Genomic DNA, 57,671 nt, shown 5'->3' with positions numbered 1-57,671 from the left:
CGTCGTCCGAGGAAACCACCGTCTTACCGTCGAACGCGACCTCGACGCTCGGGATGCCGGCCACCGCCGAGCCCGTCGCGATGCAGATCGCCTTGGTCTTCAGGACGCGCGGCTTGGCCCCGCCATCGGCCGTCACCTCGACCTCGCCGGCGGCACGGATGCGCCCGGTGCCGCGCACGCCCTCGATCCGGTTCTTCTTGAACAGGAAGGCGATGCCGTCGACGTTCTGCTTCACCGTCCTGTCCTTGTGGACGAGCATCGTCGGCAGGTCGAGCTCCGGCGAAACCTTGATGCCGAGCGTCGCGAAGGAGTGCCGCGCCTCCGCATACATCTCGGAGGCGTGCAGGAGCGCCTTCGACGGGATGCAGCCGACGTTGAGGCAGGTGCCGCCGTAGGTTTCGCGCTTCTCGACCACGGCGACCTTCAAGCCGAGCTGCGCCGCCTTGATGGCGCAGACATAGCCGCCGGGGCCGGAGCCGATCACGACGAGATCGAAGGCGGCAGACGAATCGGACATGGGAAAACGGGTCTCCGAAGAATTCAGGCGAGTTGGAACAGGACGGCGAAGATGCCGAGCACCGACACGACGTAGGCGAGCGAGCGGATATAGGGAACGCCGAAAAGGTAGAGCGGCAGGTAGACGATCCGCGCGAGAAACCAGACCCAGGCCCCCGCCGCCGACCATGTGCCGGCGCGTCCCGCGACCACGACCGCGAGCACGGCGACGATGAAGGCCGGCCAGGTTTCCTTGAAGTTCGCGAGCGCCCGGTCGGCCCGGCCGGCGAAACGCCCTAGCGGTTTCGCCTCCCCGTCGCGGGGACCGGCGTTCCAGGCTCTCCCGCGCTCCCGGGTGACGCTGACGCCCTGCAGGGCGATGTGCAGGAACAGCAGCGGCACCGACCAGGCGAGCAGCGCCAGTTCGATCGGCAGGCTGGTCAGCGGCGATGGCGGCACGACGGCCCTCCGGTTCGTGGACGGTCGGTCACAGGCCGTCCGGCGGACAGCGCCCCGCCGTATCGTCGAAGCTCTTCGCGGAAGGCTCCAGCCGGCCCTTGACGATGCCGAGCGGCCGGAAGGGCGGCTCGGCCTGAACGCCGGGCTGGACGAGGCGCAGTTCGTAGCAGCCGCTGAAGACGGCCGCCTTGCCGCCGGTGTCGACCGAGCGGATCGCGACCGGCACCGAATAGTAGAGCGAGCCCGCCGCGCCCTCGCTGGTCTCCGTCCCGAGCTTCAATTCCACCTTCGCGGTGTCGGCATAGCCCTTGGCGAAGCTTTCGAAGCTCGGGCGGTCCGGCTCGTCGCGGAAATAGCCGTAGGCCCGCACGTATTCCTTGCGGTTCACGGCGTTGTAGAGCGAGCGGATGAGGGCTTTCGCGTCCGAGCGGTCGTCGAGATAGTCCGGCTCGGCGGCGGTGGAGCGGTCCGGCTTCGGCGCCGGCGTCTCCTGCGCGAGTGCGGGCAGCGGCGCGGCGAGCGCGGCCAGCAACATGATCCGGGCGAAGGCGTTCGGCATCGGCGCTCTCCTCACGGCCAGATGGACCGACCGCCGGAGACGTCGAGGATCGCGCCGCTCGAATAGCTGGCGGCGTCGGAAGCCAGCCAGAGGATCGCCCGCGCCACTTCTTCGGCCGTTCCGGCCCGTCCCATCGGCAGGCCGGGTCCCATCTCCGCCACCCGGTCCGGCTGGCCGCCGGAAGCGTGGATCTCGGTCTCGATGATGCCCGGCCGCACCGCGCAGACGCGCACGCCCTCGCGGATCACTTCCTTGGCGAGACCGACGGTCATCGTGTCGATCGCGCCCTTGGCGCTGGCATAGTCGATGTACTGATCCGGCCCGCCGAACTTCGCGGCGGCCGACGAGACGTTGACGATCGTGCCGCCCGACCCGCCATGCGCGGTGGACATGCGCTTCACCGCCTCCCGGGCGCAAAGGAACGAGCCGAGGACGTTGATGCGGAACATCCGCTCGATCCGCGCGGCGGAGAACGTGTCGAGCCGGCCCACCCGGTCGACGATTCCCGCATTGTTGACGAGGGCCTTCAGCGGCCCGGCGCGATCCACCGCCCGAAAGACCGCGAGCACGTCCGCTTCCGAACCGACATCGCCTTTCACCGCGAAAGCGCTGCCGCCGTCCGACTCGATCGCGGCGACCAACCCGTTCGCGGCCGTCTCGTCGCGGACGTAGTTCACGGCGACCGTCCAGCCCTCCGCGGCGGCGAGGCGCGCGACCGCGGCTCCGATTCCGCGGGAGCCGCCGGTCACCAGCATCAACGGCCCGCTCATGCCGCCGTCCTCGTGCGCGGGCTCAGAGATCGAGCACCAGCCGCTCCGGGTCCTCCAGCGAGTCCTTCACCCGCACGAGGAAGGTCACGGCCTCCTTGCCGTCGACGATCCGGTGGTCGTAGCTGAGCGCCAGATACATCATCGGCCGGATCTCGACCTTGCCGCCGATCGCGACCGGGCGCTCCTGGATCTTGTGCATGCCGAGAATGCCGGACTGCGGCGCGTTGAGGATCGGCGTCGACATCAAGGAGCCGTAGACGCCGCCGTTCGAGATCGTGAAGGTGCCGCCCTGCATGTCGGCCATGCCGAGCTTGCCGTCGCGCGCGGCGAGGCCGAGGCGCCCGATCTCCTTCTCGATCTCGGCGATGCCCATCTGATCGGCATCGCGCACCACCGGCACGACGAGGCCCTTGTCGGTGCCGACCGCGACGCCGATATGGGCGAAGTTCTTGTAGACGATGTCCGTCCCATCGATCTCGGCGTTCACCGCCGGGATTTCCTTTAGGGCATGGCACACCGCCTTCGTGAAGAAGCCCATGAAGCCGAGCTTCACCTTGTGCTTCTTCTCGAAGAGGTCCTTGTACTTGGCACGAAGCTGCATGACCGCGGTCATGTCCACCTCGTTGAAGGTGGTCAGCATCGCCGCCTGCGCCTGCGCGTCCTTCAGCCGCTTGGCGATGGTCTGGCGCAGGCGCGTCATCTTCACGCGTTCCTCGCGCGACGCGTCGTCCGGCGCGGATGGCGCACGCGCGGCGCGCGGCGCTTCCTGCACCGAGGACGGCGCGCCCTTCGACAGCGCCGCCAGCACGTCGCCCTTCAGCACCTGGCCCCGCTTGCCCGAACCCTCGACTTCGCCTTCGCCGAGCCCCTTCTCGCTCATCAGCTTCTGCGCGGAAGGCGCGGCCGGCATGCCCGAACCGTTCGCCTTCGCGCCATCCGCCTTGGCGGGCTCCGGGGTCTGCTCGGCGGCGCCCTGTTCGCTGGAGCCGTAGTCCGCCGTCTTGCCCGCGCTCGCGGCGGACGCCGCAGCCGAGGCCTTGGCTTCCGCCGGCTTGGCGGCTTCCGTCGGCTTCCTCGCCGCCGTGTCGCCGCCGGCCGCCTTGTCCCCGCCCGCACCGATCGAGCCGAGCACACCGCCGACCGCCACCGTCTCGCCTTCCTTCACCGAGATGTCTTCCAGCACGCCCGCCGCCGGAGCGGGCACCTCCACCGTCACCTTGTCGGTTTCGAGTTCGGCGATCGTCTCGTCCTGTTCCACCCGGTCGCCCGGCTTCTTGAACCACTGGCCGACGGTCGCCTCCGTCACGGATTCGCCGAGCGTCGGGACTTTGATTTCGGTGCTCATCGGAGGGTTCAAGCTCTCGGAAGATCGGGAAAGGGGGCGGCGGGAAAAGGTCGAGGCGACGCCCGGCTAGCCGCCGAGCGCCTCCTCCAGGAAGGCGGCGAGCTGGGCCTGATGCTTCGACATCGTGCCGGCGGCCGGCGAGGCGGCAGCGGCGCGGCCGGCATAGCGCACGCGGCGCTTGTCGGCGCCGATATGGTCGAGCACCCATTCGAGATAGGGATCGATGAAGCTCCAGGCGCCCATGTTCTTCGGCTCCTCCTGGCACCACACCATCTCCGCGCCCTTGAAGCGCGAGAGTTCGCCGATCAGCGCTTTCGCCGGGAACGGGTAGAGCTGTTCGAGCCGGAGCAGGTAGACATCGTCGATGCCGCGCTTCTCGCGCTCCTCGTAGAGGTCGTAGTAGACCTTGCCCGAGCACATCACGACGCGGCGCATCTTGCCGTCCTTGACGAGCTTGACGGCGGAGTCTTTCCGCATCTCCGCATCGTCCCAGAGCAGGCGGTGGAAGCTCGTCTCTCCCGCCATTTCCGAGAGGTCGGAGACCGCCCGCTTGTGGCGGAGCAGCGACTTCGGCGTCATGATCACCAGCGGCTTGCGGAAGTCGCGCTTCAACTGCCGCCGCAGGGCGTGGAAGTAGTTCGCCGGCGTCGTGATGTTGGCGACCTGCATGTTGTCCTGCGCGCACATCTGCAGAAAGCGCTCCAGCCGCGCGGAGGAGTGCTCCGGCCCCTGCCCCTCGTAGCCGTGCGGCAGCAGCATCACGAGGCCGGACATCCGCAGCCACTTCGCCTCGCCGGACGAAATGAACTGGTCGATCACCACCTGCGCGCCGTTGACGAAGTCGCCGAACTGCGCCTCCCACAGCGTCAAGGCGTTCGGCTCGGCGAGCGAATAGCCGTACTCGAAGCCGAGCACCGCCTCCTCGGAGAGCATCGAGTTGATCACCTCGTAGCTCGCCTGGCCCCGGCCGAGATTGCTGAGCGGCACGTAGCGCGCCTCGGTTTCCTGGTCGTAGAGCACGGAATGGCGTTGCGAGAAGGTGCCGCGCTCGGAGTCCTGGCCGCTGAGGCGGACGGGATGACCTTCCGTCTCCAGCGTGCCGAAGGCGAGCGCTTCCGCCGTCGCCCAGTCGATCCCCTCGCCGCTCTCGATCGCCTTGGCGCGGTTCTCGAGGAAGCGTTGGATCGTGCGGTGGACGTTGAACCCTTCCGGCACGGCGGTGAGCCTGGCGCCGATCTCCTTCAACCCCTTCACGGCGACGCCGGTCGCGCCGCGGCGCGGCTCGTCCTCGGCCGCCGCGCGGCGAAGCCCAGCCCAGGCGCCGTCCAGCCAGTCGGCCTTGTTCGGGTTGTAGTTCTGCCCGGTCTCGTGCTCGCTTTCCAGATGCGCCCGCCATTCGGCCCGCCGCGCCTCGACGTCCTCGGCCGAAAGGGCCCCCTCCTCGACGAGGCGCTTCGAATAGAGCTCCAGCGTCGTCGGGTGCGAGCGGATGACCTTGTACATCGCGGGCTGCGTGAAGCCCGGCTCGTCGCCCTCGTTGTGGCCGAAGCGGCGGTAGCAGAACATGTCCACCACCACGGGCTTGTGGAACTGCATGCGGAACTCGATCGCGATCTTCGCCGCGAAGGTCACCGCTTCCGGGTCGTCGCCGTTGACGTGGATGATCGGCGCCTCGACCATCTTCGCCACGTCCGACGGATAGGGCGAGGAGCGCGAGAAGCGCGGGTTGGTCGTGAAACCGATCTGGTTGTTGATGATGAAATGCAGCGTGCCGGCGACGCGGTGCCCCTTCAGGCCCGACAGGCCGAAGCACTCTGCCACCACGCCCTGGCCGGCGAAGGCCGCGTCGCCGTGGATCAGCAGCGGCAGCACCACGGAGCGCGCCTCGGGGTCCGGGTTCTCGACGCGCTGGCGGCCGGCGATGAGGTCCTGCTTGGCGCGCGCCTTGCCCATCACCACCGGGTTGACGATCTCGAGATGCGAGGGGTTCGCCGTCAGCGACAGGTGCACCTTGTTGCCGTCGAACTCGCGGTCCGACGAGGCGCCGAGATGGTACTTGACGTCGCCCGAGCCCTCGACCTCCTCCGGCTTGTAGGAACCGCCCTGGAACTCGTGGAAGATCGCGCGGTGCGGCTTGTTCATCACCTGGGAGAGCACGTTCAGCCGGCCGCGATGCGCCATGCCGAGCACGATCTCCTGCAGGCCGAGCTGGCCGCCGCGCTTGATGATCTGCTCCAGCGCCGGGATCAGCGCCTCGGCCCCGTCGAGGCCGAAGCGCTTGGTGCCCTTGTACTTGACGTCGAGGAATTTCTCGAAGCCTTCCGCCTCGATTAGCTTGTTGAGGATCGCGCGCTTGCCTTCCGGCGTGAAGTCCGGCGTCTTGCCGTGGCCCTCGATCCGCTCCTGGATCCACTGCTTCTCGACCGGGTTCGAGATGTGCATGAACTCGAAGCCGAGCGTCGAGCAATAGGTGCGCTCGAGGATCGCCACCATCTCGCGCACGGTGGCGAATTCGAGCCCGAGCACGTTGTCGATGAAGATCTTGCGGTCGAGGTCGCCGTCCTCGAAACCGTAGTTCTTCGGGGACAATTCGTTGTAGTCCTCGTCGGCGGGCGCCGCGATGCCGAGCGGGTCGAGCTTGGCGTGGAGATGGCCGCGCACCCGGTAGGCGCGGATCAGCATGAGGGCGCGCACCGAATCGCGCGTCGCCTGCAGGATGGCGGCTTCGCTCGGGGCGGCCGCGCCGTTCGCCTTCGGCGCCTCGGCGGCCTTGGCCTTCAGCTTGGCCTCGATCTTGGCTTCCGCCGCGCCCCAGTTGCCGTCGAGCGCCGAAACCAGCTCGCCGTTGGCGGCGATCGGCCAGTTGCCCTTCGCCCACGACGCGCCTTCGGCGTTCTTCAGAACGATCGCCTTCTCGTCCTTTAGGCCCCGGAAGAATTCGGCCCAGTCGCTCGCGACCGAACTCTCGTCCTTCTCGTAGGCCGCGTAGAGGTCCTCGATGTAGTCGGCGTTGCCGCCGTAGAGAAAGGAGGTCTCGTTGAAGATATCGTTGGCTTCGGTGCTGCGTGCCATCGTGCGGTTCATCGGCGCGCTCTGCGCCGTCTCCTTGTTTTCGTTGCGGCGGTTCGTTCCGCCGGCTCCGCTCCGCCGTCCGCGGCGAAGCGCTCTCCCAAGATCCGGTGCGGGCGCCCAGCCCTAGCCGCTTATCCTTTCAGAACTTCCACCAGCGTCGTGCCGAGCCGCGCCGGCGAGGGCGAGACGCGGATGCCGGCCGCTTCCATCGCGGCGATCTTCGATTCAGCGTCGCCCTTGCCGCCGGAGACGACCGCGCCGGCATGGCCCATCGTCCGTCCCTTCGGCGCGGTGCGCCCGGCGATGAAACCGACCATCGGCTTCTTCCGGCCGCGCTTCGCCTCGTCCATCAGGAACTGCGCCGCGTCCTCCTCGGCCGAGCCGCCAATCTCGCCGATCATCACGATCGACTTCGTCGCGTCGTCGGCGAGGAACAGTTCCAGGACGTCAATGAACTCCGTGCCCTTCACCGGATCGCCGCCGATGCCGACCGCGGTGGTCTGCCCGAGGCCTTCGTTGGTGGTCTGGAAGACCGCTTCGTAGGTAAGCGTTCCGGAGCGCGATACGATCCCGACATTGCCCTTTTTGAAGATCGAGCCCGGCATGATGCCGATCTTGCATTCGTCGGGCGTCATGACGCCCGGGCAGTTCGGACCGATCAGCCGCGACTTCGACGCCTCCAGCTTGCGCTTCACCCGCACCATGTCCAGCACCGGAATGCCCTCGGTGATGCAAGTGATCAGCGAGATGCCGGCATCGATCGCCTCCTCGATGGCAGCGGCCGCTCCTGCAGGGGGCACATAGATCACGGAAGCGTCCGCCCCGGTGCGCTCCTTCGCTTCCGCGACGGAGGCGAAGATCGGCAGCGTCTCGCCCTTGGCGCCCGTCCAGCTTTCGCCGCCCTTCTTCGGATGGGTGCCGGCGACCATGGTCCCGGCATGGTAGGCGATGGCCTGCTCGGTGTGGAACGTGCCGGTCTTGCCGGTCAGCCCCTGCACGATGACCTTGGTATTCTTGTCGACGAGGATGGACATGAAGGAAACGCTGCTCCTGGCGGTCAGCCGGCCTTACTGAAAGGGATTGATGACGCGGACGCCGCCATAGCTTTGTCCGTGGTTGAGGTCTTCGGAATAGAAGATCGGTGCGCCGAGGCGCTCGGCAGCCGCCAGCAGTGCGGCGTCGTAGTAGCGGATGCGATAGCGCCGAGCGAACTCAATGCCGAGCGCCACGATGGCTCGATCGACGGCGACGAAAGGAAAGGACGAAAGGAAAGCGATCCAGCGATCCGTTTCGCTGGGCGAAAGACGGGTACGGGCACGATTGCTCGTGAGCGAATAGAACTCGGCAAGCGTCTGGGCCGAGACGCCGAACACGCTCGAAAGAACGAGTTCGCGGGCGATATCCGTTCGCCGCTCATCTCTCGTCCTGACCTGAGCCGCGTAGATCAGCACGTTCGTGTCGAGAAAGCAGTCGATCCTCTCGCTCGGCATAAGCGTCCTGTCGTTTCCACTGCTCGGAAGGACCCATGTCCAACGTCGATTCCTCCATCAGCCGGCGCATGCCTTCGCGCGCCCATGCGATGCGATCTTCCTGCTCGACCTCATGAGCGAGAAGCGAGCGCACGATCGCGTTGAGCGACGTCTTGCGGCGCTCGGCAAGGCTGCGCGCCTTGCCGAGAAGTTCGTCGTCGATGGCCAGCGTGATGTTTTTCATCGCCTCATCTCCACATAATCGCACAGCAAGATATGTGCGATTATGTGCGATGCCTCAACCCTTCACCGCTTCCACGATTTTCTTCGCCGCATCATCGAGGTCGTCGGCCGCCGTGATGGCCAGCCCGCTCTCGTTCAGGATTTTCTTGCCGAGCTCGACGTTCGTGCCTTCGAGACGCACCACCAGCGGCACCTTGAGGCCAACCTCCTTCACCGCCGCGATCACGCCTTCCGCGATCACGTCGCAGCGCATGATGCCGCCGAAGATGTTGACGAGGATGCCCTGCACGTTGGGATCGGCCGTGATGATCTTGAAGGCCGCCGTGACCTTCTCCTTCGAAGCGCCGCCGCCGACGTCGAGGAAGTTCGCCGGCTCCTCTCCGTAGAGCTTGATGATGTCCATCGTCGCCATCGCGAGGCCGGCGCCGTTCACCATGCAGCCGATGGTGCCGTCGAGCGCCACATAGGCGAGGTCGTATTTCGACGCCTCGATTTCCTTGGCGTCCTCCTCCGACTCGTCGCGCAAGCCCTTCATGTCGTCGTGGCGGAACAGCGCGTTGCCGTCGAAAGACATCTTGGCGTCGAGGACGCGCAGGTGCCCGTCCTTCATCACGATCAGCGGGTTCACCTCGAGAAGGCTCATGTCCTTCTCCGTGAAGGCCTTGTAGAGCGCCGGGAACAGCGTCTTGCCGTCTTCGCTTGCTGCGCCGGACAGCCCGTAGGCCGCGACGATCTTCGCCACATCCGCCTCGGTCACGCCCTTCTCGGGATCGATCGCGACGGTGACGATCTTCTCCGGCGTGGCGTGGGCCACCGCCTCGATGTCCATGCCGCCCTCGGTCGAGACCACGAAGGCGACGCGCCCGACCGAACGGTCGACGAGCAACGACAGGTAGAGTTCGCGATCGATATCGGCGCCGTCCTCGATGTAGAGGCGGTTCACCTGCCGGCCCGCCTCGCCGGTCTGCGCGGTGACGAGCGTATGCCCGAGCATCTCGCGGGCGTTGGCAACCACCTCCTCGACGGAACGCGCCAGCCGGACGCCGCCCTTGGCATCCGCCCCGAGCTCCTTGAACCGGCCCTTGCCGCGCCCGCCGGCGTGGATCTGCGATTTGACGACGTAGAGCGGGCCCGGCAGCCGCTTCGCCGCGGCCTCCGCCTCGTCGGCCGAAGTGATCGGCACGCCGGCCGCGACGGGCGCGCCGAAGCCCTTCAGGACTTCCTTCGCCTGGTATTCGTGGATGTTCATCGCTGCGACCCCGTTTGCCGGCTTACTTCAGACCCGGCGCGATGCCGCGGCAGGCTTCCATCAGACCCTCGACCGAGGCGACCGACTTGTCGAACTGCGCCTGCTCCTCGCCGTTCAGCTCGATCTCGATGACGCGCTCGACGCCCTCCGCGCCGATCACGCAGGGCACGCCGACATAAAGGTCCTTCTTGCCGTACTCGCCCTTGAGGTTGGCGGCGCAGGGCAGGACGCGCTTCTTGTCCTTCAGGTAGCTTTCCGCCATCGCGATCGCGGAAGCGGCCGGCGCGTAGTAGGCCGAGCCCGTCTTCAGAAGGCCGACGATCTCCGCGCCGCCGTCGCGGGTGCGCTGGACGATGGCTTCGAGCCGCTCCTTCGTCACCCAGCCCATCTTCACGAGGTCGGTCAGCGGCACGCCGGCCACCGTCGAATAGCGCGTCAGCGGCACCATCGTGTCGCCGTGGCCGCCGAGCACGAAGGCCGTGACGTCCTCGACCGAGACCGCGAACTCGTCGGCGATGAAGTGCCGGAACCGGGCCGAGTCGAGAACGCCCGCCATGCCGACGACCTTGGCCTTCGGCAGGCCGGAAAACTTCTGCAGCGCCCAGACCATCGCGTCGAGCGGGTTGGTGATGCAGATCACGAAGGAGTCCGGCGCGTATTTCGCGATACCGGCGCCCACCTGCTCCATCACCTTGAGGTTGATGCCGAGGAGGTCGTCGCGGCTCATGCCGGGTTTGCGCGGCACGCCGGCGGTGACGATGCAGACGTCCGCGCCTTCGATCGCCGCATAGTCGTTCGCGCCGGAGAGCTTCGCGTCGAAACCTTCCACCGGGCCGGACTGCGCGATGTCGAGCGACTTGCCCTGCGGCGTGCCTTCCGCGATGTCGAAGAGGACGACGTCGCCGAGTTCCTTCAGCGCGACGAGATGGGCGAGCGTCCCGCCAATCATGCCGGAACCGATGAGTGCGATCTTCCTGCGCGCCATGATGCCCTTCTTCGCTTGAAGCTGCGCGCCGCCGGACGGCCGCCACGCCTGACCATCGCCTCCCCGGAAAAGATCCGGCCGAAGCGCCCTGCCGAAAAGCTTCGGATGCAGCCTCAACCGCATTCGGTTGCAACCACACCGTCGCGCGGGTCATAGGACGGCGCGGCAAAACTTGCAACCGCACCGCACCATGCCTATCGATTTCAAACGGTTAGCAGAAGTTCATTTTACGTAAACGTCAATTGGAACGCGTTGTAATCGCCGAAGGAACCGAGCGGTGTTCCCAGAAGTCGAAAATCTCACGGCCCTGCGGTTTCCGCCGATCCCGCAGCCGCGTAATCCGCCGAACGCATCTCGACGAGGCGCGAAACGGTGCGGGCGAACTCGAAGGCTTCCGCTCCCCGGCGAGCGCGGTAGAGCTCCTCGGCCGGCACTTCCGCCGAGATCACGATCCGCCGGCGCATGTCGTAGAGCGCGTCGATCAAGGTGATGAAGCGCTTCGCCTCGTTGCGCTCGGCTTCGCCCATGCGCATCACGCCGTCGAGCACCACGGTATGGAAGCGGTGGGCGATCGCGAGGAAATCCTGCGCCCCGAGCGGCCGGCGCATCAGGTCGTCGAAGCGGAACCGCGCGACGCCGTTGCCGGCGAGCGGCACCGGCACGGTGCGCCCCTTTACCGACAGCGAGGCCGGGCGCGGCTTCTCGCCGGCGAGCAGCGTGCGGAAGGTCTCGTCCATGATCCGCTCGGCATCCACCCCGAGCGGCGTCACGTAGAGGTGCTCCTCCCCGATCGCGGCCAGCCGGTAGTCCTCGGCCCCGTCGAGCCGGACGACGTCGGCGTGGCGTTTCAGGATCTCGATGAACGGCAGGAAGTCCGCCCGCTTCAGCCCGTCGCGGTAGAGATCGTCCGGCGCGACGTTGGAGGTCGCGACCAGCGCGACGCCTTGCGCGAACAGCGTCTCGAACAGCCGCCGGAGGATCATCGCGTCGGCGACGTCGGTGACCGCGAACTCGTCGAAGCAGAGCAACCGCGCCTTCGCCGCGATCGCCTGTCCGACCGGCGGGATCGGGTCGCTGCCCTCCGTCGCCGTTCCCGCCCGCACCGCCTTGCGGTACTCGCCGATCCGCTCGTGCACCTCGGCCATGAAGGCGTGGAAATGGACGCGCCGTTTCGCGCCCGTCGCGGCATGGCGGAAGAAGATGTCCATCAGCATGGTCTTGCCGCGGCCGACCTCGCCGTGGACATAGACGCCGCGCGGCGGCTCCGCCGGCTTGGCGCGGCCGAACAGCCAGCCGAGCGCCGAACCCTTGGCACTGAGCGCGGCGGCCGAGAGTTCGCGGTCGAGGCGGTCCAGCCGATCGGCGAGGCGGCGCTGCGCGCCGTCGGCCTCGATCTCGCGCGACGCGATCAGCCGCTCCAGGCTGGCGCGCACCGGCCCCGGCCGGGGCGCCGCCTTCGAATCGTGCGGGGTCATCGGGCGCTCGGCTCCGAAGGGCGTCGCCCGGCAGCGGCCGCCGTCAGCGGTAGAGGCTGATCTGCTGGCCGCCCGATGTCGAGCCGTCGTAGCGCGTGCCGCCGGAGGAGGAGAGGTTCGCGACGGTGGTGCCGCCGGAATCCTTCAGGACGACCTGCCCGCCGGACACGTCCCAGGCGGATACGTCGGCGACCTGGCCGGGGCAGCCGCGCGAGGCGGCGCGGTAGCCGCCGGTCCACTTCGTCAGCGCCATGAAGATCTGGCACGAGCCGCCGCCGGTGGACACCTTCCAGGCGCCGACGAGACCTTCGCGTTTCAGCGGCTCGGCGGAAGCGGTCTGGGTCGGCGCCGAAGTCTGCGGCGTCCCGCCGGCGGCCGCAGCGGTGTCGACCGCCGGGGCGGGCGGCACGGCCGCCTGCTCCACGGGCGGCGGCGGGGGCGGCGGGGGCGGCAACTGGCTCGACTGGACGACGCCGGAAGGTGCGGCGGCGATCGGCGCCGGGCGGCCGTAGTCGGCGGCCGGCTGCGCGCTCTGGCAGGCGGCGAGCGCCGCGAGCGCCACGAGCGCCGCACCGGTCGTCGGAATGTGCTTCATGGTCCCCGTTCCCCTGGTCGGCCCCTGTCCCGATGGCCAAGGCTGCCGCTCGCGTCCCGTCTTGCCGCTTCGCGCCCCGCCGGCGGCGGCGGAGACACGTTCGCGGGAAAACTTAGCATAAACCTTGCGCATCTCCAGCCGCGCGCCGCACGGGGCGGCAAAATCCTCGTGGCCGGGAGACCGTCTCCGGTCAGCCGCCGGCCGAAGGCGGCCGGTCCACGGCCGGGCGGCGGAAGTCGCCGGTCTCGCCGTCCATCGCCCAGAGTTCGCCGGTCGAGATGTCGAACCAGGCGCCGTAGATCGACAATTCACCCCTTCCCTCGCGCTCCGCGACATAGGGGAAGGTTCTGAGGTTCGCGACGGAATAGCGGATCGAGATGCGCTCCAGCGCCGTCTGCCGCTCGCCCGCCGTCATGTGCTCCATCGTCTTCACGCCGTGCGCCGGCTCGTCGACGAGGCTCATCCAGCGGCCGATGAAATCCGCTTCCGACAAGGGCTCGTCGTCCTTGGCGAGCGCCGCCTTGATGCCGCCGCAACGACCGTGGCCGAGGATGACGATGTTCCTCACCCCGAGACCGACCACCGCGAACTCGATCGCCGCCGAGGTGCCGTGGAAATCGCTGTCCGGCTGGTAAGGCGGCACGAGGTTCGCGACGTTGCGGATCACGAAGAGCTCGCCCGGCGCGGCGTCGAAGATGGTTTCGGGCGCCGCGCGCGAATCGCAGCAGGCGATCATCAGGGTTTCCGGCGCCTGGCCCTCGTGGGCGAGCGAGCGGTAGCGGCTCTGCTCCTGCGCGTAGCGCCCCGCCATGAAGGTGTCGTGGCCGGCGAGAAGGTGCTCGGGCAGGAGGGGCATGGGGTTATCCGTCGCGCTGCGATGCAGCATCGCGGCGCAAACTGTCCGCCGGGCGGGGCGGCGTCAAGCGCCGGGGCGCGGTCACGCCCGGATGCAGACCGGCAGGCCGTGAGCATCGCGTCCCGGCGGGTCGGGGAACGAGCGCGCCGTTCCCCGCGCGAACCGCTCCGCGACGAGAAGCAGCGCAGAGGCGTCGAGCCAGTCGTCGCGCCCGACGCCGGGCCCGAGCGGCCGGTCGAGAAAGCTTGCGGCGAGGCCCCGCCGACGGAGCACCGCCCGCCGCTCGGCAGCGCCGGCCGCCGTCTTCTTCGCCGACCCCATCTCCGCGCCGCCGTTCAGGAGAGCGAAGGCGAGTTCCGGATGGCTTTCGAACACCCGCGACGCGAGGCCGGCCTGACGGCGCAGCAGCCGGTCGATCTCCACGATCTTCGGGAAGATGCCGAAAGCCTGGATCGAGAAGCCCTTCGGCGGATCGGAACCGTCTCGCGCCAGCCGGGATGCCTCGCGAAACGCGGCACGCCGTTCGTCGGCATCCGCGAACGGTCCCGCGCCCCGCTTCACCGCGGCTCTCGCCGGAATCGGGAAGATGCTGGCGCGGCGTTTGCCGAGCATCCGGCGCGCCGCCTGTTCCGGCACCCGGCCCGTCCCCTCGATCCGCTCCGGCAGGCCGATCGGCATGTCCACCGCGACGACCGCACCGTCCGGCAGGCGGTCGACGAGGTCGGCGAAGCGCGCGGCGACATGAAAGGAGGGAGCGCGGCCCGGCAGCCGGACCGCCGCGACCCAGCCGGCGCGGCAGCCGTCGACGCCGGCCAGCGCCGGCAGAGCCTCGCTCAAGCCCGGCGGTCGCCCGTCGGCAGGCCGAGGCTGCGCATCTGCACCATCGCCATCGGCGACTTCAGGCTTTCCGCGTCGGTTTCCAACGTCAGTTCGTCCGCGCCGCGCTTGGTGGTGCGGGCGAGGATCTCGTAGACGGCGGCGGTGGTGGTCTGCAGCGCCTTGTCGGGCGGGAGGCCCGCCAGCATCCGCGCGAGCAGCACGGCGCTCGTCAGGTCGCCGAGCCCGTGCGGCGCGCTCGCGATCTCGCGGTGCTCGGCGAGGAGCGCATGGCGGCCGTCGACCAGGAGGTTGCCGATGCCGCCCTTCAGCAGCGGAAACGCCGAGGTGACGACCACCGTCGCCGGCCCCAGCGCCTGCGCCGCCTCGATGAGATGCGCGTTGGTCGAGAATTCGAGCCCGGTGAGGAATTCCAGCTCGAACCGGTTCGGCGTTGCCACGTCCGCCAGCGGCAGGAGGCGGTCGCGGATGCCAGCGAGCGTTTCCGGCGGCAGGTAGAGCCGCCCGCCGTCGCCGGTGACGGGGTCGAGCACGAACAACGCGTCGGGGTTCCGCCGCTTCACCGCCTCCACCAGCCGCGCCGCCGGCTCGATCTGGTCCGGGCTGCCGAAATAGCCGGTCAGCACCGCGCCGACCTCGCCGAGCCAGGGCGCGCGCTCGAGGTCGGCCAGCATCGAAGCGAAGTCCGCCGCCCCCGGCACGACGCGGGTGGAGGGCCCGTGGCCGGGGTGCCAGGGCAGCGTCACCGTCGGCACCGACCAGACCGGGTGGCCGAGCGATTCCAGCGCGAAGACCGCGGCGCGGTTGCCGACCGTGCCGCGCACCACGTGCGAGGAGATCGCGATCACCGCCGCCTTGTCGGCGGACGCCGGGACCTGGCTCATCGCCGCCGCGCCTCCCTCACGACCCGAGCTGCCAGGCGAGAAGCGCCAGGAGGCCGACGAAGGCGACGAGCCCGAGCCCCCGGCCGATCCGCGTGCCCCAAAGCTCGATCGGATCGCCCGCGTCGGCGCTCTCGCCCGAAAGGTGCCGCCCGATCCCGCTCGCCAGACGCCCGAAACCCGCCCCCGTCTGCGGCTCGGTCTCCTGCCGGACGCGCCGGAGGATCGCCGCCGACTCGGCGAGCCGGGCCGCCTCGTCGCCCTCGCGGTTCCGCCACTGATCGTTCGATTGCCGCATGCGCCGCGGACCCTGACGCAATCGCGCCCCCGGGGCAAGCCGGCCTCGCCGAACTCCCCGGCTCCCGTCTTCATTCCGTGTGCGACTGCCCATATCCTGCGCAGGACCCGATGCCATTCCGATCGGGCCGGCGGGGGAGCGACGAGGATGGAACAGGCGAACAAGCGGGCGATCCTCGCGGCCGTCGACGCGGCGCTGGCCGAGACGGGCGGCGGGGATGCGGGCGCGGCGCGGCGTCTGGCGCCCCGCCTCTTCGCCCGGCCGCCGGCCGAGGACCTCGCGCCGTTCGGCGCGGACGCGCTGGCGCTGGCGGCGAGCCGCGCGGCCGCCGCGCTCGCCCGGCACGAACCCGGCGGCCACGTCGTCGCCCTGGAGGAGCCGGAGGGCCTGCGGCTCGGCCCCGACCGACTGGCGCTCCTCACCGTCGTCAACGACGACATGCCGTTCCTGTTCGATTCGGTGACGGCCGAGTTCGCGGCGCGCGGCCGGCCGGTCCACTACGTCTCGCACCCGATCCTCGACGAGGCTGGCGTGCGCCGCAGCCTGATCCAGGTCGCCTTCGAGCCGGACCGCGCTCCGGGCGAGGCCGAGGCGCTGGAAGCGGCGATCGACCGGGTGCTCGCCCAGGTCGCGGCGGCGGTCGGCGATTTCGCCGCGATGAAGCGCCGGGTCGCGAAGGCCGCCGAAACGCTGCGCACCCGAGCCGAGGCCGCGAAAGACCGGAGCGCCGACGAGATCAGCGAAGGCGCGCGCCTGCTCGAATGGCTGCTCGACGACAACTTCCTCTTCCTGGGGCTCCGCGAGCTCGACTATCTCGGCGAGGAAAGCGACGACGTCCTCGTGGCGAAGGAGGACGAGCCGGGCCTCGGCATCCTGAAGGATCCGAGCGTGCGCGTCCTCGGCCGCCCCGGCGCCCCGGTGCAGGCGACCCCGGAGATCCGCGCCTTCCTCCTCGCGCCCGCCCCGCTGATCGTCACCAAGGCGAACACACGCTCCGCCGTGCACCGCCGGGCCTATCTCGACTACGTCGGCGTCAAGCGCTACGGCGCGGACGGCGCCTTCCAGGGCGAATTGCGCATCGTCGGCCTCTTCACCTCGGCCGCCTATACCCGCTCGGTGCTGACGATCCCGTATCTCAGGCAGAAGGTCGAGACCGTCATCGCCCGGTTCGACCTGGCGAAGACCTCCCACAGCGGCAAGGCGCTGCTCAACGTCCTCGAATCCTATCCGCGCGACGACCTGTTCCAGATCGACACCGACCGGCTGGAGGCGTTCGCCGCCACCATCCTCGAACTCGGCGAGCGCCCGCGCGTCCGCGTCCTGCCGCGCCTCGACCGGTTCGACCGCTTCGTCTCGGTGCTCGTCTTCGTGCCGCGCGAGCGCTACGACACGCGCCTCGCCGAGCGGATCGGGGCGCTTCTGGCGACGCGCTACGACGGGCACCTGTCGACCTACTATCCGGCCTTCCCGGAGGGCTCGCTCGCCCGCGTCCACTTCATCGTCGGACGGCGCGGCGGGCGGACGCCCGAGCCCGACCCGGCCGAACTGGAAGCGGCGGTGGCGGGGCTCGCCCGCTCCTTCGAGGACGCCTTTGCCCGGGCGCTGCAGACGGCGGGCGGCGACCCGGCGCTCCTCGCGCTCGGCTCCCGCATGCCGGACAGCTATCGCGACGCCGTCGACCCGGCGGAAGCGGTGGCGGACGCCGCCCGCATCGCGACCCTTTCGGACGCGAGGCCCTTCGACGTCGACTTCCACCGCCGCGCCGGCGATCCGGACAAGGGCCTGCATCTGAAGATCTACCATCGCGGCGACGCGGTGCCGCTTTCCACCCGCGTGCCGATCCTCGAGAACATGGGCTTCGCCGTCGTGTCCGAGCGCACCTTCCGGCTCGGCGGCGCGGACGGGGCGACCGTCCACCTCCACGACATGGACCTGCAACGGCGGCGCGGCGGCGCGATCGACCTCGGCGACGGCGGGACGGCACTGGAGCGGACCTTCGCCGCCGCCTTCGAGGGACGGATCGAGAACGACGGCACGAACGCCCTCGTGCTCGAAGCCGGCCTGACCCACGCCCAAGCCAACGTCCTGCGCGCCTATGCGCGCTATCTCCGCCAGGCCGGCATCCCCTACGCGCAGGACTTCATCGCCGACGTGCTGGTACGGCACGGCGGGATCGCCCGCCTCGTCTGGCGCTTCTTCGCCGCGAGCTTCGATCCGGCCGAGGCGGGGTCGCAAGCCGCTCCGGCCCATCCCGACGGCGAGGACGATCCCCTCGCCCGCATCGCCGCGGCGCGCGGCGCGCTCGGCGTCTACCGCGAGATCGTCGCGAGCCTCGACAAGGTCGATTCGCTCGACGACGACCGGGTGCTGCGCCGGTTCCTCAACCTCGTGGCGGCGACGCTTCGGACCAACTTCTTCGCCGTCGACGGCCTGTCGGCGGCGGAAGGTTCCGCGCCCGGCCATGTCGAGCCGGCGCTCGCCTTCAAGCTGGATTCGGGCCTCGTCGAGGGCCTGCCCGCGCCGGTGCCGTTCCGCGAGATCTTCGTCTTCGACGCGCGTGTCGAGGGCGTGCACCTGCGCTTCGGGCGCGTCGCCAGGGGCGGCATCCGCTGGTCGGACCGCAGCCAGGACTACCGCACCGAGATCCTCGGCCTCGTCAAGGCGCAGCAGGTGAAGAACGCCGTGATCGTGCCGGTCGGCGCGAAGGGCGGCTTCCTGCCGAAACGCCTGCCGGACGGGTCGGACCGCGACGCCTTCGCGGCCGCCGGTCGCTCCGCCTATGTGGTATTCATCGCCTCGCTCCTCACCGTCACCGACGACATCCGGGGCGCCGCCATCGTGCCACCGCGCGAGGTCGTCCGGCACGACGGGGACGATCCGTATTTCGTGGTCGCCGCCGACAAGGGCACGGCGACGTTCTCCGACACCGCCAACGCCATCGCCGTCTCGAACGGTTTCTGGCTCGACGACGCCTTCGCTTCCGGCGGCTCGGCCGGCTACGACCACAAGGCGATGGGCATCACCGCCAGAGGGGCCTGGGAGGCGGTCAAGCGGCACTTCCGCGAGATGAACCGCGACATCCAGGCCGAGCCCTTCACCTCCGTCGGCTGCGGCGACATGTCGGGCGACGTCTTCGGCAACGGCATGCTGCTGTCGGAACAGACGCGCCTCGTCGCCGCCTTCGACCACCGCGACATCTTCATCGACCCGGAACCGGACGCCGCCCGGACCTTCGCCGAGCGCCGGCGGCTGTTCGCCCTCTCCCGCTCGTCCTGGGCCGACTTCGACCGAAGCGTCCTCTCCGCCGGCGGGGCCGTGTTCTCGCGGCGCGAGAAGCAGATCCAGCTGTCGGAAGCAGCCGCCCGCGCCATCGGCTGGGACCGGCGCTCCGGCACCCCGGCGGAGGTGATCAGCGCGATCCTCAGGGCTCCCGTCGACCTCCTGTTCTTCGGCGGCATCGGCACCTATGTCCGTGCCTCCGCCGAGACCAACCTCGATGTCGGCGACCGCGCCAACGACGCGGTGCGCGTCACCGGCTCGCAGCTCCGCGCCAAGGTCGTCGGCGAAGGCGCCAATCTCGGACTGACCCAGCGCGGACGCATCGAGGCGGCGCGCGGCGGGGTCCGTCTCAACACCGACGCGATCGACAACTCCGCCGGCGTCAACACGTCCGACGTCGAGGTCAACATCAAGATCGCGCTGAAGGGCGCGATGGATACCGGCCGCCTGTCTCGCCCCGACCGCGACGTGCTGCTCCGCTCGATGACCGACGAGGTGGCGCGGCTGGTGCTCGCCAACAACTACGAGCAGACGCTGGCGTTGTCGCTGGAGGAGCGGCGCGGCGCCTCCGCCCTCGCACTGCAAAGCCGCTTCATGGGCGCGCTGGAGGAGGCCGGCCTTCTCGACCGGGGGGTGGAGGTGCTGCCTTCGGACGCCGCCCTCGCCGATCTTCGCGCCGGCGGCCAGGGACTGACGCGGCCCGAGCTCGCGGTCGTCCTCGCCTATGCGAAGATCGCGCTCTTCGACCAGCTCGCCTCCGGCAACCTGCCGCAGGAGCCCTATCTCGCCGGGCGTCTCCACGCCTATTTCCCGGCGGCGATGCGGGAGCGCTTCGCCGCCGACATCGACGCCCATCGCCTCGCGCCGGAGATCGTCGCGACGGGCCTCGCCAACGCGATGGTGAACCGGCTGGGGGCCACGGCCGTGACGGCGATCCGCGACGCGACCGGCGCGTCCTACAGCGAGATCGGCCGGGCCTTCGTGACGGCCTATGACGGCTTCGGCGTCGAGGCGCTCTACGGCAAGATCGACGCGCTCGACGGCCGGATCGACGGCGCGGCGCAGAACGAGCTCTACGAGGCGGTCGGGAGTTTCCTCAGGGTCGCTACGCGCTGGTTCGTCGCGAACGGCGCAGCGAAGGAGCGTTTCGCCGCAGGGATCGAGGAGGTCGCCCGGGTGGTCGCGAACCTCCGGGATCGCCTGTCTCTTTCCGTCAGCGAAGCGGCGCGGTCTGGCGCCGAGACCGAAAAGCGGCGCCTGGAAGCGGCGGGCGTGCCGGCGCCGCTCGCGTCCGAGATCGCGCTCCTGCCGCTTCTCGCCCTCGTTCCGGACATCGCGGATGTTTCACGTGAAACATCGGCGCCGCTGGAGACGACGATCGAAGCCTATTTCGCCATCACCGAACTCTTCGAGATCGGGCGGCTGGAGGCGGCGATCGGCAAGCTGAAGCCGACCGACTACTATGAGATCCTGGCGCTGGAGCGGGCGGAAGCGCAGATCGGCACCGCGCGCCGACGCCTGACCACCGCCGCGCTCAGCCGCTTCGGCGGCGAGGGAAAGCCCGCGGAGGCCTGGGCGGCGGCGCGCGAATCGGCGGTGGCGCGCATCCGCCCGCAGATGCTGGCCTTGGCGGGCTCGGGCGAAACCTCGGTCGCCCGCCTCACTGTCGCCGCCGGCCTCCTTTCCGACCTGCCGGGATAGGGTGCCGGGGAGCGGCACCTTCCGGCCAGGACAAGGCCCCCCCGAACGCGGCTGCCGATGGCCGGCCGACGACCGCGCGGCGATCGCACATGGCAGCCCAACCATGTCGGCACGCGCAAGGCGCTCCGCAACCGAACGAGGAGCTTCCGCTCGAAGCTTCCAGCTTTCGTTCCGGCAACGCGTTTCGAAACCTCACGACGTCGGTCGGCGCCGGCAGATCGAGATCGTCAGGCGTGTTCCAAGTCCCACCGCAGCTGAGCGACGAGCTCGATCATCGTCCCCATCCGGAGCAACGCGCGGTATCACTGGATAATGAACAGATCAAACGCATGGACTGGACGAAACACACAATACTGAATTAGGCTAAGCTTCGCAGCCAGAGAATGCAGGGAGCAAAGTCGCTCGAGAACAAGCGATGATCGCCCATCCCGTTCAAATGCCGTTGCCAGCTCGAGTAGTTGCGTACTCGCATTCTTGATTTGTCAAGCGACTGACGCGATCAGTCCTTCGCACGCCCAAGACCTTGGCATCCCAGCATCTCAACCTTCACGCCTTTCATCTGCAAGTCCAAAGCTGTCTATCGAGATGATGCTCTCCACAACCTTCATCGGAGGCCAACTTGTCGAACAACGTTGCAACCCCATCGAAAGCGCCGACCAACAAGGCTATCGCTGCAACCGGCGGATCGGCCGTCGGAGCAGCTATCGCGACGGTCATCTTGTATTTGCTCGATCCGAACAACCAGTTGCCGGGCGCCGTGACGACGGCAATAACGACCCTGGTGACGGCGGTCGTTACACTCGCTGCAGCGTACTTCACGCCGCCCGGCTCGAACGAAGCGATCATCATGACGCAGGACGGGCCGAAGTCGGCTCGAACCTAAACTTCCGGTTGTCGAGAGCCTCGCTCTCGTTGTCGCAAGTGCCTTCGCCGTCGGACGCGATCCACGCGATCCGCATGACGCCGATCGTCCGTCATCGATCGCGCAGGGAGTCTGGAGGGATCGGCGCCGGGGTCCCGTGGTTTGACGTTGAGGAAGATCAACGGTTCGCAACCCCGGCCGGGGCCGGGACCCCGCGCCGATTCGCGCTCAGACGTTCTTCAGGAAATCGCGCGAGGGAGCGAAGAAGTACTCGCCGCCCTTCATCGTCACGAAGCGCCCGAAATCGAAATCCGCCGCGCTCGCGCCGCTCCAACCGTCCGGCACCGTGATCGGGGCCGGCGGTCCCTGACCGATGACCGGATCGACGCCGACGCCGCCCGTGACGAAGTCCGCGTTGTTCGCCCAGGTCGCCTGCGTGAACTCGAACTGGTTCTCGATGCTGGACATGTAGGCCATGAACAGGAGGCCGACGCCTGTCGTCGGACGATCCGTGAAGTCGTTCGTCTCCTCGTCGTATTGCCGCTCGCCGTAGGTGATGCCGCGCCGCGCCATGATGTGCGAGCGTTCCTGGCGGGCGGTCGTCGCGACGCCGATGTCCGTCGCGAGATGGAAGGGCGACTCGCCGCGGGGATTGGTCTTGCGGATATGCGCGATGAACGGACAGCGGCTTCCGGCTTCGTCGTGCCGGAAGTCGAAATCGTTGACGGGCGGCATGTCGGTCGGGAGCGGGTTCAGCACCACGGGCGATCCGTCCTCGAAGCGCCCGACGATCAGCGCCCCGGCGCGTTCCTCGAACGGACCGCCTGCGAGGCCGAGCGCGGCCGAGAGTTCGTCTTCCTTGTCCTTGAAGCCCTTCACGTTCTCCTCGAGCTTTCGGAAGACGAAGAAGCTGCCAAGGCTCGTCGCCTCGTCGTCGCCCGGATCGTCGACAAGGAACTGCGACGGCGGAAACGCCGGATCCCAGAACGAGCGCGGCTCCCGCTTGACGTCCTCTGCTAGGAACAGCGGCTGGCTGCGCCCGTCGACGTATCCGAACTGTTCGACGCCTTCGAACTTCTCGGCGACCTTGCGCCTTTGCGCCTTGCCGGGCTCCTCATGCAGCAAGGTCGCCCCGGCGGCGCTCAGCCGGCCTTTCCAGTGATCCGCAACGTCGGCCGCCTCCGCTGCCTCGTCCGCCGCGACGAGCAGCAAGGCATCGATCCGGTCGCGATATCCTTCCTCCCATTCCGTCACCTCCGGATCGTTGATCGGCGGAGCGACCGCCGCACCCGGTCCACGAGCCTGCATGCCCGCCAGGAACGCTTCATCCTGCGGAATGGCGTCGGGGGCGTCGAGCGCTTCGTAGCCGCTTGGACGCAGCATGAAGCAGATGACCGGTCCGCCCGACTGCCCGGTCAGCTTGAACGTCTCGGTCGCCTCGAGTTGATCCAGCGCGGACGGCATGCGTCGGCCGAGGGAACGGACGACCGAGCGGAGGTGGTCTCCGTCGGCATCGGCGAAGTTCCAGAACAGGTTCCGGGTATGGTCGCGACCGTGGCCCTTCACGATGTTGGCCTGCAAGCTGCGGAGGACCCGCCTGACCGTCATGTCGATCGATGCGGTCTTCCAGGCGATCGGTCGCTTAAGTAGTTCGGATAGGGGTGTCGATACCATCATGGCCTCCTCGATCGAAATCATTCGAAACACTAGGCAGCAATCGGCATTGACGCGGCTTCCGCAAGAAGCCGCGAAACATCACTGGACACATCACTCCATTGAACTTGCGGTTGCGGATGATACTCGGAGATAAGAATGTTTCAAGAGAAGAGAAAGCTTCTCGGCGACGGGCCGCTCTCCTTCCCCGACGCCTCGATCCGGTGACGCTCCATTCCCTGCCGATGCGCGTTGCCGCGCTTCCCGCCATCGACGCGCCGACGCATGCGGTGGAGGCCTATTTCAGCGCGTTCGGCTCGCCGGTAACGGATGCCCTGGCTATCGCCGCCGTGCGCCTGCAATACGGGTCGCTGCGCGCTTCCATCAAATCCGACGACGAACAAGTGTTGATCGGCATCGAGTTACGACGCCGATCAGCATTATAAACCGCTGATTATCTGGACAATAACACCGCAACCCCGGCGCCGCTTCACACGAATTGGTCGCTGTGTGCTGGAAATCCAGCGTTTCCATCGGACTGAACCGGAACCGCCAGCGTTCGAACCACTTGGGCTTTAGTTGCTCGGCTGCCGCGCTAGGGCGGTGACAACGCGTCTCTTGGCTGGCAGCCTAAGCAACTAGCGCAAAGCCGCACTATGCAGACGCGTGCTAGCCAAAACAACCAACGGTAGGGATGTGTAACAACCCAACTGTGCTGTAACGCAAAGATCTGCATCAGGACCGCTGAAACCATTGGGTAAAAACTATGGCGCGCGATGAAAGATCTACATTCTGAGCAACCGAAGGTTTTTCGCTTCGAAATGCGCGAGGTGCACCTCTTACGGCCGCCTCTATGCCACCCTTACTTCAAATGTAGTTTAGATTTTGGTAATTCTGTTGATCAGCACGATCCCATCATAGCGTCAGCTCGAATTCGACATTTCTACTTCCGCAATGGGTGGTTTGCGGGCCGTTTCCTTTTGGCGAAGTCAGCAGAGAATCAGACATAGATCCGCAACATTATGGACCGAGGCCGACAAACGGCTTGTAATCTGCAACGGGAGGTGGCGGCCGCATTGCGACGCCGTATGTCCGAACGTGATAGGCGGTTGAAATTGACGCTTCGATCTCTGATGCGGTGGGCGTTGTCGAACGCGCCGGTCTTACAGTCGCACGATGTACTGCATTCGACGAGATCATTCGGCGTTTCTGCCGGGGGATCGCACGTCCTAGTTTGCCATACGATGAGGGGACAAGGGCTGCCCGTGCACCAGATCATCTCCGGCAGGATTGAGCTGACCCGAAAACTCTATTGGGCCAGTAAGAGGGTCGACGGAAAGTCACGGTGTTACTGCGGGATTGATTAAGCCGAAAGCGTCCGAGCCTCGACTACCGGTCTTTCTCGTCCTCCAAGGGTACCTTCAAGAAGGAGGAAACCTCTTTGAAGAACAGAGTCGGCTGTTCGATCCAGGGTACATGACCGCACGCGGACAAGACCTTCAAGCGAGAGTTTCGAATGCAGTCGCGAATCCGCTCGGACACGGGGACAGGTGTAATGAAGTCATCTTCACCGACTACAATCAGCGTTTTGGCGGTGATCAGCGAAAGCTGATCGACTTGCGCTGCCGAAGGGCGGCGATCTATCGCCCATTGTTTCTCTGCGCACCAAGCTCTGATTGGGAGATCAAGCGTATCGGCCATCTTTTGCGCGTTTGCTTCCGGATCGTAGAAGTAGAGCGGGAAGAACGAAATAAGCCAGTTGGTGAAGCTCACGTCGTCGAAGGCGGTCGTTGCACTCCGGAAGTTGGAGACCGCTTCGCTATAGCGAGGGTCGTCATGGCGCTTCGCCAAGATCGCATGCGTCGCGTCCGAGCCGTCGAAGCCGAGCAGCTGGCTGTCGACGAGCACAAGCCGTCGGCACGACTTCGGGAACTGCTCCGCGAAACTGATTGCGATGGCGCCGCCGTTGGAGTGGCCGAGGAGGTCGATGAAAGGCAAGCCGAGATGTTGGCGAAGCCCCTCGACGTCGCGAGCCATGTCCGCACTTCCCATTGCCGTTTCGTCACGCGGACGCGACGACTTCCCACTGCCACGCGTAGCGATGGAGACGAGCGTGAAGTCGAGCGTGAGCGGTGCCAGTCCACGCGTGAGATAGCTGGATCCTGGCCCCCATCCGGCAGATACAGCGAACAACGGCGGCCCGGACCCGGATACAGTGTAGCTCAGTTCCACGTCATCCAACGCGACGTAGTACTCCCCATGGAACAAATTCGCTTCAGCCACTCGTGCACCTTCTAGGAACTTTCGGTCTCGAATTAAGCCACAGCGGCCGGAGACGCGAGTGGATCTCCTCGTTGCAACCAAATTTAATATTTTTTAACCGGCTTAAATGCGTTCGTCCCAGTATATCTTAGTAAAGATGCGCGGAGATGCTTTCGAGATGACTGACCCATGATCCTCCGGCATCATTGATGTCATCTGCAAGATCGAGGAGGCAGCGTGACAGGGATCGTATCAGGAGGTCCAAACACCGCGCCGGCGCCCTGTCTGCCTGCGTCAGCGCCGCCAGACGGATTCGACGAGCGCTCTCGCTGGTCGGTTGCGCACGAGAGGCAACGTGGTTCCGATCGACTTGAAGCGTTCAGCGACGCGGTGATCGCGATTATGCTGACGGTGCTCTCGCTTCGGCTGCTGGAAGTCGACGCGGATAGCGTTGAGAGGGTCGGACTCCCCGCAGCGTTGCTCGGCCAATGGCCTTCCTTCCTCGCCTTCGCGTTGACCTTCCTCGTTGTCGGCCAGATCTGGATCACCCACCACAACATGTGGCGCTACGTCGAGAAGGTCGATCAGACCCTGCTCGTGCTCAACTTGGTACTGCTGATGTCGATAGCATTGATACCTTTTTGCGCGAGACTGTTAGCTGAGAGCCTGAAGCTTCCAGACACGTTGAACCTCAAGCTTGCGACGGTCATATACGCGGCGAACGCCTTCGGCATGGCCGTACTCTTCAATTTCAGCTTGTGGTGGGCCCATGGAAAGGGACTTATCAACGATCGATTGAACCGTGATCTCTATCGCGCGATACGACGCCGTTTCCTGATAGGCCCATCGATCTACCTGTTCGCGCTCCTCATTGCACTTGTACTGCCGTGGATCAGCATCGTATCCTACGTTGGAGTGGTTGCGCTCTATGTCTGGCCGGGCGCCGGCGACCTGCCTACGGGCCGTGATACCCGCGTTGCCAATGCGGCGGCATGCACCTTTACCGACGGTAGCCGAAGGCAGAGCTGAACCTGCGGCATCGAAGTCTGGTCAGACATTCGCTGACCCTCGCGCGACTAAGCTCATCCGTAACTGGGCTGCCCGCGAAGGGCCATAGAGGCAACGCGTCCATAAGCCGATGTCACGCCAGTACGGCTGGAACTCGCGCTGCGCAGTCAGGCGTCAATTCAACCTGAACGTCGATACCGTCTCCGGCCGCTATGTCGGAAGCGGCGGCCGCGAGCCGATTGGCATCCTGGTCTCGCTCACGTTTATGGAGGAGCCATTCCAAGCTCGCCACGGCCCGCGATGCGAACGATAAGGCCCCCGTTCGCCGCGACCACTCGATCGCGCTACGATACAAATTCTCCGCGTCGCCGGTAGCGGCATCGGCTTCGCATCTGCCGCTGATCTCGCCCTTGATGCGGAGTAGTTCGCCCTTGCACCAGAACTCCTCGTTCCTGTCCGCCCAATCGAGCGCCTCGTTGATCGCAGCGCCTGCTTCCGCATCTCGTCCGGCGTGGCAGAGACCGCTCGCGAGGGCACCGAGATACGCAGGGTAGCGCATGCGAAGTCCTGACGCTGCAACGTCGTCGAGAGCCGAGCGGAGAAGGACGATACCCTCCGGGTCCGATCGCTGTATCAGCAGGATGCCCTTCAGACTGCGTCCGACTGCATCCCACACCGGCATGGCATGCCTGTCGGTGTGTTCCAGGAACTCTGCGAGCCAGGTCTCGGCCTTCGGCCAATCGCCGACGTAGAGCGCGATCGGGATGGCCGTGTGGGCGAAGGCGTTGCAGAGCGCGAGCGCATGGTTCGCCGCCTTCGCGTCAGAAAGCGCCTGGCGGCTGAGGGCGATGGCGCGATCCGGGCAACCCTGCAACCATAGCAAGTTTGCCAGGGTCCCCCGTGCGGCGATCCGCGGATCCAGCTGGAAGCGGGCGGCGTACGTGCCGTGCGTGGGTACACTGTATAAGGCGATCGTGGCATCGAGTTCCCGACGGGCCTCGGCGAGCTCCCCCAGATAGCGGAGAGCGGTACCGAACTGCCGCCCGACATTGACCATTGCGGCGCGATCGCCCATCGCCGTCGCGACGGCGCGGATGCGTCGCGCGAACCCCAAAGCCGCACGATGCTCGCCGCGCCACGTGCGATAGTCGCACAATCCCCAAAGAGCCTTGATGAGCTCGTTCGCATCTCCGAGGCGCTCCGCGATCTCTGCCGCCGTCTCCCATGCCTCCTGCCCCCGGCACGTCGGGCCGCCTGTCTGGAGCGAGGCGGTTCCAAGTGCTGCCGACAGTTTCATCTCCGTGCGACCGTCATCATGCGTCCGGTCCCAGGAGGCGTCGAGCGCCCGCTCCACGTGGCGACGACATTCGTCGACGAGAGACAATCGCAACCAAAGCGGAACGGACGCCGCCGTGAGCGCTGCGCCGAGTTCGGGATCGTTCCCGGTCGTAAAGGCCCATGCCAGCGCGGACCGTACATCGTCGATGGACCGTCCGTATTCGGATAGCCACACATCGGACGGTCGACTTTCCCATTCGGCCTCTGCCCGGCGGAACATCGTCAGGTGATGTTCCGCGTACCGCCGCTCCAGATCTGCGACCTCACCGCTTGCCGCGAGCTTCTCGCGCGCATAGGCTCGCATCGAGTCGTAGAGGCGGTACTGGACGCCTTGCGCGCCGTTTTCGGCATAGACGAGCGACTTTGAAACGAGATCGGCGATCACGGCCGCGATGCCGGACGGCGCCTCTCCCGCACCGTGGGCGACCGCAACGGCGGATCGAAGGGCAAATGCACCTTCGAAGACGGAGAGCCGGCGCAGGACGACGCGCTCGTTCTCCGGGAGGAGGTCGTAGCTCCAGTCGATCGCTGCCGCCAAGGTCCGATGGTGCGGTAGATCCGTCCGTCGACCCTGCGTCAGCAGCTCGAAGCGATCCGACAGCAACGACAGAAGTTCCGGAAGTGCGATCGCGTCGGTTCGCCTCGCAGCCAATTCGATCGCTAGCGCGATCCCGTCGAGGCGGCGGCAGATCTCGGCGACGACGGGAGCGTGAATGTCGGTCAACTCGAAGCCGTGATGGGCGGCGACGGCACTTTCGACGAAGAGCTGTACAGCGGAATACCTCATGGCCTCGGCGGCGGTCAGCGGCGACTCCGCTGGGGGCGTATCAAGCGGGCCGAGCCGCTGCACCGCCTCTCCCTCGGCGCGCAGGGGCTCGCGGCTCGTGACGATCACGTTGATGCCCGGCGCGAGCCTTACGATGTCCCCCGCGATCGCTGCGGCCGCATCGATGACATGCTCGCAGCAATCGAGCACGATCAACATGTCCCTGTCCCGCAGAACCGAAGCGAGAGCCTTCGCGCCGCCCTCCGCAATCGTCCGGGTCCCGAGCGCCGCGGCGATGGCGCCCGCTACGAGGTTCGGATCGCGCAACGCGGCCAGTTCCACGACCCACACCCCGTTCCGATACCCGCCGACCGAAGCGTTTGCGACGGCGAGCGCGACGGTGGTCTTGCCAATGCCTCCCGGTCCGACGATGGATACGAGCCGGCGAACGGGAAGCTCGCGCAGAATGGCCTCGATGACGTCCTCGCGCCCGATCGGGTAGGACCGCTTCGGAATTAAGTTATCACCGCCGTCATCCGTGCGGGTCGGTCCAGCGGCCGCGCCGGAACGCCCGACGTGACCGACGAAGCGATAACCGCGCCCATTGGCGGTCGCGATGTAGCGGTCGCTTCCCTTTCCCTCGCCGAGCGCGCGTCTGAGCGCCGCAACCTGAACCTTAAGGTTGCTCTCAGCCACGGACGTGTTCGGCCAAATTCGCGCGATCAGGTCGTCCTTGCTGACCAGTTCCCCGGGCTTTTCGACCAACGCCTGCAGGAGTGCGAGCGCGCGGGAGCCCAGCTTGACCACCTCATCGCCTTCGAGCAGCAGCTGCCTGCCGGGCAACAGGCGGAACGGTCCGAACGAGAAGGTGCAATCCGCTGGAAGCTCGTCAAACATGGTTCTTCGCTCGCAGCGTCGGCTTGCTTCCTCTGTTTCCTTCTAAACGGCGCCTTCCGCCGCCGGGCATCGATCGCATGTAGCCGCACGATCGTCGGTTCGGCAGCATAGACCGGACCTCGCTGCCGGCGGAAGCCGGGAGGTCTCGTCCATCGCGACGGCGGACGCCTGCGTGGGTCTGCTTCGCGCCATGCCGTCCCGTCAACGCGATCGAACGCCGTTGTCGTTGCAGAGCTCGTCCACGAGGACGGTCAGGTTCTCGGAGTAGTCGACGGGAACCGTGACGACGTGAACGCCTCCCGACTGGAAGGCCGTCACGAGAGCTGGCACCAATCCGTCCGCGTCCACGACCGACGTGCCGCTGGCACCGTGCGCTTTGGCCAGAAGGTCGAAGTCCGGATTGCCGAAGGTTGCGCCAAACTCCGGCAGACCCTCGACCGCCTGCTTCCAGCGGATCATGCCGTAGCCGTCGTCCCGGATGATCAGGACGACGAGGTTGATTCCGAGCCGAATTGCCGTCTCCAAGTCCTGTGCGTTCATCATGAACCCGCCGTCCCCGCAGACCGCCAGGACGTGACGTTCCGGATGCACCATCGCGGCCGCCATCGCCGACGGCAGGCCTGCGCCCATCGTCGCGAGCGCGTTGTCTAGGAGAAGCGTGTTGGCTACGTCCGTCCTGTAGTTGCGCGCGAACCAGATCTTGTAGATCCCATTGTCGAGGCACACGATGCCGTCCTTGGGCATCGCCTTGCGGACGTCGTGGACGATCCGCTGCGGGGTGAGGGGGAAGCGACTTTCGTCGGCGCGGTTCGCGACGCGCGCCAGTATGTCCTCTCGAAGATGCAGGAGTGCATCGGCCCTCGGTAACTTGCCCTCGACGCGATCGGCGAGAAGCCTGAGGTTTCGGCCGATGTCCCCTACCAGTTCCGCCGCGGGAAAATAGACTTCCTCCACCGCGGCGGGGATGTGGCCGACGTGAAGCACCTTGGATCGCCTCGCGTCCATGATGAACGGCGGCTTCTCGACCGTGTCGTGACCGATTGCGACGATGAGATCGGCGTCGTCGATGGCGCGGTGCACGTAATCGCGCTCGGTGAGCGCGGCCGTGCCCATGTAGAGGTCAGACGCGCAGGACACCGCTCCCTTGCCCATCTGCGTGTTGAAGAAGGGTATCCGCACCCGCCGGACGAAGTCCGAGAGCGCCTCCGACAGCCCCGGACGGCTTGCCGACGCGCCGACCATCAAGAGGGGGGCGTCGGCCTTTACTATCAGATCGGCGGCTTGATCGATCATCTCGCTCGCCGCAATCGGCGAGACGCTTTCGGATCTGGCAAGAAGCGGGAGGGCGTCAACGGTCTCGGCGGCGACGTCTTCCGGCAATTCCAAATGGACGGGTCCCGGCCGTTCACGCTCCGCGACCCGGAATGCGTCACGCACGAGAGACGGAATCCCGTCACCGTTCGTGATCCGGCGGGATGCCTTGGTCAGTGGCGTCATCGTCGCTATCACGTCCACGGACTGGAAATGCCCCTCCCGCGAACTGAGGATCTTCCGTTGCCCCGTCACCATGACGAGCGGCATGCCGCCGAGAAGCGCGTAAGCTGCGGGAGTGGTCAGGTTGAGCGCGCCGGGACCAAGGGTCGCGAAGCAAACCCCGGCCCTTCCCGTCAGCCTTCCAAACGTCGCGGCCATGAAGGCCGCGGTCTGCTCGTGTCGCGTGATCACAAGCCTGATCGTCGAGCGTCGAAAGGCGTCGATGAGGTCGATATTCTCCTCGCCGGGAACGCCGAACGCGACCTCGACGCCCTCATGCTGCAACGCGCATACGAAGAGATCAGCAGCTTTCACGGTTTTGCTCCGATACTTGTTGAAGTCGTCACTCGATCCGGCGCCGCCGCGGCGGGTCGTTCGACGATGCCCGAGGAGTTCCTGCATCCTCCGTAGCTGTAGGTTGGAAACCGGATTAGGCTCGGCGCGCTTCCTCGGGCTGAGGAAGGCGTTCCAAGAACTTGTCGAGAGTCAGAGGATAGTCGCGCACACGCACGCCGGTGGCGTTGTAGATCGCATTCGCGATCGCGGCACCGGCGCCGCAGAGGCCGATCTCGCCGATGCCTTTCGCCTTCATCGGCGAGGACTCGGCGTCCGGATAGTCGAGGAAGATCACCTCTTGATGTGGGATGTCCGCATGCACAGGCACCTCGTAGAATCCAAGGTCGTGATTGATGAAGCGCCCGTATCGCTTGTCGACGGCGAGCATCTCCATCAAGGCCGCGCCGACGCCCATCGTCATGGCGCCGACCACTTGGCTGCGCGCAGTCATGGGATTGAGGACACGACCGGAATCGATCACAGCCAGCATCCGTCGGATGCGTACCTCTCCGGTAAAGCCGTTCACGGCGGCTTCAGCGAAATGCGCCGCAAAGGTTCCCTGCACGTATTTCTTCTCGAGATCTCCGTATTCGATGCCGTCTTCTTCTGTCAGCGGACCTTCCTTCGTCGCATCGATCAGGGGAACGGAACGGTTGCCGGACACAACGTTTCCATCCACGAACTCGGTGTCATCCGCGTTGAAGCCAAGTCGAGCTGATACCGCCTTCCGTAGCTTCATGCATGCCGCGTAGACGCCGGCGGTTGCGTTGTTCGCTCCCCACTGGCCGCCGGAACCTGCCGATTGCGGGTAGGTTGAGTCGCCGAGCGCCACGTGCACCGAGGCGATCGCAACCCCGATCATCTCGGCAACGGTCTGGGCGATGATCGTGTAGGAACCGGTGCCGATGTCGGTCATGTCGGTCTCGACCGAGACGACGCCGTCGCGCCCAAGCCGGACACGCGCCTTCGATGGCATTAGCTTGTTAGCTCGAAATCCTGCTGCCATTCCCATGCCGCTCAGCCACTTGCCGTCGCGCACGGACCCGGGCGAACTGCTGCGGCGCGACCAGTCGAATCGCTCCACGCCGGTCCGCAGACACTCGACGAGGTGCCGCTCCGAGAAACGCCGCTCCGGGTCTGCAGGGTCGACCTGCGTGTCGTTCAGAATGCGGAACTCGACCGGATCAAGGCCGAGCTTCTCCGCCATCTCGTCCATCGCGATCTCGAGCGCCATCAGGCCGGGTGCTTCGCCGGGCGCCCGCATGTCGTTCGCCTCCGGGAGATCCAGCGCCGCAAGCCTCATCGAGACTTCGCGGCTTCCGGCAGCGTAGAACAGCCTGCTCTGCGAGCTGGCGGCTTCTGGCCGACCGCCTGGGAGATTGCCGCTGACGCTCTCGTGAGCGATCGCTGTCAGCCGGCCGTCGCGGGATGCGCCGAGCCGCACCCTCTGGATCGTGGCAGCGCGATGTGTGCCGTTGTTGATGATCAGCGGCCGCGCTAAAGTCACCTTTACAGGGCGTCCGGTCGCCCGAGCGCCGAGCGCCGCGAGCAGCGCGTCGGCCCGCAGGTACAGCTTGCCGCCGAAACCGCCACCGATGAACAAGGAGTTCACGCGCACGTCTTCCTCGGGAAGGTCGAGGATCTTCGAGAGACCCGCCTTGGCCCAGTTGATCATCTGGCTCGACGTCCAGACGGTCAGCTTGCCGTCCTTCCAGGCGGCGATGGAACTGTGTGGCTCCATCATCGCGTGGGATTGATCAGGGGTCATATAGGTCTCGTCCAGCTTCACCGGCGCGGCGGCGTAAACGGCATCGAAATCGCCGATCCGGGCGATCGGCGACGCGTCCTCCCCCTCGTTGGGATCCGGGATCAGCGGCGCGTCCGGCGCCTCGGCGGCGAGGTCGTATCTGCCGGGCGCCGCCTTGTATTCGACCCGGATGAGGTGGGCGGCGGCGCGTGCCGTCTCGAAGGTTTCCGCCACGACTAGGGCGATCGCCTGATGGTAATGCGCAACCTCCCCGCCGCCGAAAAGATGCGCTGCCTGACGGTCGGGGATCGCGGCTGGCGCGTACTCCAACGTCGTGATGACAGCGACGACGCCGGGCGCGGATTTGGCCGCGATGGTGTCGATGCGCTTGATGCGGCCCTTGGCGATCGTAGCGCCCAGGACGTAGCCGTAGACCTGGTTCGGAACGACATCGTGTCGTTCATAGGCATATGGAGCGGTTCCGCTGACCTTCAGCGGCCCGTCGATGCGCGCGAGTGGCTTCCCGACCACTCTGAGCCGGTCGACCGGATTCCGGCCGGCAGCGGTTGCGAACTTCATCGCTTTACGCCCTCCCTTCCTTCATCACCAACGAAAGCGTGCGCTCGGCGAGCGGGATCTTGAACCTGTTGTCGTCCCTCGGCGTGGCACCGCCGAAGGCAGCCGACACCACGGCGCGAGGCCCGTCCACCATCGCTGTCTCCGCCGTTTCAACCCGCCACGGCCTCGGCGCAACGCTGCCGAATGCGACGCGACCCGTCCCGCCCCTTTGCAAAACGGCCGCCACGGAAACAATCGCGAAGGCATAGGATGAACGATCGCGCACCTTATGGTAGTGATGTGTGCCGCCGAGTGGTGGTGGCAGCTCGACGGCGGTGATCAACTCCCCCGGTTGAAGATCGAACTCGCGCTCGGGCGTATCACCGGGCAGGAGATGGAAGTCCGCGATCGGAACGCTGCGGGTCTGCCCGGCGGCGTCCATCGTCTCCACCGTCGCGTCAAGGACGCGCAACGCGACAGCCATGTCCCCTGGGTTCTGCGCGATGCAATGCTCGCTTGTGCCGATCACCGCCAGAGCGCGCGAAATGCCGCCGATAGCCGAGCATCCGGATCCCGGCGCTCGCTTGTTGCAAGGTAGATCGAGGCTGTAAAAGTACGGGCAGCGATTGCGTTGAAGGAGATTGCCTCCGGTCGTCGCCTTGTTGCGGAGTTGGCCGGTGGCGCCAGCGACGATCGCGCGAGAGAGAACGCCGTAATCGCGCTTCACGCGCGGATGGGATGCGACGTCGGTGTTGGTGACCAGCGCGCCGATGCGAAGACCGCCGTCCGCCGTATCCTCGATCGCGGCGAGCGGCAGCTTACGAACGTCCACGAGATGGATGGGCTTTTCGATCTGAAGCTTCATCAGGTCTAGAAGGTTGGTACCGCCCGCAATGAATTTTGCTCCGGGTTTGGACGTGACGGCTGCGATAGCGGCCTCAAGGCTCGCGGCCTTCTCGTAGGTGAACGGGATCATCTTCCGGCTCCCGCGATCTCAACGATGGCATCCGCGATGTTGGAATAGGCGCCGCAGCGGCAGATGTTGCCGCTCATCCGCTCGCGCAGCTCGATGTTCGTCAGCTCTATCGGCCGGGTGATATCGTTGGTGACATGGCTGGGGGTCCCCCTCTCGACTTCGCCGAGGATGGCCACCGCGGAACAGATCTGCCCGGGCGTGCAGTAGCCGCACTGGAAGCCATCGTGCCTGACGAAGGCGGACTGCATCGGATGCAAGTTCCCCGGCGAGCCGAGCCCTTCGATCGTGGTAACGTCGTCTCCCTCGTGCATGATGGCTAGGCTAAGGCAGGCATTGATGCGTATGCCGTTCACCAGCACCGTGCATGCGCCGCAATGGCCGTGATCGCAGCCCTTCTTTGTGCCGGTCAGCCTCAAGTGCTCGCGCAGCGCGTCGAGCAGCGTCGTGCGAAGGTCGAGGTCCAGATCGTGCGATGTTCCGTTCACATTTAGCGATACCGTCGCCGCGACGACGGCGTCCGCAGGCGTCGGGAGAGCCTCGGCGAGAGAGGGAAAGCCGACCGTTGCCGCAGCGGCGCAGGCGCCGCCGCTCACCATCAGCTCACGTCGGCTGACCACAGCCGGTATCGGATCGCGCATATTCGACCTCCGGGATGTCGGGACGTTACGCGTCCTTGGATCGTCACGTCCGCAGTGTTCATCGATCGTGGGTTCATGCGGCTAGGGGCGCTCGGTTCGTAGCCATCACGCGCGATGCTCTCGCGCCTTCGGCGTTGAGCATTGGCGACGATTGACCTTTAGAAATTCCGGCTTGTCCTGGCGACAGTGATCGCCTTCGACCATGTCGCCGAGGTTTATTCGTTTCGCTCGGAGAGCACCGTCATCTTCATCGCTTGAACGCCGCCCAGCGCCAGGTCCGGCAACTTGGCGAACCATTCCTTCACGTAGGGTTGGGCGTTGTGAGCCTCGAAGTCCGCCTCGCTGGCGAAGACCTCGAAGAAAATGAAGTGGCCGTTCGATTCCCGGTCCTCCTGCAGGAAGTACACGAGGTTCTTGGGATCGCTTCGCACGAGCCCGATCAACGGCAGGGTCGCGGCGCGGAGCTCCGCTTCCCGTCCGGGTTTGGCGCGGACTTCGGCGACCACCGAGAAGGCGGCGTGTGGTACCGAGCCGTAAAAAGCCCCCGACATTTCCTGGCCGCGCGATTCAGAACGCATCGCGGTAACCGCCAACAAAACACATGCGAGCGAACGCCACTTGGCGGATCGAGTCATCTCGGATCTCCGGGCTCGGGACGCAAAACGGGAACGCCGTCATCTCAACCCGCTCCCGGCATCCGCCGACGTGCCTCGCGCGCCTCGGCGAACGTCTGGCGAACCGGATCGATCGCTTGGACGAACTCCAGTTGCTCGCCTTCCGGGCCCTTGCAGTACATGAGGGTCCAGCCATTCGACTTGCCTTCCTTGATCCGGTTGGCGTTCGCGCTCATCGGCGCCGCCTTGCGCTGCTCCTCAGACGTGACGGTTACGACGCGGTTCGCTTTCACCTGCGCCATGCCTCTTCGTTCGCATTCGGCTTCGAGATCGCTGATGAACTTGCCGAAGTCCACGTCGTCTCGGATGTGGAAGCAGATGTGCATCGATCGCGGATAGGCGGGGCTCATGTGGTCTCGCGGCTCGGCCCAACTGCCGCTTCCCGCCGACTTATCCGCCTCACGATACTGGAGTAGCTCCAGAGCCATGTTGTCGAACTGGACGAAGCGCACATCGAGGCGTTGCGTCCCGTCTCTCAGGTCTGGGACACCGATCGTACGCGGATCGATCTCGTTCTGCTTCGCGATGATCTCCTGATCCGTCAGGATGGTGTTGTGGATGGGCTCGCCGTGGAAATCCCCATCCCTCATCACCTCGGTGCCGCCAAGAACCTCGGTGTAGAACTCGAACGCCCGATCCATATCCTGCACAGTGAGGCCGAAATGCTGCATGCCCTGCAAGCGGGATCCCAGCGTCCCGTCGTTGACGTTTGCATTCGAACGACTGGACGAAGCTTCTGCCCCGATGGATGAGGTCGGTGATAAGGTCGATGCCGCGATCCCGGAGAGCGTCGCCGCCCCAGCGGCTCGAATGACGCTACGCCGCCCCTGGTCGATCGGACCGGGTCCTTCGCTTTTGTTGGTGCTCATCGTTGGCTCCTCGGTGAAATTCCGCGCATGTCGGCAGTTTGCTCGCCCCAAGATAGCGGCACCGAAGGAAGGGGGCGGTTAAAAGACAGTAAATCCGGTTAAATCTCAGTTCGTTGAAGGGAATTGTGCTCTCCGTTCGACCGCGTTGATCAGGAATCACGGAACATGGATGTTTGATCGGGACATTCAGGCGCCGGAAGGTCAATAAAAGCTTGCAGATGAGAAGCGAATGAAGGTCGCGCCCGAGCGAACCGTTTTGATCGTTTCAGCCGAGTGACGGCGCTGCGCTGCTGACGATTAACGTCGTTTAACTCGATTATCCGGAGGGTTGAAGGTAGTACTCACGGCAAGAGGCGCACAGGATCGACTAAGAGAGATACAATCATGGCTTATAGGTTCAAAGATTCACTATTAATTGGGTTAACTAGATCGCTAGGAAACGCGAAATCTTTCATAGGCTGTATTTTTTCAGTCGCGTTAATTGGTTCGACAACTTGTGAAGTAGCCGCGAAGGACATGCCTTCGATGGGGCCTATAGTGAAAACTTTGATGGCGACCACAGCCGATCGCCGGACTTCATCCTGATCCAGGTGACCAGCACCGTCGGCAACCTCAAGGACACGAAGTTCGCCTTCTATCGGTTCGTCGCCGACGAGCTCCAAGCCAAGCTCGCCGTCCGCCCCGATGACGTCATGTTCAACATGGTGTTCGTCGAAAAGGAGGACTGGTCGTTCGGCGGCGGCCAACCCTGGTAAGTGGCAGGCTTGCCCTGTTGTTGGCACCGTCGCGTTCGAAGCAGCAAAGGCGGGCGATCGCCATCGACCGAACTTTAATCGGTCACGTCCATACTAGCAGGCAACTACTGAACGCACCCGGGGCCGGACAGGGAGGCTGAATTTGCAACGGTCGACCTTCGAAGGCGAAGTTGGTGGCGACGCGTCGCCACTCGATCACAGGCTGCTTCTCGATCGGGTGACTTGCCTTGAAGCCGAAGCCGTTCGTATTCGGACGCAGGCCGCCCAGATCGAAGCGTTGCGGACGCTCGGCACCTGGGACGTCGATGTCGCCAGCGGCGCGCTGACATGGTCGGAAGGAACATGCCGCATCTTTGGCGTGCCTTCCGGCGATCCGATGAGCGTCGAACGCGCGCTTTCGTTCTACCCGGAAGACGCTCGCGCCGCGATCAGCGCGGGCTTGGAAGCGGCGGCCGCGACCGGCACGCCCTATGACCTGACGGTGCCGTTCACGGATGCGGCGGGTCGAAGCGGCTGGGTCCGCACGATCGGCCAATGGCAGGAGACTGGCGGCATCCGGCGCATCGTCGGCGTCATCGAGGACGTGACCGCCGAGAAGACCGCCCGCGATCGCTTGCAAGACCTCGTCTATATCGATGCCCTGACCGGCCTGCCGAACCGGCGCGCGTTCGAGATGCGCTTGGCAGAAATCGAGGAGGCGATGTCGCAGCGAGCTAACGCGGCACTGCTTCTCGTCGACATCGACCACTTTAAGACCGTCAACGACACCTTCGGGCATCCGGCTGGCGACAGGCTGCTGCAGGAGATCGCAAGCCGCCTGCGGCATTGCGTGCGAGCGACCGACACGGTGGCCCGGATCGGCGGCGACGAATTCGCCGTCCTTCTGTCGCACGTTCCGGACGCTGCCAGTCTCGAAGGCAAGGCCTCACAGATCCTCGAAGCCGTTCGCCAGACGATCCAGACCGGCGACGACACGCTCTATCCGACGGCGAGCATCGGCGTCTCGCATCTGGCGTTCGCGAGCAACGTCGACGGCCTGCTGAAGTGTGCCGATCTCGCGCTCTACCGGGCCAAGGCGCTCGGGCGGAACCGCGCCGAGACGTTCTCACCGGAGCTTCGCCGCCGAACGGACCAGGACGCACGGGTTCTCGACGCCATCCGGCACGCGATCGATCGAGATGAGATCGTCGCCTTCTACCAGCCGATCGTTGACCTCAAGACGTGCCAGGTGCGGGGCCTCGAGGCGCTGGCGCGCTGGAACCATCCCATCTGCGGGATCCTGCCCCCGTCCGAGTTCGCGGCGGCGCTCGAGGACCCCGTCCTGTCGATGGCCATCGACGATGCCGTCCTGCGCCAGGCGCTGCGGCAGATGCGGGAATGGGTCGCCGCCGGCGTCCCGGTCGCGGCCGTCAACGTCAACGCCTCCGAAGCGCAGCTCCGCCGTGCGGACCTCGTCGAGCGGGTCGCGGAACTTCTCGACCTCAACCAGTTGACGCCGGACCGGCTGAAGATCGAACTCGTGGAAACGGCCTATCTCGGCCGCGATCCGCAGCAGATCGTCTCGACGGTGCAACGTCTCGCCAAGCTCGGCATGGTTTGCGCCCTCGACGACTTCGGGACGGGCCATGCCTCGCTGACCCATCTGCGGCAGCTTCGGGTCGATCGCGTCAAGATCGACCGGTCGTTCGTCGCCAACATGTGCACGGAGCCCTTCGACCGTGGTCTGGTCAAGAGCCTTGTCGAACTCGGTCGCAACCTCGGCATCCGCATGACGGCCGAGGGCGTCGAGACCACGGAACAGCTCGAACTGCTGCGCGCCTTCGGCTGCGACTGCGCGCAGGGCTACCTGATCGGCCGACCGATGCCAGCCGAGCAGGTGCCGGAGGCCGCGCTCCGCTGGTACGCCAGTTGTGCCGCCGATGGACGGATCGATGCTTCGGACCGTTCTCTCGAACTTCGGAGGTAGGTCCGCGGCTTCATCGTGTTGGGACGGTCCCGTCGGTACGGGCTCCGCGCCGGCCATAGTTTCAGGTCGGAAGTCGCACGGCCGCTTTCCATCATTGGTCGCGTGGAAGCGGACGGTCGGCTATCGGCCCGGCTGCGTCGCGCTTTTGCATCGTCATCCTCGTTTCGAGAGCGGCCGTTCGACCCGATCGGATGCCCCCCGCATGCTGCTTGGCGGAGAAGCATGGAACCGACGCCAGGCGCGCCGCAGCTGGCGCGTCGAGCCGAAACCGGCGCGGCTCGCGACGTGTTCCAGATCGAGGCGAGAGTTCGCCACCAGTTCATGCGCCAGCGCGACGCGCATCCGGTTGACGTAGTCCGTGACGCTCATCTCCGCGTGCTCGTTGAACAGCCGCGACAGGTTGCGCGGGCTCGTGGCGGCGGTGCGAGCCAGCGCCTCCAGCGACCAGGGACGCGCCGGATCGGCCGCCACGGCGTCCTGGGCGCGGTGGACCGCAGGGTGCAGGTGGTTGCGGCCTTCCAGCCAGGGCGAGAGCTGTGGGTCCGAGCCGGCGCGCCGCAGGTAGACGACGAGAAAACGGGCGACGGCGAGCGCCGCGGCGTGGCCGGCTTCCTTCGCCACGAGGTGCAGCATCAGGTCGACGCCGGACGTGATGCCAGCGCTGGTCAGGCGCTCGCCGCTCTCGACGAACAGGCGGTTCTCGACGACGCGGGCGCGAGGCGCGACGCGGGCGAGTTCCGCGACAGTCGCATGGTGCGTCGTGCAGTCGTGGCCGTCGAGGAGGCCGGCTTGTCCGGCGAGCAGCGCGCCCGAGCAGATCGTCGCCAGCTGGACGCCGGGACGGACCACCTTTGCCAGCCACGCGACGATCGCCGCTTCCTGCGCATCGTCGCCGTGGCCGTCGTCGTCGGAACCGAGCGTCTGGCTAGCCTCGCCGGGCACCACTACCAATGCACCGGGCGGTACGGCTTCCGGCAGCGGCGCGATCCCGGCGAGGCCAAGGCCGATCGAGCTGCCGACCATCGCGGTGGGCCCGACATAGCTGACGGCGAAGCGTACCGCCGCCTGCTCCATGTTGGCTTTACGCAGGACCTCGATCGGTCCGGCGATGTCGAGCAGCAGTACCCGCGGTGGCACGACCACAACGACCTCGATCTCGCGAGGCACCGGCGATGCGTTCATGCTGCGAGCGCGTCCGGCTCGCCGGAGAGCGCTTCCTCGACGGTCGCGATGCGGGCGAACCGGCCGGCGAGCACTAGTTCGGTGCGGGCGCGGATCTCGGCCGGGCTCCAGGTGCGACCCGAGGCGTCGGTCATCGGGAAGGTCAGCGTCGCCTCGCCGACGTAGGTGACGCCGTAGCCGAGGTCGCAAGCGTGCCGCGTCGTCGTCTCGCAGCACTGCTCGGTGCGGATGCCGGAGACGAGCAGGCGGCGGATGCCGTTCGAGGTGAGCCAGACGTCGAGGCCGCTGCCGACGAGAGCGCTGTGCCGGCGCTTGGCGAACACGACATCGGGGGACAGGCGCAGCGGCGCGAGCGTCTGTACTAGGCCGGAGCTTTCCGCGAATGGCCCCTCGTCCTCGACATGGAAGACCTGAACGATCGGCATCCCGGCTCCGACAGCGCCGTCGATCAGCGCCTGCTGGCGCGCGATGTAGGTTGCGACATCGTCCTCGCGGAAGTAGGGCCGATGCCGGAAGGACTCTTGAGCATCGATGACGATGAGGGCGGTGGCGGACATATCGTGCTGGCTCCTGCGGATGGCAGTGCGGAGGATGCCGCCGATCGCAGCGGCGCGAAAGCAGCAAGAGGGACGGATAGCGGACGGATCACGCCATTCACTCGATCGATTGCGCTTGGCATTTCCGGTCGGAGCCGTCGACCCCTCGGCGCGTTCGGCGCGTTAGGGATCGGCCGGCTCGTCGGTCGCCATCCCCCGAGGCCGAGGCACAGGTCGAACGAACGTCGGCGGCGGACTTCTGAACCGCTGCCGCGGCGGTCCTGCTATATCCTGCACTGTAACGATCGTCGGCAGGATTGATGACGAATGAGACCTGTTCCGCTTCACCCGCTGCCCGGCCAGGAAAGCGTGTGGGACTATCCGCGCCCCGCCGTGGCCGCGCCGACAGCGAAGCGCGTTAGGATCATCCACCGCGGCGTCCTGCTCGCCGATACGGTCCGCGCCGTCCGCACGCTCGAGACCAGCCATCCGCCGAGCTACTACATCCCGCCGGACGACATCGACATGACGCGGCTGCGGCGAACGGAGCGTCGCTCGCTGTGCGAATGGAAGGGAGGCGCCGTCTACTTCGACGTCGCGATCGGCGGCGAGGTGCTGCCGGACGTCGGCTGGAGCTACCCGGACCCGACCGCACCGTTTGCAGTCCTTCGCGACCACGTCGCCTTCTACGCCGCGCCGTTCGACGAATGCACTGTCGACGGCGAGCGGGTCGTGCCGCAGCCGGGCGGGTTCTACGGCGGCTGGATCACGAGCGACCTCGCCGGCCCGTTCAAGGGCGTGCCCGGCAGCCGTTTCTGGTGACGCAGCCGACAGCGCCGAACTGCGGCATGGCTTTCAGGCCGAAACGTTGGCGAGATGATCGATGCAGGCCAACGTCGGCTCGCGAACCGCCGGGCGAATTCACGCCTGCGGACGGTTGCGGTCTACTGCGGCTTGGCGGCTCGCGACGTGATGGCCCGGTCGAGCTCGACGAGCTTGTCGCGCATCGTCTTCGGAAGTTCCGTCTCGACCTGAAAACTGCGGACATGCTGCATTGAGCGGCGAACCTGCGCCAGCAGGCCGCGAGACTTCACGGAATTCGCAAGATCGCTCACGTCACACTCGGTTCTTGGCAATGTTCGAAGCCGAAGATTGCCGGAAACACGCTAACCCTTCGTTCACCGCGACGCCGATCGCGACCACGCTCAAAACCGTCGGAGGCCGAACGACAACTTTCCCGGATCAGCCTACCAGAAGCGGACCGGCGGCTTTCGGCCCATGTGTTGAAAAAATCGGATGAACGCTCGGCGGCCGAAAACGGGGCCGACACATTGGAACGGATTTCCGGCGACTAACCCTACAACGGAATGGGTTGCGCCGTCCAACCGCCATTAGCGGCGATCTGGGCAATCCATTTCAGCCGTGGAGGCAACAAGTAACGTACGCACCCTTTTTCAACACTAACGGCCCCTTGAGGACCGCGTTGCCCGGTTTAGCAATCGGCGGTCCGCTTCGCGCCGATAATGTTGAAAAAGTCCGTACGTTACTTGTTGCCTCCACGGCTGAAATGGATTGCTCAGACCGCCGGGGTCGATGGCCGAATGCCGCAAATCCATTTCAGCGTATGCTGATTGCTGGAAATCCGTTCCGGAAGTTTCGGTGCGAGTCCGCGTCGCCGAGTGCTCATCCGACTTTTTCGACACTATCCGCCTGCAGAAGTCAGAGGAACTCGTACCCAACCGTAGAGCTGCACGTGGAGTGCGAGTTGCTGCACAATGCATGCCATCTCATGCAGAACTACATCAAAAAATGCAGAACTTTCACATCCGTCACACCAACTAAACTATTGAAAAGAATGGTGCCCAGGGGCGGACTGCATCCATCCCCAGCAGCATCTTGCAAAAACAGCGGGTTGGCCGCCATATCTGAAGTCGATGTGTATCACCGGCGTGTGGCTATGTCACGGGCGCTGGCGGGACGTTCCGCCCGAGTATGGTCCGGCCACCACGATCTACAACCGCTTCAGCCGCTGGAGCCGACGCGGCGTCTGACAACGCATCTTCGAAGCGGTCGCGGCCGCCGGAGAAGTCCCCAACGAACTCAGCCTCGACAGCACCCACGTCAAAGCGCATCGCTCGGCTGCAGGTGGAAAAGGAGGGAAGGCGCGGCGCATCAAAGCCGTCATCCCCTCCACCGCGACACGCACCAAGCCGTTCCCGTTGGATCGCCGCGCCTACAAACGCCGCAACCGCATCGAGCGCTTGTTCCGCCGCCTCAAGAACTGGCGGCGCATCGCAACCCGCTACGAGCGCCTCGCCCGAAACTACCTCGCGGCCCTCGCCCTCGTTTCTTCAACCATCGCATGGACCTGAGTGCGTCCCCTACCTAGTCCTGCCGGATGAAGGAATTTGCAGGTGCTTGGTCCACCATGTCGACCAAGTCCGCTCCCGGTCGTACGGGTTGGACGACCACGATGCTCGAAGCTCTGCTAGTCTGTCGGAATGCATCTGGCGAAGCCGTTCATCTTGCAGCCCAGCGAACTCCAGATTTGCTGTCCTTTCCTGTCGCTGACGTTCGGCCACCGTCCTTTGACGATCAGCGTGCTCTGACAGTTCCCATCCTATCGCGATATCCGTCCAAGCGGCATCCCGGAAGGCGGATAGCGGCGCGAGTTTCCGATCCACTTCCAACCTGCGGGCATCTTCGTTGATCGTCCGCGAGATACTGACGGTGGGCCCGGCGTAAACGGATAGTGCCTTCTGAATCGGCGTCTTGCGAATACCGAGCACGTCTACGAGCCTCACTTCGCAACCATCGACAAGTACGCGGATTGCGGGATCCACATCCTCGCAAAGCAGACGCACGAGCCTCCAATGCCGCCGCACGGCGTTGCTACTTGTACGAGGTAAAGCAACGCGCAGTGAAACGTCGGAGGCGGGTATGCCACGGGACGCAAAGAACTTACCCGCGACCCATTCTTTAGCCCGAGCAACAGCTGCTTCGGGAATGTATCCGATCGGCGATAGCTGCGGTAGTTGGTGCCGATGAGACCGTAATCGGCATCGCCGGCGCTGCCGTCCTGGTGGCGGATCCCCATTACGTTGTATCCTTTCCTCACAACGATGCGAAGGAAAGCATTGGCTGAAGCCCGGGCCAAACTATAAGATCGAACACGCTATGTTCGGTGAACTCACAAGATGCGACGGCTGCCATCGTTGAACGCGCTTCGAGCCTTCGAGGCCGCGGGGCGTCATGGGCGCATGACGCTGGCGGCCAAAGAGTTGCACGTGACCCACAGCGCCATCAGCCGACAGGTGCAACACCTGGAAGACCTGCTGGGCGTCGCGCTGTTTTCGGGGCCGAAGAACGGCATCCAACTGACGAGCGCGGGATCGACCTTGCTGACGGGACTGAGCGTCGCCTTCGATCAGATGGACATGGCGGTTCGATCCGTCGCCGACACCGCCGACGGGCCGCTCAACATCTCGTGCCCCGGGACCTTCACGATGCGCTGGCTCATCCCACGGCTGTTCCGGTTCAACAACGCCAACCCGGCCATTGAGGTGCGCTTGTCGGCATCGAGCCAGCCTGTCGATTTCCAGCGTGATTCCTTCGACGTCGCCATCCGCGCCACTCGAAGACCTTGGCCCGAGGATGCCGAGGTGACCGAGCTCCTGCCGGAAAGGATTGGTCCGGTGCTTTCGCCAAGTCTGCACGAACGCCTCGGTCGCTCGCTCGACAAGCTTACACTGCTGCATACGCGCAGCCGCCGTAACACCTGGGACGTATGGCGGGAAAGATCCACGATGACGGTGCCGGACGGCGATGACGTCGAGTACGAGCACTTCTACTTCATGATCGAGGCTGCCTTGTCAGGGCTCGGCATGTGCGTCGCGCCGTGGCCCATGGTCGCCGACGACGTCGGTTCGGGTCGACTGATCGCTCCCCATGGCTTCGTCGACAGCGGACAGACATACGTCGCAGCCCGGCGGAGCAGGCAGCACCGCAAGTCGCAGATCTTCTGCGAATGGCTCGCCGAGGAAGCGAAGCGCTTCGAGGCTTCCACGCATCTTTCCAGAACTTGCGATACCGTCGAACCCGAACCGCGTCCCCAAGCCTGACGTGATCTTCCGGATCGTCCATGCCGGTCCGGATGTCGTTCGTACTGCCTGTCGAGAGCCGACGACTTGCCGCCTCTCGACCGTTACGACTCTTCCGCTTCCCTGTATGGGATTCTCATCCCGGCACGGCGCAGACGGTGGAGCGCGTCAGGAACCGCCGCTCGCGGCCGTTGTCGAGCGAGAACATGCCGCCGCGCCCCGGCACCACGTCCAGGATGAGGTCTGTGTGCTTCCACATCTCGTATTGGGCGCCGCCGATGTAGACCGGCGTGTCATCGCCGATATGGCCGAGCAGCACGTCGTTCTCGCCGATGCGGAACTCAGCCCGCGGATAGCACATCGGCGACGAGCCGTCGCAGCAGCCGCCCGACTGGTGGAACAGCACAGGCCCGTGGTCGGCGACGATCTCGGCGAGGAAGGCGAGCGCGTCCGGCGTCGCGGACACCTTGTTCTTCGAGTGGCTGCTCATGCATCGGCTCCCGAACGAGGAACGGCGCGGACGATCATGTCCGCGCCGCGCATAGTAGTGTCGGCGTTCAGAAGAAGCCCAGCGCCTTCGGAGAGTAGCTGACCAGCATGTTCTTGGTCTGCTGGTAGTGGTCGAGCATCATCTTATGGGTTTCGCGCCCGATGCCCGACTGCTTGTAGCCGCCGAACGCCGCGTGCGCCGGATAGGCGTGGTAGCAGTTCGTCCAGACGCGGCCCGCCTGGATCTCGCGGCCGAAGCGGTAGGCGCGCGTGCCGTTCCGCGTCCAAACGCCGGCGCCGAGGCCGTAGAGCGTGTCGTTGGCGATGCTGAGCGCGTCGGCGTCATCCTTGAACTTCGTCACCGACACGACGGGGCCGAAAATCTCCTCCTGGAAGACGCGCATCTTGTTGTGGCCGGCGAAGATCGTCGGCTCGACGTAGTAGCCGTCGGCGAGTTCGCCTTCGAGCGTCGCGCGCTTGCCGCCGGTCAGCACCTCGGCGCCTTCCTGGCGGCCGATGTCGAGGTAGGACAGGATCTTTTCCATCTGCTCGGTGGAGGCCTGCGCGCCGAGCATCGTCGTCGGGTCGAGCGGGTGGCCCTGCTTGATCGCCTTCACCCGGGCGACGGCCTTCTCCATGAAGCGGTCGTAGATCGACTCGTGGACGAGGGCGCGCGACGGGCAGGTGCAGACCTCGCCCTGGTTGAGGGCGAACATCGCGAAGCCTTCCATCGCCTTGTCGAGGAAGTCGTCGTCCTCGTCCATGACGTCCTTGAAGAAGATGTTCGGCGACTTGCCGCCGAGCTCCAGCGTCACCGGAATGAGGTTCTCGGAGGCGTACTGCATGATCAAGCGGCCCGTCGTCGTTTCGCCGGTGAAGGCGATCTTGGCGATGCGCTTGGACTGCGCGAGCGGCTTGCCCGCCTCGAGCCCGAAGCCGTTCACGACGTTGAGGACGCCCTCCGGCAGGATGTCGGCGACGAGCTCGGCGAACACCATGATGGACAGCGGCGTCTGCTCGGCGGGCTTGAGGACGACGCAGTTGCCGGCCGCGAGCGCGGGCGCGAGCTTCCAGATCGCCATCAGCAGCGGGAAGTTCCACGGGATGATCTGCCCGACGACGCCGAGCGGCTCGTGGAAGTGGTAGGCAACCGTGTCCTCGTCGATCTCGGAGATCGCGCCTTCCTGAGCGCGCAGGGCCCCGGCGAAGTAGCGGAAGTGGTCGACGCCGAGCGGCATGTCGGCATGCGTCGTCTCGCGGATCGGCTTGCCGTTGTCGAGCGTCTCGACCATGGCGAGAAGGTCGAGGTTCTCCTCCATTCGGTCGGCGATGCGTAGCAGCAGCTTCGAGCGCTCGGCCGGCGCGGTCTTGCCCCACTTCTCCTTCGCCTTGTGGGCAGCGTCGAGCGCGAGTTCGATGTCGGCGGCACCAGAGCGTGCGACATGGCAGAGCGTCTTGCCCGTCACCGGGCTCGGATTGTCGAAGTAGCGACCGTCCGTCGGCGCGACCCATTTGCCGCCGATGAAGTTGTCGTAGCGCTCGCGGATCAGGACCTTCTTCGAGACCTGATCGATGGCTTGCTGGTACATGGACCGTTCCTCCCGGTTCGATGGACTGGATGCGAAGACGCTGAAAACCCGTGGCCGTCCGCCGCGGTGCTCCCCCAAGCGCCGCGGAGGGTCAGGCGAAGGGAGCGCCGATCGACCGCCGACGCCTAGCTTTCGACCGATCCCCGCCGGACGAACCCCTTCTAGGTCGCGGACACTGCGCTTGCAGCGCGAACGCGTCAACGCGATATTTCAAAGGATATAACGCTTCTAGTTCTAAACTGCCATCCGAACCAGCCGGGCATCCGGTCTCAGCGGACCTCGATCATGGCGACGTCGCGGACGCTGCGCGCGCCGCGCTTGTCGCCGGGAACGATCACCCGGAGCCCGTCGCGAGCGGACAGCGGGGCACCGTCTTTATCCGTCGCCAGAATGATCGGTTTCGCCCCAAACTCGGGCGCGATTTCGCCCGCAGAGAACAGGATCGCGTAGCCGTCGCGACCAGTGACGAGGATGCTGCGGCGAAGTTCGTCGTGATGCCCGGTGCTCCGCCCGATGCCGGCGCGCTCCAGCAGCGTCCAAAGGAGAACGCCGCCGTAGCGGCCGCGCTCCTCGCCCTTCGAGGTGTGGAAGGAGACGTCGAGCTCAGTCCGCGGCAGTCCGGCGAGGCTCGCGCGCGTCAGGGTCGCGGGCTCGATCGCGGTTCCCGCAAGCGTGACGGTCGCGGTTGCCGCATCCTGCGCCGTCGCGGGCGCCGCGGCGAGGAGCAGGAAGGCGAGGAGGGTGCGGGCGAGCATCGGCATCGCTCCCTCACGCCGCCTCGTAGCCGACGATTCCCTTGATCTCGAGGAACTCGTTCAAGCCGAACTCGGCGTATTCCCGGCCGTTGCCGGACTGCTTGTAGCCGCCGAACGGCGCGCCCGTGTCCCAGGCCGGGTCGTTGATGTAGACGTTGCCCGAGCGCATCCGGGCGGCCAGCCGCCGACCGTGCGCGAGGTCGCCGGTCTGGATGTAGGAGGCCAGGCCGTAGGGTGTGTCGTTCGCGAGCCGTACCGCCTCTTCCTCGTCGCGATAGGTCAGGATCGACAGGACGGGCCCGAAGATCTCTTCGCGCGAAATGCGCATGTCCGGTGTGACGTCGGCAAACACGGTCGGCTTAACGAAGTAGCCGCGGTTGAGCCCGTCCGGCCGCCCAAGCCCGCCGGCGACGAGCCGCGCGCCCTCGCGGATGCCGCTGTCGATAAGGTCCTGGATCTTGTCGTACTGCACCTCGCTGACGACCGGTCCGAGCTTGACGCCCTCGGCCGTCGCCGGCCCGGTGCGGAAGCTCGCCGCAGCGCGGGCTGCAATGTCGGCAGCCTCGTCGTGGCGCTCGACGGGGACGAACATGCGCGTCGGGGCGTTGCAGCTCTTGCCGCTGTTGCCGAAGCATTTGGCGACGCCGTTCGCCACCGCCTTCTCGAAGTCGGCGTCGGCGAGGACGATGTTGGCGGACTTGCCGCCGAGTTCCTGATGGACGCGCTTGATCGTGTCCGCCGCGGCCTTGGCAACAGCCACGCCGGCGCGGGTCGAGCCGGTGAAGGACACCATGTCGACTTGCGGGTGCCGGGACAACGCCTCGCCGACTGTCGCTCCGTCGCCGCTGACAAGGTTGAAGACGCCGCGCGGCACCTCGGCCGCCTCGACCATCTCGGCGAACAGGAGACCGCTCATCGGGGCGATCTCGGACGGCTTCAGAACCATCGTGCAGCCGGCGGCGAGCGCCGGCGCGACCTTGCACATGATCTGGTTCATCGGCCAGTTCCACGGCGTGATCATCGCGACGACGCCGACCGGCTCCTTCGCGATCATCGTCGTGCCCCTGAGTTCCTCGAAACGGAACGTCTCCAGCGTCTCGATCATCCGGGCGAGGTGCGCCCGGCCGCTGCCGGCTTGATTCGAAACGGCGAAGGGCAGCGGCGCGCCCATCTCCCGCGAGATCGTCTCGCCCATCTCCTTCGCGCGCCGGTCGTAGACGGCGAGGAGCCGCCGGAGGATCGCGAGCCGTTCCTCGCGGCTCGTCTGCGAATAGCTCTCGAAGGCTCGCCTTGCCGCTTCCACCGCGCGGTCGACGTCCGCTGCGGAGCCGAGGGCGATCTCCGCGTAGGGTTCCTCCGTCGATGGATCGATGACGGGGAGCGTCGCTTGCCGCCGGACCGGCTCGACCCACGATCCGTCGATGAAGAACCGCAGCGCGTTGTCCATGGCCTTCGCTCCCTGTCCAACTTTCCGGCTGGCTGCCGAGGCGTCGCGTCCGGATCGCGGTCCCCCGCGCGTTGTATCCGATGGAACATATCGCTACGACGATGCATCCGCCAGCGACGGGATCCCCGCCATGTCCGCTTTTCCGAAAGTCCGCCTCCTTCCGGCGATGCTGATCGCCGGTCTTCTCGCGACGGGCGGTCCGGCCTTCGCCGAGCGTGCCGTCACCGACCAACTCGGCCGCGAGGTGCACGTGCCCGACACCATCCACCACGCGGTGATCCTCCAGCACCAGACGCTGAACATCGCCGTGCAGCTCGGCGCCATGGACGAGGTCGTCGGCATTCTCGACGAGTGGAAGAAGCAGCTCGGGGGCAATTACGTCCGCCTCGCACCGAAGCTGGCAAGTCTGCCGATGCCAGGCGGCCTGACGAAGGTGAACGTCGAAGAACTCCTGAAGCTCGAGCCGGACGTCGTCTTCGTCACCAACTACGCACCACCCGAGATGATCGCCCGGATCGAGGGCGTAGGTGTGCCCGTCGTCGCGATCTCGCTCCTGAAGGTCCCGCCTAGCGAGGCGGGGAAACTGAACCCCTCCGTTGCCGACGAACCCGCCGCCTACGACGCGGGCTTCACCGATGGCATTCGGCTGATCGCCGACGTTCTGAACCGCAAGCCCGCCGGCGAGGCGCTGATCGCCAAGGCGACCGCGAACCGCAAACTCGTGTCCGACCGGTTGGCCGGTCTCAAGGACGAGGACCGCGTACCGGTCTACATGGCGAACCCGGACCTCTCGACCTATGGCCACGGCAAGTACACCGGGCTGATGATGCGGCGCGCCGGGGCGCGCAACGTCGCCGACGCGATACCCGGCTTCAAGCAGGTGTCGATGGAGGATGTGATCGGCTGGAACCCGGCGGTGATCTTCGTGCAGGAGCGCTATCCGGCCGTCGTCGGCGAGATCAAGGCGGACCCGGCCTGGGCAACGATCGACGCTGTGAAGCGTGGGCGCATCGAGCTGATGCCGGAATACGCCAAGGCCTGGGGCTACCCGATGCCGGAGGCGCTGGCGCTCGGGGAACTCTGGATGGCGAAGACGCTCTATCCCGACCGCTTCGCCGACGTCGACATGCAGAAGGAAGCCGACGGCTACTACCGCGAGTTCTACGGGACGCCCTACGTCCCGCCGCAGCCGTGACCACCGATCGCGTCGCGACCGCGGCCGGACGGTACCGCGTATCCTCAAGCCTGACGCTGCCGCTTCTCGGCGGCGTCCTCCTCGCCGTCGCGCTCCTCTCGCTCGGCCTCGGCCGCATCGACATCCCGGTTCTGCGTGTCGTCCGGATCCTCCTCGATCCGGTTCTCGCCGCCGAGCCGGCGGTGACGGCGGTCGAGCGCAGCGTCATCTTCAACGTCCGTCTGCCGCGCGTTCTGACCGCGCTCCTCGCCGGCTCGGGGCTCGCCCTCGCCGGTGCGGCGCTTCAGGGCGTGTTCCGCAACCAGCTGGTCGGGCCGCAGATCGTCGGCGTCTCGTCCGGGGCGGCGTTCGGCGGCGTGCTCGCGATCCTTCTCGGCCTGTCGCACGGCGGCCTTCTCGCTGGCGCCTTCGCCTTCGGCCTCCTCGCGCTCGTCCTCGTCTACGCGCTGAACAGCTTCGTCGCCCGCCGCAACATCCTCGCGCTGGTACTGGCCGGCGTCGTCGTCAGCGGTTTCTTCGGCGCGCTGGTCAGCCTCGTCCAGTTCCTCGCCGACACCGAGGACAAACTGCCGACAATGGTGTTCTGGCTGCTCGGCAGCTTCGCCACGGCGAACATGGAGAAGGCCCTGCTGGTCGCAGGGCCCGTGCTCGCCGGCGGCACGCTGCTGCTGGCGCTGCGCTGGCGGATCGACATTCTGTCGCTCGGCGACGAGAGCGCGCTCGCGCTCGGCCTCAACGTCGCGCGGCTGCGCTGGCTCGTGCTCGCGCTGGTCGCCCTGATCGTGTCGGCGCAAGTCGCCGTCAGCGGCATCGTCGGCTGGGTCGGCCTCGTCGTGCCCCATATCGCCCGCATGATTGTCGGGCCCGGCCATCGCCGCATGCTGCCGGCCTCGCTTCTCGTCGGCGCGACCTTTCTTCTCGTCGTCGACGACGCGGCACGGACGCTCACGGGCACCGAGATCCCGCTCGGCATCCTGACGGCCCTGATCGGCACGCCGGTCTTCGCGGTCCTTCTGCGCCGGAGCCAGATGGCGGGCGGCCGGGATGGGTGAACCAAGCCTGTCGCTCGGCGGCGCGGGCCACTCCTACGATGGCCGAGCCTGGCAGTTCCGGAAGCTCGATCTCGTCGTCGGCAACGGCGACGTCATCGCCGTCCTCGGCCCCAACGGACGTGGTAAATCCACGCTGCTTCGCGTCATGGCGGGCCTTCTGCGGGCAAGCGAGGGAACAGTCGAGGCCGCCGGCCCGGTCGGCTTCGTGCCGCAGGACTTCGCGGGCGCCTTTCCCTACTCGGCGCTCGACATCGTCCTCATGGGCCGCGCCCGGCACGTGGCGACGCTGCGGATGCCGACCGCGAAGGACGAGGCGATCGCCCTCGACGCGCTCCATGCCGTCGGCATGGTCGACCTCGCCGCGCGTTCCTTCGACAGGTTGTCCGGCGGCGAGCGCCAACTCGTCCTGATCGCGCGGGCGCTCGCGTCGGAAGCCTCGATCCTCCTTCTCGACGAGCCCGCCTCGGCACTCGACCTGCAGAATCAGGGCCGCGTCCTGGACCTCATCGGCCGGCTCGCGGCGCAAGGGCGGACGCTCGTCTTCACCACCCACCAGCCGAACCACGCGATCACGGCGGCGTCCAAGGCGCTCCTGATGATGGAGGAGGAGTCCCCAATCTTCGGTGCCGTCGACGGCGTCGTGACCGAGCGCAACCTCGAGGCCCTCTACGGCCTGCCGGTGCGGCTCGTGCCGTTCGAGGTCGACGGAACCCTGTCGACTTCGGCCGTCCCGGTGTTCGGAGGCCGCGGGTTGGGACGCCACGCAGAGAAACCAACGGGACGATGACAATCTCCGAAAGACCCGCGCCGACCATCAAGGTCCTTGCCGCGGGGAGCCTGCGCCAGCCGTTCACCGACATCGTCGCGGCGTTCGAGGCCGGGACGGGTATCAGGATCGACGCCGCCTTCGGCCCGGCCGGGCTCCTGCGCGAGCGGATCGAGTCCGGCGAGGCGTTCGACCTGTTCGCGTCGGCCAACATGGCGCATCCCGAACGCCTCCACCGCCTCGGCCTGTCCGGCCCGGCGATCCCGTTCACCGCGAACAGCTTGTGCCTAATCGCTCGCGCCGGGCTCGGAATGACGGCAGAGACCATGATCGAGGTCATGCTTCGGCCGGACATCCGCATCGGGACGTCGACGCCCGGCGCCGATCCGTCCGGCGACTACGCGCTCGAGTTCTTCCGGAACGTCGAGAGGGAGCGTCCCGGCGCCGGTGCCGTGCTCGCCGCAAAGGCGAGGGCGCTGGTGGGCGGCCGGGACTCGCTGCCGATCCCCTCCGATGTTCCAGCCGCCGCCTGGGCGATCGATGGCGGCGAGGCGGACGTGTTCGTCAGCTACCGCACCAACGGCAGGCTCGTCGAAGCTCGACCCGGCCTCGCGGTCGTGGTTATCCCGAAGCGTCTGGATGTCGCGGCGAGCTACGACCTGTGCCTCGGACGGACGGCCGGGCACGGCGCGGAGCGGCTGTCGAAATGGCTGCTGTCGGCCCTCGGCCAGGACGTGCTGCGCCGTTATGGCTTCGCCGATCATCGGTAGGCATCTTCGACAGCAGCAGTATTTGGTTTTGGATCGGACAGGATGCCGCCATGCCGAACCTGCCTCGTCTCTACTCCGACAACGACGTCGCCGGCATGATCTACGGCACCGGCGACGACCCGGATGCTGTGCTCGCCGAGTTCATGCGCCTGCTCCTGGCGGAGGGGTGGGACGTGCTCGGCATCCTCCAGTGGCGCGTCGACGGGGCTCGCACGAAGAACCGTTCCGTCGAGTTCATCCTCGCGCCGGAGGCGGAGTGGGGAAGCGTGGAGAACCAGGACGATCACTTCGACGGACGCGCGTCGACGCGGCTCATGGGTCCGGGGAGCGGCTGGCGGCGGCACTCCCACGCAAGCCCGATCTTGCTGTCCTCAATCGCTTCGGGCGGGCCGAGATGGAGGGCCATGGGTTGATCGGGTTGCTCGCCGCAGCCTTCGACGACGTCGTGCCGGTCGCGGTCGCTGTTCCAGTCGGGCTCCGCGAAGGCTGGATCGAAAGTACGGGCGGGCTCGCCGTGTCTGTCGAACCGGACCCGGCTCAGCTTCTTAGGTGGTGGCGCTCCCTCGGTAATGGTCCGCGCGAACCGAACCAGTCACCGGACGAGTGCCGGCATGCCCGCTGACGTCTCCCAAATACTCGATTCCGTTCGTCTGCTTTGGGGAACGTTGTCAATTCCGCGCAAAGGCTTGAATGAGTCGGAACCTGCGTTTGTGACGTCCGCAGCCAACCAAACAACTGCGTGGTCGCCCGCGACCTGAGAGCCGCTAGTTCGGTGCTTGCAACTGAACGGCCGTAAAGGGTTCACTGATGAAGGCGTTAACCTGGCACGGCGAGGGCGACATCCGCTGCGAGACGGTTCCCGACCCGAAGATCGAGCACGACCGCGACGTCGTCATCAAGGTAACGGCCTGCGCGATCTGCGGCTCGGATCTGCACCTGATGGGCGGCTTTATGCCGACGATGGAAAGCGGCGACATCCTAGGCCATGAGACCATGGGCGAGGTCGTTGAGGTCGGCTCGGGCGCGGCGTCGAAGCTGAAGGTTGGCGACCGGATCGTCGTGCCCTTCACCATCTGCTGCGGCGAGTGCCGGCAGTGCAGGTGGGGTAACTGGAGCTGCTGCGAGCGAACCAACCCAAACGGCAAGATGCAGGCCGAGACTTTCGGCTATCCGCTCGCCGGCCTCTTCGGCTTCTCGCACATCACTGGCGGCTTCTCAGGAGGACAGGCCGAATATCTGCGCGTTCCCTATGCCGACGTTGGACCGATCAAGGTGCCGGACGGGCTCGACGACGAGAAGGTGCTGTTCCTGTCCGACATCTTCCCGACCGCCTACCAGGCGGCCGAGCACTGCGACATTGGTCCGGAGGACACGGTGGCGGTCTGGGGCTGCGGCCCAGTCGGCGTGCTTGCCGTCAAGTGCTGCTTCCTGCTCGGCGCCAAGCGGGTCATCGCGATCGACACCGTACCTGAGCGCTTGGCGCTCGCCCGCGAGGCCGGCGCCGAGACGATCGACTACGGCGCGGTCGATATCCAAGAGGCGCTAATGGAGATGACCGGCGGACAGGGTCCGGACTCGGTGATCGAGGCGGTCGGCATGGAAGCGCACGGAGCGGAGACCCTGATGCAGAAGGTCTCGTCGGCCGTGATGTCGTCGACCACGAGCATGGGACGGCCCTTCGCGTTGAACCAGGCAATTCTTGCTTGCCGGCCCGGCGGCAACGTCTCGATGCCCGGCGTCTTCGCGGGACCGGCCGGTCCGGTCGACCTCGGCGGCCTGATGAACAAGGGGCTGACGCTCAAGACCGGCCAGACGCACATGCAGCGCTACCTGAAGCCGCTCCTGGAGCGGATCGAGAATGGCGAGATTGATCCGTCCTTCATCATTAGCCACCGCTCCAGCAACCTCGAGGACGGCCCCGCGCTCTACGAGACGTTCCGCGACAAGAAGGACAACTGCACCAAGGTCGTGTTCAAGCCGCACGGATAAGATAACCAGCTCCGACGCAACCTAACAAATGGTGCGGCGACGTCATGAACGACTGCCACGGCAATGTGTCGCTTCTCGCTCAGACGCCCATACCCGTCGCTCCCTCACCAACTGGGCGACGGACTTCGTCGGACGATCGGAGAAAAAAGCTGAGCGCATCGCTGCGGTCGGGGTTTCAAGAGCGACTTCGCCACCGCTTGGCGCGAGGGCAAAGGATCCACGCCATTCTGCGCGAACTGCCCCTTGAGCAGGATGCCGCCGCCGCCTGACGCCGCATGCCAGTTGTACCGACCCCGTCGTCCTGAACCTGCACTTTGATGACGCCAAGGTCACGGCAGCGCGCCCGAGTGCTGAACTGACGCGGCACGTGCGCGAGGCGATGGCGAACGCGCCGTGCAGGACCTCGGCGAGCTTGGCGACGCCTGCGGGCCGCGCGCCTCGAAGTCGAGGCCCGGATCGTGCCTGACGAAATCGAAGGCGATGTGCTGCTCCTACCAAGCAGCGTCCCGTTCGCGGAAGGCCGGGAAGTAGGCTAGCACGAGTTGCGTGTCGGCGTCGTTCGCCATGGCTGATGCGTTGCCATCCTCGGTTGGCGGATACTGTTGCCCGCCTCGATCAAACGGCGGAACGCACGGACGGCTCGTGGATCGGGCAACGGTTGAAGCGCTGCCGAAACTCGGCCGAGTGCTGGTACGGCTCGTTGCGCGCCCGGTTGATGTTGCCGAGCGGTTGATGGGCCGCGAGCCCGGTCCAGACGCCGAAGCGCATCGCCTCGTTGACCGCCTGGACTCTCGCCGTCTCCCAACTGTCCTGCGGCGCGACCGTGATCGTCGCCACCCGCTCGAACGGCGCCTCGTCCTCGTTCCACTCGACCGTCGGATCTTCGACCGGCTGCTTCTCGAGATCGCGGCAGAGCTGGACGCGCAGTTCCCAGACGCCGGTCGCATTCTGCATCTCGGCCTGCAGCGTCTCGCGGATCGCGTCCGGACGGTCGGAGGCGTCGATCTCCGCGCCGGTCAGTGCCGTGAGGTCGGGCGACACCGGGACGATCGAGAACTTCGCGATGAAGTCGCCGTAGCGGAACGGCGTGACGCTGTAGTAGGTTTCACCGAGCGGGTCGGCGTTCGGCGCGCCGCCGAGCGATTGCAGCTTCGGGCTCTCGACGCCGACCGCCGAGAGCGCCGTGCTGACGCCGCGCAGGACGCTCGACATCGCCTTCTTCGTGCCCTCCAGCTTGTCGGTCGTGCCGGCCAGCATCTTCAGGTTGCCGAGGAACTGCTTGGCGGTCTTCGTCTGGAACACCGGACCGTTGACCAGGACGAAGTCCTGGGTCGTCCCTTCCGCGCCCGGCAGCCGTTCACCTTCGACGTCCAGCACCTTCAGCGCCAAGCCGCGGGGCAGCGAGATGGCGTCCGGCAGGATGTCGCCGGCGTTCGTCGACAGGCGCATGTAGACCTTGTGTCGTCCCGGCCGGGCGAACATCCCCTGCGCCAGTTCCGGCGAGAGGTCTGCCGCGATTTCCAGCGTGCCTTCCAAGATGCCGTGCGCCTTGGCATGGACCGACCGTACGGCATGGCCGTAGTCCTTGGCCGTCGTCTCCAGGATCGTGTCGAAGGTCTGGTTCAGGTTCTGGATGGTCTCGCCTTCGTCGGGCGAAACCGTCTCGACGTCGGGGCTGAAACGGACAGGCTGAGCGATCGGCATGGTGTCATTCCGCTTGTTGCTGCTGATTTGCCCGATGGTTTGCGCGTTCGGCGATTGCATCAGGCGGGAATCTGCGTGACGGTTTGCGGCTCCTGCGGCTGCACGCCGTTGGCGTTCTGCCGGAACGCGGCCAGCGCCTCGTAGACGCGCAGCCGGGCGCGCATCACCGAGCCGAGCGGCTGGTGCGCCGCGAGCGTGTGGGCCGGGCGGAACGACATCGCCTCGTCGAAGTAGCGCCGCCGCTCCGAGCTGCCGGCCTCCTGCGCCGGGATGTGGATCGTCGCCACCGTCCGGAACGGGCTGTCGCTCTCCTTCCACTCGACCGAGGCGTCCTCGATCGGCTGGGCCTCGGCGTCCGTCCACAGCTGGACGCGCAGCTCGAACACCGTTTCCTCGGACCGGATGAACGCTTCCGTGGCGTGCCGGAACGCGTCCGGATCGCTGTCAACGTCGATCGTCTGGTTCTCGAGCGCGTCCTGCTCGGCCGAAGCGGGGAAGGCCGCGACCTTCGCCACGTAGTCGCCGAAGCGGATCGGCGCTTGGCTGTAGTAGGGCTCGGACAGCGGATGGACGAACGGATGGCCGAAGAAGTCGGCCTTGGGGCTTTCGGTGCCGACGGCGTGGAGGACCCGGTTCAAATTGCGTGCCGCCGACGAGACGAAGCTCTTGACGCCTTCCGGCATCGAAGTTC

Annotated in this window: 49 protein-coding genes and 2 pseudogenes (2 of these 51 running past the window's edge); 16 read left to right on the top strand and 35 right to left on the bottom strand. The window is 66.2% G+C overall.

Annotated elements, in window-relative coordinates; translation table 11 throughout:
* From lpdA to F6X38_RS18090, 17 genes are all read right to left on the bottom strand, one after another.
* A protein-coding gene (gene lpdA, locus F6X38_RS18170; protein ID WP_150972144.1) for a dihydrolipoyl dehydrogenase crosses the window boundary here: on the bottom strand, positions 1-517 show its start. The gene continues 905 nt to the left of window position 1, outside the view; only the first 517 of its 1,422 coding nucleotides appear in the window; the start codon lies at positions 515-517; its stop codon lies off the left edge, out of view.
* Positions 518-540: 23 nt separating this feature from the next.
* A complete protein-coding gene (locus F6X38_RS18165) occupies positions 541-954 on the bottom strand; it encodes an MAPEG family protein (RefSeq protein ID WP_150972142.1) in 414 nt (137 codons plus the stop codon).
* 28 nt (positions 955-982) lie between these two features.
* Positions 983-1,513 (bottom strand): hypothetical protein, encoded by a 531-nt coding sequence (locus F6X38_RS18160; RefSeq protein ID WP_150972140.1) that lies wholly within the window; start codon positions 1,511-1,513, stop codon positions 983-985.
* Positions 1,514-1,524: 11 nt separating this feature from the next.
* Positions 1,525-2,283, bottom strand: coding sequence for an SDR family oxidoreductase (locus tag F6X38_RS18155; RefSeq protein ID WP_150972138.1), 759 nt, complete (start codon positions 2,281-2,283; stop codon positions 1,525-1,527).
* 22 nt (positions 2,284-2,305) lie between these two features.
* Positions 2,306-3,628 carry a 2-oxoglutarate dehydrogenase complex dihydrolipoyllysine-residue succinyltransferase gene (gene odhB, locus F6X38_RS18150; RefSeq protein WP_150972136.1) on the bottom strand — a complete coding sequence of 441 codons (1,323 nt, stop codon included), beginning with the start codon at positions 3,626-3,628 and terminating at the stop codon, positions 2,306-2,308.
* A gap of 66 nt (positions 3,629-3,694) precedes the next feature.
* On the bottom strand, positions 3,695-6,700 hold the full coding sequence (locus F6X38_RS18145; RefSeq protein ID WP_150972134.1) for a 2-oxoglutarate dehydrogenase E1 component: 3,006 nt from the start codon (positions 6,698-6,700) through the stop codon (positions 3,695-3,697).
* A 131-nt stretch (positions 6,701-6,831) separates the two neighbouring features.
* Complete coding sequence (sucD, locus tag F6X38_RS18140) at positions 6,832-7,734, bottom strand: succinate--CoA ligase subunit alpha (RefSeq protein WP_150972132.1); 903 nt, start codon at positions 7,732-7,734, stop codon at positions 6,832-6,834.
* A 33-nt stretch (positions 7,735-7,767) separates the two neighbouring features.
* A complete protein-coding gene (locus F6X38_RS18135; protein WP_161992822.1) occupies positions 7,768-8,151 on the bottom strand; it encodes a PIN domain-containing protein in 384 nt (127 codons plus the stop codon).
* Positions 8,114-8,413, bottom strand: a complete 300-nt coding sequence (locus F6X38_RS18130; RefSeq protein WP_150972128.1) for a hypothetical protein — start codon at positions 8,411-8,413, stop codon at positions 8,114-8,116. Before F6X38_RS18130 ends, F6X38_RS18135 begins: the two co-directional genes overlap by 38 nt.
* A gap of 54 nt (positions 8,414-8,467) precedes the next feature.
* Positions 8,468-9,661: an ADP-forming succinate--CoA ligase subunit beta gene (gene sucC / locus F6X38_RS18125; protein ID WP_150972126.1), complete on the bottom strand. Its 1,194-nt coding sequence runs from the start codon at positions 9,659-9,661 to the stop codon at positions 8,468-8,470.
* A 22-nt stretch (positions 9,662-9,683) separates the two neighbouring features.
* Entirely contained in the window at positions 9,684-10,646 is a 963-nt protein-coding gene (mdh, locus tag F6X38_RS18120) for a malate dehydrogenase (protein WP_150972124.1), read from the bottom strand.
* A 299-nt stretch (positions 10,647-10,945) separates the two neighbouring features.
* Positions 10,946-12,121, bottom strand: coding sequence for a cell division protein ZapE (zapE, locus tag F6X38_RS18115; protein WP_150972122.1), 1,176 nt, complete (start codon positions 12,119-12,121; stop codon positions 10,946-10,948).
* A 43-nt stretch (positions 12,122-12,164) separates the two neighbouring features.
* Entirely contained in the window at positions 12,165-12,716 is a 552-nt protein-coding gene (locus F6X38_RS18110) for a protease inhibitor Inh/omp19 family protein (RefSeq protein WP_150972120.1), read from the bottom strand.
* A gap of 190 nt (positions 12,717-12,906) precedes the next feature.
* A complete protein-coding gene (locus F6X38_RS18105) occupies positions 12,907-13,572 on the bottom strand; it encodes a carbonic anhydrase (protein WP_150972118.1) in 666 nt (221 codons plus the stop codon).
* A gap of 81 nt (positions 13,573-13,653) precedes the next feature.
* Complete coding sequence (locus F6X38_RS18100; RefSeq protein ID WP_150972116.1) at positions 13,654-14,409, bottom strand: DUF429 domain-containing protein; 756 nt, start codon at positions 14,407-14,409, stop codon at positions 13,654-13,656.
* A complete protein-coding gene (gene pdxY, locus F6X38_RS18095; protein WP_150972114.1) occupies positions 14,406-15,293 on the bottom strand; it encodes a pyridoxal kinase PdxY in 888 nt (295 codons plus the stop codon). The genes F6X38_RS18100 and pdxY overlap by 4 nt, the downstream gene beginning before the upstream one ends.
* A gap of 16 nt (positions 15,294-15,309) precedes the next feature.
* Positions 15,310-15,588, bottom strand: coding sequence for a hypothetical protein (locus tag F6X38_RS18090; protein WP_150972112.1), 279 nt, complete (start codon positions 15,586-15,588; stop codon positions 15,310-15,312).
* A gap of 147 nt (positions 15,589-15,735) precedes the next feature.
* On the opposite strand from F6X38_RS18090, the gene F6X38_RS18085 reads away from it, so the two are divergent.
* Positions 15,736-20,568: an NAD-glutamate dehydrogenase gene (locus F6X38_RS18085; RefSeq protein WP_150972110.1), complete on the top strand. Its 4,833-nt coding sequence runs from the start codon at positions 15,736-15,738 to the stop codon at positions 20,566-20,568.
* A gap of 619 nt (positions 20,569-21,187) precedes the next feature.
* A complete protein-coding gene (locus F6X38_RS18080) occupies positions 21,188-21,451 on the top strand; it encodes a hypothetical protein (RefSeq protein WP_150972108.1) in 264 nt (87 codons plus the stop codon).
* A 207-nt stretch (positions 21,452-21,658) separates the two neighbouring features.
* On the opposite strand, the gene F6X38_RS18075 is transcribed toward F6X38_RS18080, so the two are convergent.
* Positions 21,659-23,038 (bottom strand): Dyp-type peroxidase, encoded by a 1,380-nt coding sequence (locus F6X38_RS18075; RefSeq protein WP_246191421.1) that lies wholly within the window; start codon positions 23,036-23,038, stop codon positions 21,659-21,661.
* Positions 23,039-23,307: 269 nt separating this feature from the next.
* On the opposite strand from F6X38_RS18075, the gene F6X38_RS24325 reads away from it, so the two are divergent.
* Positions 23,308-23,529: an iron-containing alcohol dehydrogenase gene (locus tag F6X38_RS24325; RefSeq protein WP_281353082.1), complete on the top strand. Its 222-nt coding sequence runs from the start codon at positions 23,308-23,310 to the stop codon at positions 23,527-23,529.
* Between the two features lie 943 nt (positions 23,530-24,472).
* On the opposite strand, the gene F6X38_RS18065 is transcribed toward F6X38_RS24325, so the two are convergent.
* Positions 24,473-25,366: an alpha/beta fold hydrolase gene (locus F6X38_RS18065; protein WP_161992821.1), complete on the bottom strand. Its 894-nt coding sequence runs from the start codon at positions 25,364-25,366 to the stop codon at positions 24,473-24,475.
* Positions 25,367-25,582: 216 nt separating this feature from the next.
* Here F6X38_RS18065 and F6X38_RS18060 point away from each other — a divergent pair, with 216 nt between their 5' ends.
* Positions 25,583-26,374, top strand: a complete 792-nt coding sequence (locus F6X38_RS18060) for a TMEM175 family protein (protein WP_150972103.1) — start codon at positions 25,583-25,585, stop codon at positions 26,372-26,374.
* Between the two features lie 112 nt (positions 26,375-26,486).
* On the opposite strand, the gene F6X38_RS18055 is transcribed toward F6X38_RS18060, so the two are convergent.
* From F6X38_RS18055 to F6X38_RS18025, 7 genes are all read right to left on the bottom strand, one after another.
* Positions 26,487-29,354, bottom strand: coding sequence for an ATP-binding protein (locus F6X38_RS18055; protein ID WP_150972102.1), 2,868 nt, complete (start codon positions 29,352-29,354; stop codon positions 26,487-26,489).
* Between the two features lie 201 nt (positions 29,355-29,555).
* Complete coding sequence (locus tag F6X38_RS18050) at positions 29,556-31,289, bottom strand: acetolactate synthase large subunit (protein ID WP_150972100.1); 1,734 nt, start codon at positions 31,287-31,289, stop codon at positions 29,556-29,558.
* A 28-nt stretch (positions 31,290-31,317) separates the two neighbouring features.
* The gene (gene paoC, locus F6X38_RS18045) at positions 31,318-33,549 is read right to left on the bottom strand and encodes an aldehyde oxidoreductase molybdenum-binding subunit PaoC (RefSeq protein WP_150972098.1); all 2,232 of its coding nucleotides are present in this window, start codon (positions 33,547-33,549) and stop codon (positions 31,318-31,320) included.
* Between the two features lie 4 nt (positions 33,550-33,553).
* Positions 33,554-34,504, bottom strand: coding sequence for an FAD binding domain-containing protein (locus F6X38_RS18040; RefSeq protein WP_150972096.1), 951 nt, complete (start codon positions 34,502-34,504; stop codon positions 33,554-33,556).
* Positions 34,501-35,142 (bottom strand): aldehyde dehydrogenase iron-sulfur subunit PaoA, encoded by a 642-nt coding sequence (gene paoA, locus F6X38_RS18035; RefSeq protein WP_150972095.1) that lies wholly within the window; start codon positions 35,140-35,142, stop codon positions 34,501-34,503. Before paoA ends, F6X38_RS18040 begins: the two co-directional genes overlap by 4 nt.
* A 215-nt stretch (positions 35,143-35,357) precedes the next feature.
* Positions 35,358-35,777, bottom strand: a complete 420-nt coding sequence (locus tag F6X38_RS18030; RefSeq protein ID WP_150972093.1) for a putative quinol monooxygenase — start codon at positions 35,775-35,777, stop codon at positions 35,358-35,360.
* A gap of 44 nt (positions 35,778-35,821) precedes the next feature.
* Positions 35,822-36,685, bottom strand: coding sequence for a VOC family protein (locus F6X38_RS18025; RefSeq protein WP_150972091.1), 864 nt, complete (start codon positions 36,683-36,685; stop codon positions 35,822-35,824).
* Between the two features lie 563 nt (positions 36,686-37,248).
* Between F6X38_RS18025 and F6X38_RS18020 the strand changes: the two are divergent.
* A pseudogene (locus tag F6X38_RS18020) lies at positions 37,249-37,440 on the top strand (tautomerase family protein); the annotation flags it as partial.
* Between the two features lie 217 nt (positions 37,441-37,657).
* Positions 37,658-39,406, top strand: a complete 1,749-nt coding sequence (locus F6X38_RS18015) for a putative bifunctional diguanylate cyclase/phosphodiesterase (protein WP_281353083.1) — start codon at positions 37,658-37,660, stop codon at positions 39,404-39,406.
* 153 nt (positions 39,407-39,559) lie between these two features.
* Here F6X38_RS18015 and F6X38_RS18010 read toward each other — a convergent pair whose 3' ends face one another.
* Entirely contained in the window at positions 39,560-40,588 is a 1,029-nt protein-coding gene (locus tag F6X38_RS18010) for a GlxA family transcriptional regulator (RefSeq protein WP_150972087.1), read from the bottom strand.
* Entirely contained in the window at positions 40,585-41,145 is a 561-nt protein-coding gene (locus tag F6X38_RS18005; RefSeq protein WP_150972086.1) for an isochorismatase family protein, read from the bottom strand. Before F6X38_RS18005 ends, F6X38_RS18010 begins: the two co-directional genes overlap by 4 nt.
* Positions 41,146-41,451: 306 nt before the next feature.
* On the opposite strand from F6X38_RS18005, the gene F6X38_RS18000 reads away from it, so the two are divergent.
* Positions 41,452-41,946 carry a DUF427 domain-containing protein gene (locus tag F6X38_RS18000; protein ID WP_150972084.1) on the top strand — a complete coding sequence of 165 codons (495 nt, stop codon included), beginning with the start codon at positions 41,452-41,454 and terminating at the stop codon, positions 41,944-41,946.
* Positions 41,947-42,068: 122 nt separating this feature from the next.
* Here F6X38_RS18000 and F6X38_RS23495 read toward each other — a convergent pair whose 3' ends face one another.
* Positions 42,069-42,239 (bottom strand): hypothetical protein, encoded by a 171-nt coding sequence (locus F6X38_RS23495; protein WP_161992819.1) that lies wholly within the window; start codon positions 42,237-42,239, stop codon positions 42,069-42,071.
* Positions 42,240-43,091: 852 nt separating this feature from the next.
* Here F6X38_RS23495 and F6X38_RS17990 point away from each other — a divergent pair.
* A pseudogene (locus F6X38_RS17990) lies at positions 43,092-43,496 on the top strand (transposase); the annotation flags it as partial.
* Between the two features lie 825 nt (positions 43,497-44,321).
* Positions 44,322-45,245, top strand: a complete 924-nt coding sequence (locus F6X38_RS17985; protein WP_150972079.1) for a LysR substrate-binding domain-containing protein — start codon at positions 44,322-44,324, stop codon at positions 45,243-45,245.
* Between the two features lie 115 nt (positions 45,246-45,360).
* Here the strand turns inward: F6X38_RS17985 and F6X38_RS17980 are convergent, their stop codons facing one another.
* From F6X38_RS17980 to F6X38_RS17965, 4 genes are all read right to left on the bottom strand, one after another.
* On the bottom strand, positions 45,361-45,714 hold the full coding sequence (locus tag F6X38_RS17980) for a DUF779 domain-containing protein (RefSeq protein ID WP_150972078.1): 354 nt from the start codon (positions 45,712-45,714) through the stop codon (positions 45,361-45,363).
* Positions 45,715-45,781: 67 nt separating this feature from the next.
* The gene (gene adh / locus F6X38_RS17975; RefSeq protein ID WP_150972076.1) at positions 45,782-47,302 is read right to left on the bottom strand and encodes an aldehyde dehydrogenase; all 1,521 of its coding nucleotides are present in this window, start codon (positions 47,300-47,302) and stop codon (positions 45,782-45,784) included.
* Between the two features lie 269 nt (positions 47,303-47,571).
* The gene (locus F6X38_RS17970) at positions 47,572-48,057 is read right to left on the bottom strand and encodes a molybdopterin-dependent oxidoreductase (protein WP_161992818.1); all 486 of its coding nucleotides are present in this window, start codon (positions 48,055-48,057) and stop codon (positions 47,572-47,574) included.
* A 13-nt stretch (positions 48,058-48,070) separates the two neighbouring features.
* A complete protein-coding gene (locus F6X38_RS17965; protein ID WP_150972072.1) occupies positions 48,071-49,504 on the bottom strand; it encodes an aldehyde dehydrogenase family protein in 1,434 nt (477 codons plus the stop codon).
* A gap of 130 nt (positions 49,505-49,634) precedes the next feature.
* On the opposite strand from F6X38_RS17965, the gene F6X38_RS17960 reads away from it, so the two are divergent.
* From F6X38_RS17960 to F6X38_RS17935, 7 genes are all read left to right on the top strand, one after another.
* Positions 49,635-50,699 carry an ABC transporter substrate-binding protein gene (locus F6X38_RS17960; RefSeq protein WP_150972071.1) on the top strand — a complete coding sequence of 355 codons (1,065 nt, stop codon included), beginning with the start codon at positions 49,635-49,637 and terminating at the stop codon, positions 50,697-50,699.
* Positions 50,700-50,749: 50 nt separating this feature from the next.
* Positions 50,750-51,751, top strand: coding sequence for a FecCD family ABC transporter permease (locus tag F6X38_RS17955; protein ID WP_150972164.1), 1,002 nt, complete (start codon positions 50,750-50,752; stop codon positions 51,749-51,751).
* On the top strand, positions 51,744-52,538 hold the full coding sequence (locus tag F6X38_RS17950; protein WP_150972069.1) for an ABC transporter ATP-binding protein: 795 nt from the start codon (positions 51,744-51,746) through the stop codon (positions 52,536-52,538). The genes F6X38_RS17955 and F6X38_RS17950 overlap by 8 nt, the downstream gene beginning before the upstream one ends.
* Positions 52,535-53,287, top strand: coding sequence for a molybdate ABC transporter substrate-binding protein (gene modA / locus F6X38_RS17945; RefSeq protein WP_150972067.1), 753 nt, complete (start codon positions 52,535-52,537; stop codon positions 53,285-53,287). The genes F6X38_RS17950 and modA overlap by 4 nt, the downstream gene beginning before the upstream one ends.
* Positions 53,288-53,337: 50 nt before the next feature.
* Entirely contained in the window at positions 53,338-53,700 is a 363-nt protein-coding gene (locus F6X38_RS23995; protein ID WP_246191418.1) for a hypothetical protein, read from the top strand.
* Complete coding sequence (locus F6X38_RS24320) at positions 53,619-53,909, top strand: DUF2478 domain-containing protein (RefSeq protein WP_425482884.1); 291 nt, start codon at positions 53,619-53,621, stop codon at positions 53,907-53,909. Before F6X38_RS23995 ends, F6X38_RS24320 begins: the two co-directional genes overlap by 82 nt.
* Positions 53,910-54,094: 185 nt before the next feature.
* The gene (locus F6X38_RS17935; protein ID WP_150972064.1) at positions 54,095-55,276 is read left to right on the top strand and encodes a zinc-dependent alcohol dehydrogenase; all 1,182 of its coding nucleotides are present in this window, start codon (positions 54,095-54,097) and stop codon (positions 55,274-55,276) included.
* 615 nt (positions 55,277-55,891) lie between these two features.
* On the opposite strand, the gene F6X38_RS17930 is transcribed toward F6X38_RS17935, so the two are convergent.
* Complete coding sequence (locus tag F6X38_RS17930) at positions 55,892-56,980, bottom strand: catalase family protein (RefSeq protein WP_150972062.1); 1,089 nt, start codon at positions 56,978-56,980, stop codon at positions 55,892-55,894.
* A 59-nt stretch (positions 56,981-57,039) separates the two neighbouring features.
* Positions 57,040-57,671 carry the 3' portion of a catalase family protein gene (locus F6X38_RS17925; protein WP_150972060.1) on the bottom strand. Its footprint extends 460 nt past the window's final position, so only the last 632 of its 1,092 coding nucleotides appear in the window; the start codon falls outside the window, past its right edge; its stop codon occupies positions 57,040-57,042.

This window comes from Plantimonas leprariae (genome assembly GCF_008802405.1).
Classification (GTDB): Bacteria; Pseudomonadota; Alphaproteobacteria; order Rhizobiales; family Rhizobiaceae; genus Plantimonas; species Plantimonas leprariae.
Note: the sequence above shows the minus strand (reverse complement) of the source record. Positions and strands in the feature narration are given on the sequence as shown.

What these genes read in the sequence shown, in the direction of transcription:
- F6X38_RS18160 (WP_150972140.1), bottom strand. Translation starts at nt 1,513, where the DNA reads ATGCCGAACGCCTTCGCCCGGATCATGTTGCTGGCCGCGCTCGCCGCG.
- F6X38_RS18155 (WP_150972138.1), bottom strand. Translation starts at nt 2,283, where the DNA reads ATGAGCGGGCCGTTGATGCTGGTGACCGGCGGCTCCCGCGGAATCGGA.
- odhB (WP_150972136.1), bottom strand. Translation starts at nt 3,628, where the DNA reads ATGAGCACCGAAATCAAAGTCCCGACGCTCGGCGAATCCGTGACGGAG.
- F6X38_RS18145 (WP_150972134.1), bottom strand. Translation starts at nt 6,700, where the DNA reads ATGGCACGCAGCACCGAAGCCAACGATATCTTCAACGAGACCTCCTTT.
- sucD (WP_150972132.1), bottom strand. Translation starts at nt 7,734, where the DNA reads ATGTCCATCCTCGTCGACAAGAATACCAAGGTCATCGTGCAGGGGCTG.
- F6X38_RS18130 (WP_150972128.1), bottom strand. Translation starts at nt 8,413, where the DNA reads ATGAAAAACATCACGCTGGCCATCGACGACGAACTTCTCGGCAAGGCG.
- sucC (WP_150972126.1), bottom strand. Translation starts at nt 9,661, where the DNA reads ATGAACATCCACGAATACCAGGCGAAGGAAGTCCTGAAGGGCTTCGGC.
- mdh (WP_150972124.1), bottom strand. Translation starts at nt 10,646, where the DNA reads ATGGCGCGCAGGAAGATCGCACTCATCGGTTCCGGCATGATTGGCGGG.
- zapE (WP_150972122.1), bottom strand. Translation starts at nt 12,121, where the DNA reads ATGACCCCGCACGATTCGAAGGCGGCGCCCCGGCCGGGGCCGGTGCGC.
- F6X38_RS18110 (WP_150972120.1), bottom strand. Translation starts at nt 12,716, where the DNA reads ATGAAGCACATTCCGACGACCGGTGCGGCGCTCGTGGCGCTCGCGGCG.
- F6X38_RS18105 (WP_150972118.1), bottom strand. Translation starts at nt 13,572, where the DNA reads ATGCCCCTCCTGCCCGAGCACCTTCTCGCCGGCCACGACACCTTCATG.
- pdxY (WP_150972114.1), bottom strand. Translation starts at nt 15,293, where the DNA reads ATGAGCCAGGTCCCGGCGTCCGCCGACAAGGCGGCGGTGATCGCGATC.
- F6X38_RS18090 (WP_150972112.1), bottom strand. Translation starts at nt 15,588, where the DNA reads ATGCGGCAATCGAACGATCAGTGGCGGAACCGCGAGGGCGACGAGGCG.
- F6X38_RS18085 (WP_150972110.1), top strand. Translation starts at nt 15,736, where the DNA reads ATGGAACAGGCGAACAAGCGGGCGATCCTCGCGGCCGTCGACGCGGCG.
- F6X38_RS18075 (WP_246191421.1), bottom strand. Translation starts at nt 23,038, where the DNA reads ATGACGGTCAGGCGGGTCCTCCGCAGCTTGCAGGCCAACATCGTGAAG.
- F6X38_RS18055 (WP_150972102.1), bottom strand. Translation starts at nt 29,354, where the DNA reads ATGTTTGACGAGCTTCCAGCGGATTGCACCTTCTCGTTCGGACCGTTC.
- F6X38_RS18050 (WP_150972100.1), bottom strand. Translation starts at nt 31,289, where the DNA reads ATGCAGGAACTCCTCGGGCATCGTCGAACGACCCGCCGCGGCGGCGCC.
- paoC (WP_150972098.1), bottom strand. Translation starts at nt 33,549, where the DNA reads ATGAAGTTCGCAACCGCTGCCGGCCGGAATCCGGTCGACCGGCTCAGA.
- F6X38_RS18040 (WP_150972096.1), bottom strand. Translation starts at nt 34,504, where the DNA reads ATGATCCCGTTCACCTACGAGAAGGCCGCGAGCCTTGAGGCCGCTATC.
- paoA (WP_150972095.1), bottom strand. Translation starts at nt 35,142, where the DNA reads ATGCGCGATCCGATACCGGCTGTGGTCAGCCGACGTGAGCTGATGGTG.
- F6X38_RS18030 (WP_150972093.1), bottom strand. Translation starts at nt 35,777, where the DNA reads ATGACTCGATCCGCCAAGTGGCGTTCGCTCGCATGTGTTTTGTTGGCG.
- F6X38_RS18025 (WP_150972091.1), bottom strand. Translation starts at nt 36,685, where the DNA reads ATGAGCACCAACAAAAGCGAAGGACCCGGTCCGATCGACCAGGGGCGG.
- F6X38_RS18010 (WP_150972087.1), bottom strand. Translation starts at nt 40,588, where the DNA reads ATGAACGCATCGCCGGTGCCTCGCGAGATCGAGGTCGTTGTGGTCGTG.
- F6X38_RS18005 (WP_150972086.1), bottom strand. Translation starts at nt 41,145, where the DNA reads ATGTCCGCCACCGCCCTCATCGTCATCGATGCTCAAGAGTCCTTCCGG.
- F6X38_RS18000 (WP_150972084.1), top strand. Translation starts at nt 41,452, where the DNA reads ATGAGACCTGTTCCGCTTCACCCGCTGCCCGGCCAGGAAAGCGTGTGG.
- F6X38_RS17985 (WP_150972079.1), top strand. Translation starts at nt 44,322, where the DNA reads ATGCGACGGCTGCCATCGTTGAACGCGCTTCGAGCCTTCGAGGCCGCG.
- F6X38_RS17980 (WP_150972078.1), bottom strand. Translation starts at nt 45,714, where the DNA reads ATGAGCAGCCACTCGAAGAACAAGGTGTCCGCGACGCCGGACGCGCTC.
- adh (WP_150972076.1), bottom strand. Translation starts at nt 47,302, where the DNA reads ATGTACCAGCAAGCCATCGATCAGGTCTCGAAGAAGGTCCTGATCCGC.
- F6X38_RS17970 (WP_161992818.1), bottom strand. Translation starts at nt 48,057, where the DNA reads ATGCTCGCCCGCACCCTCCTCGCCTTCCTGCTCCTCGCCGCGGCGCCC.
- F6X38_RS17965 (WP_150972072.1), bottom strand. Translation starts at nt 49,504, where the DNA reads ATGGACAACGCGCTGCGGTTCTTCATCGACGGATCGTGGGTCGAGCCG.
- F6X38_RS17960 (WP_150972071.1), top strand. Translation starts at nt 49,635, where the DNA reads ATGTCCGCTTTTCCGAAAGTCCGCCTCCTTCCGGCGATGCTGATCGCC.
- F6X38_RS17950 (WP_150972069.1), top strand. Translation starts at nt 51,744, where the DNA reads ATGGGTGAACCAAGCCTGTCGCTCGGCGGCGCGGGCCACTCCTACGAT.
- modA (WP_150972067.1), top strand. Translation starts at nt 52,535, where the DNA reads ATGACAATCTCCGAAAGACCCGCGCCGACCATCAAGGTCCTTGCCGCG.
- F6X38_RS23995 (WP_246191418.1), top strand. Translation starts at nt 53,338, where the DNA reads ATGCCGAACCTGCCTCGTCTCTACTCCGACAACGACGTCGCCGGCATG.
- F6X38_RS17935 (WP_150972064.1), top strand. Translation starts at nt 54,095, where the DNA reads ATGAAGGCGTTAACCTGGCACGGCGAGGGCGACATCCGCTGCGAGACG.
- F6X38_RS17930 (WP_150972062.1), bottom strand. Translation starts at nt 56,980, where the DNA reads ATGCCGATCGCTCAGCCTGTCCGTTTCAGCCCCGACGTCGAGACGGTT.